Consider the following 57,671-nt stretch of genomic DNA (forward strand, 5'->3'; position numbering starts at 1 on the left):
CCTCTACATTTAAATTTACTGCTATAGCAACCTTATTACTCGGATCTGGCACTGTATTTGCCGAAAACATAATTGACGAACATATTGTTGTGAGTGGCTCGCGCTTTGAACAAAAGCTTAAAGATGTAACAGGCTCAGTTACTGTTATTACCGAGCAAGACATAGAGCGTCAGCTAGCTGTAGATTTACAAACCATGTTTAAATACGATTCAAGTATTGCAACCACTGGCAGTGGTGCAGGCGCGCAAACACTCACCGTACGTGGTGTTGGTGGTAACCGTGTTGTATTTATAAAAGATGGCCGACGTACCAACGATGGCTATGCAGGCGGAGGGGGTTATTTAGTTGGTCGTAATTACTTTGATGTAGCAGGCGTAAAACAAGTAGAAGTAGCCAAAGGTGCTGCATCGTCTTTATATGGCTCTGATGCACTCGGTGGCATTGTGGTTATAACCACTAAAGATCCAAGCGATTACTTAAAAGATAACAGCAGCTTTGTAAAAATGGCGCTGGGGTATCAAGGTCAAAGCAACCAAATTGCCGCTGATATTACCGCTGCAAAAGACTTAGGCGACTTTGCTGTAAGCGCCGTTTATAGCCACCGCGACAGCGAGGAAGTACAAAACTACGACGAAAACTTACCCGGTTATGATGCAAAGTCGGATGCTTTATTAGTTAAATTTGAGCAACAGCTTGATGAAAAACGCACACTTAAATACACCCTTGATTACTTTAATCAAACAATTGAGCAAGTAATAACTTCCGCCATTCAAGAAACTGAAGAAGACGACACTAGTTGGTCATTGGCGCTAGATTACCATTCAGAGGTAGCAACAGCGGCATTTGATAAATGGTATGGGCAAGTGTCTTACAGTAGTTACGAGCAGCAAAGCGATCAAATTAGTGGCGCAAGTACCTACACCGATTATAACGACTATCGCTTTGAGCAAAATATTTTAGGTTTAAAAGCAGTATTTAATAAAGGGCTTAAAGGAGAAACCACCGATCATGAAGTGGTATATGGAGTTGATATCGACTTATACGACACCACCCGCCCTCGTTTTAAAACACGTATTTTAGCCGATGGCACCGTTGATTTTACCGATCAAAAACAAAAAGCATTTCCCGGAGCTGATACCTCTTTAATTGGCGCTTATGTGCAAGACAGTATTTCGTTTAATAACAGCGCGTGGTCGGTTATTGCAGGTGTGCGATACGATTACTACACCCTAGAGGCTAAAAGTGATGAGTTATACGCCGATGCACAGCTTGATGATATTACCGAATCTGCCTTTTCGCCTAAGCTAGGTGTTATATACCAAGTGGATGATAACTTATCGTTGTACGGGCAATACGTACGAGGCTTTAAAATACCACCACACGACCAAGCCTATCAAAGCCACGGCGTTGAGCCGTTTTATCAAATATTACCAAACGCCGATTTAGACCCTGAAAGCAGTGATTCGTTTGAGCTTGGGCTAAGATACGCCAGCAGCGATATTAGCGTAAACTTAAGTGCTTTTTATGCAGCATTCGATGATTTTATTGAAACCGCCGTAGTGGGTGTTGAGCCAACGTATATTCCTGGCGTAAACAAAACTTTGTATCAATATCAAAATATTAGCGAAACACAAATAAGCGGTGTAGAAGCCGGAATTGCCATGTATGTCGCTGAAAATATACTACTTGAGGCAAACGTGGCCTACGTTGATGGTGAAAACAAAGAAACCGATCAGCCACTTACCAGCATTAGCCCGTTAAATGGATCAATATTGTTAAGTACAGAGCTGGGTAATATTAACTGGACCGCTGCGTTGCGTTTAGCTAAATCGCAATCGGATGTAGTACTTGATGCAAACGATGATAAAACTACGCAAGGGCATAGCTACGGCGTTGTTGATTTATACGCAAACTACGAATGGCAAGCGTGGCGGCTAAATGTAGGTGTACTTAACTTGCTCGATAAAGAATATGTACCTTTTGAGTTGATTGCAGGTCAATCGCAAAGTGCTGATTTTAGCCAATACACCCAACCTGGGCGTAACTTTTCAGCAAGGGTAAGCTATCAGTTTTAATTAGGGCTAAACAAATGGCAATAAACGCTGCATGGGTATGCAGCGTTTATTGCACATATTTACTCAAGTCAAATTACTTAATGGTGAGTATACTCAGGTACACTTCTACATACTTAATGCCCATTAACACTTTATATAAACAGCACTTTTAAAGCCAAAATCGCCGTTATTTATAAATTAATTAATCGCAAAGTCTTGGTTTTCTAAATAGCTGGGGCGTTTTTAAAACATGCTGTTAGCTTACTTGCAAGCGTTGTATTTATTGCGCTGTCGCATTCTAATTCCCCGTTATACTCCCCCTTAGTAAGCGGCACTAATCTTAACGAGTCATAGCTTGGTTTACTTTGTATTTTATGAATTACCAAGCCTTGTTGCTGCGTTAGTTTTACTAATGAAAATGCATTTTTGTGTTTTATTAGTCGTGATTTTTCAACATATAACGGGTTTTAAAAAGTTAGTTTGGTAGTAAAACTGCTTTGGCATTAGCGTATTTACCAAATTTTTTGATTGATGACTTAGCGCTTACAAAAATAACTGTAAAGGGGGTTAACAGTCACTATAGCAAAGGCATAGTAATGATTTACAAGCCATCAAAAGCAGATGGCTGGCTTAATAAACTCTCTGTAAAGTATTTATCAATTTAAAGTAATACAGTGTATTACTTAACTAAGCTGCGCTTAGCTAATATCGGCCACTACGCATCGGTTACGACCATGCTCTTTAGCATGGTATAGCGCCTTATCGGCACATTTATATACTTGGGCAATATCAGTACTATGCTCAGGCCAGGTCGCAATACCTATAGAAATAGTGATTTTTCCTATGGTGTTTATTTCTGTCGATTCTACTGTTTTACGTAAACGCTCTGCTATTTTATAGGCACTTTGGCTGTTTTCATTTGGTAGTACAAGAACAAATTCTTCACCGCCGATTCTTGATACTATGTCGTCTCTTCTTGATAGTTTTTTAATTATATTTGTTAGCGAAACTAAAGTTTCGTCGCCTTTATCATGTCCAAAAGTATCGTTAACACGTTTAAAAAAGTCGATATCAATTTCTAATATAGCGAATGGGGTTTGCTTTAGCATAAGCTGGTTAAGTAGGCCGTTTAAGCTTCTTCTGTTATGCGTATCTGTTAAGGGATCTGTTTGTGAGTCATGGCGTAGCACACCTATTTGTGCTTGTAATAAAGTAACCTCTCTTAACATCGCTAACTTCAGTTCTTGACTTTCAAAATACCACGACTTCACGCTTTTAAGTTTTTCTAAGCTTTTTGGATCATCGAGTGTATTTGCGTTATCGGCTAATCGCTTTAGCGGCCTTGCTATAAAGTGTGCGAATAAACCAATAAAAATAAATGTGACTAATGCCATAGGTATTGTTTGTTTAATGACTTCAATAGTTAATGTATCTAGCGAAGAGAGCGTTGATTCTAATGGTCTTTGCGCCACTATTCCCCATTTAGATAAAGTAATGGGTGCGTAGCCTGCGAGCATCGGCTTATTTAAGCTATTAATAACCGTTGAAGTGCCTATTTCGCCATCTATAACAGCGTCAATCACAGCATTGTTAGCAATAACGTTGCCGATTCTGGCAGGTTCTGGGTGATATAAAATGCGCTTATTTGAGCTAACAACATAAAGGTACGAACCACCTTTGTAGTAATGTTGTTCTAAAAGCTCATTTAAAATATTTTTCTCTTTTAAATAAAGAGAGCCCCCAATATAACCTAAATACTTACCTTCAGAATCAAATAGCGGGTGCGAAATAAAAACAATTAAATTATCAGCTGCCGATAAATAAGGCTCACTAATTAATGGGCGTTTTTCTTTTAGTGCTTCTATTGCTCCTGGAGACTGTATTTGTTGGCCTATTAAACTTTCAAAGTGAGGCGACGTCGCTGCAACTACACCATGTAAATTAATCACAACAGAGTTAAAGCTATCCGTTTGATGATTTAAACGAATGGCTTCATCGTTTAATAATTTGGAGTTATTTGGTGATTGCTCAATAATTTTAGCTGAGTATTCAAGCTGCTGAAGCGCAGACTTTAAAAAGTTATCAGTTGCGGAGGCTAATTTTTGTGCATAGGCTAAATTACTTTTTAGCGTATATGATGTTAACTGCTCTTTTTGAACCTGATAGGTAGAATAAAAACTCCCTACCAATGTGCTCAGTGCTGCAGAGAATGCGAGTAGCAATATAAGAAATCTTAAATTTAAAGCGGGTAGTAATTTATATAGCAAAGCTGCATTCCAAAGCACTCAAATTCAGCGCGTATTATACGAAGTTAGGTATTATACCCGTTTAAGTGTTTTTAATTAAGTTGGTTTGTTCAATTTAGCGACTATGCGTTAGGGTATGGCGTGATAAATAATATATTCCAGTATTGCCATTTTTTATCCTTTAATCAGTAAAACTCTAGCCAACTAAGTGAACGCACCGAGGTTGTTTATTAAGCTTTAAGATATAAGTTGTTGATGTCGTATAAAAAGGCAATATGACTAATAGATAAGTCAAAGTGTATGGCCATGAAAAAGTTAATATGAGGTCAGGACTAAAAACATCACACTAAGTTTATAAAAAAGGCCAGAAGCAAAAGCTACTGGCCTTTCATTAAAGCCGTCATGTGTTTAGAGACGACGGGATGTTATTTAAACTTATTTACTAACGTTTTTACGACGTCTATTAAACCATACTAATGGAGTAAGTAATAAAGCTATAAAGCCAAAACTACCACCACCGCTAGATTTTGCTTCTGTTACAGGCACTGTTGCTACCGCTTCATTTTTTACCATTACAGTACTTTGTTGAGTCACAGTTGTTACACCATCACTTACGGCAACTTCAAAAACAAGCTCTTCATCTGCAGTAATAGCTGCAGGTGTGAAGCTCAAAGTTGCTGTATCAGTACCAGTGAGCGTAGCATCACTACCGCTAACCTGAGTCCAAGCATAAGTTAGTGTTTGACCATTGCGATCTGACGCTGTTGCTGTAATTGTTCCTGTAGCAGATTCAGTAATTTCCGCTGATGCGCTTTCTACTAAAACAAGTGGAGCTGCGTTATCACATGCTAGTGAATCACCCGCTACAAGTTCTGAAAATACAGGAGATAAAACGTTAGACATAGTTAGGTTATCAATCCACCAACCTAAATCACTTACTGCGCCATCTGATGAAATTCTAAAGCGTACTTTTACTAAGTTGCCGTTTAGAGCATCACCAAAGTTGATAGTTTCATAATTACCATACGCGCCACTATCTTGTACGTTATTACCTGTGTATGTTTCACGTTCTTGAAGCTCTTGAGAATCGTTTTCGATTAGAACAGCGTCATAGCCAACATCAAATGTGCCGCCAATTTCAGTAGCATCAACCCAGTCACCACCATTAACACTAACTTCTACAACACCACCATCCCAGTTTTCCTCGATACTATAGAAATGCCAGAATGAAATTTCAAAGTCGCCAGAGTAACCGACTTCGAATGACTTACTCTCTACTGCTACATCCGATTGGAAGCCATTATTTACAAGGCGCATTGCTTGTGTGCCTAGGCCAAAGCCACCTTGTTCAAAGAATGCAATATTACTACTATTATCCATTACTTGAGTGCCAGCAGCTAAATCACCACCAAACATTACGTTTTCTTTTAAATCTAATAGTGATGAACTTGCTACTTCCATATCATCAGAAACTACAGCTCCAACAGGCGTTTCTGACTTAAAGCCCATATTTACTTCAAACGTAAGTGTTTGATCAAGCGCTTCAACGATATCATCGTCTGTTTCAATTTCAGGGAATGTGACTTCAATTTCTAGTGTTTCAGCTGTACCCGCTTCGTTCAAAGTAACTTTAATATCGTTACTTGTTATTGCTTCGTACGGTTGAACTTCACCAAAAGTAAGTAGGCCATCATTTTCAAATGTTACATCATGATCGCTTATAACTGTCAGTTGTGCTGTTGTACCACTAAGTACTTCACTACCACGGTTAGTAATTGTTACGCTAACCGTACTCGTTTCGCCTTTATCTAAAATATTGTCGTTAGTACAAAAACCAAGCTCTGTACCATTGTACATGTTGTTTAAGTCAGCACTTGCAAAAGCATAGCTAGAAAGCTGTGTTTTATCTGATTCAACTACACCAGTAAGGTCTTCACTGAAACGATCTGGCGATACTGCGCCAAGACCCATACCACGTTTAGCAAATGCGCCTACCATTAACTTGTAATCAGCAGGGTCTACTGCATAGGCAGCAGCTAAAATAGCATCACGTGCTTCAGTGTAGGTTGGTGCTATAGGTGTTAATTTGTAACCTGCAACTAAGTAATCTGCCATTCGAGTTTGTGCTTCATTAAAGCCATGCTCGTTAATAAGCGTTACGTAGTTTTCCCATAATACAGTTGCCCAAATTTCGCCGGCAGCATGAGGAGAAGCCACGCTTGTTGGTGAAATACCAATATCAGCACCAGCATTTTCAGTAATATGTCGGAACGATAATGCATTTACATCTGTATCAGTTGAATAAGGAAGACGACGAATACCGAAGTAGAAGTCTTCTACAAATGTGCCGCTACCATATGCTTTTTGGAACTTATCGTTACCTGTGATATTTATATCGCTTTCTTTAGCGATAAACATTAATGAGTGGAAATCGCCCCAGCCTTCGCCCATTGCGCGGCCTTGGAAGTTAATAAGGCCTGATGAATTACCGACTAAGCGGTTACTAATGTAGTGACCCCATTCATGAGCAATAATACCATTATCAAACGTACCATCTTTTAATGTTGCTTTGGTAAACATGTTTACAGTAACAACTTCACTAGCATCAATTAGGTCATACATTGCATGACCATCAGCGTAATTTAAACCCATATTTGGAATAGTTACAGTATCGTCTTCACCGCCCATTGGTGCCGGTTCTGCTGTATCTGGGTCATTATTAACAACGATAGTTGCTATTGCACCCGCATCTTGTGCATTTTTTACTTTAATTGTAAATGAGCATGAGCCACGGTCTACAATTGCAATTTTACCCGCTAGTTCAGCTGCATTTATAGCAGGCTCACAACCATCATTCACACTTGTTGAATCTACTGTATTTCCATCATCTAAACGAACAACTTCTGCAGCCACATCACTGAATTGGTATTTACCAAAGCCAGATTCTTTTGTTGAAGCTAAAAGGCCTAAAGAGTCATGTGAAGTTACTGTAATACCAAAATCTACACCAACAACGGCATCTTTACTGTTGTACAAGTACATTTGCATACGTGGGCTAGCACCATCAGCTGGCGTAGACATATTTGCGTTATTACGACCTGAGTTATCTTGAGCCTGTGCTTCAATCGGGTCACCTTCTACGCCGCCACGACCAAAGTTAGATACTTGAGCTACATTTGACGTTTCATCAAAACCATGATCATAGAAAAAATCATGTAAAAAGTTATTCATATAAAACAAGTTAACAATAGCCGCTTTACGGTTTGCGTAGCTATTTGCAACTTCATCTACTTTATAAGGGTAGTCAAATGTGAAGTCTGCTGTTGTTTCAGCAGTAAAGTCACCTTCACTAAAGTCTTGAGGTGCAACCACATCTGCGTAAGCAAATACGTTATTACCTGATGTTGTCGTTGCATCATCAGCTAACCATGGGTCCATTGTGCTTAGTTTACTGTAGTAAGATAGAGATACCATTGGCGCGTCTAAAATCTCAGTCTCGTCTACTTGCCCTGGGCCATCTGCAGGAATTACGTCACCGTGCGGGCTTTCCATTGGGTAGCCATCTTGGTTAGCGTAAACACGGTAATTAAAGTCAGCTGCATGAGATTTCAAATCTTTCGCAAAATATACTTTGCTGTTATTCGAATCTACTACATAACTAAAGTAGTCACTTTCTAAAGAGCCAACTTCTGCTACTTCTACTTCAATGTAGTAAGCAGATTTAAGCTCGCCTGCAACTTCAAAAAATACTTCTTTTGCACGTGGTGTACCTAAAACAATCTTAGAGTCATCTAATGATTTAGCCTCATACTTTGCATATCCACCCTCGTTACCAATTTTACGAAGTGAGACATCAATATTTGCTAATTCACTAAATGCTTTTTTTATACTTTGCTCAGAGCTTACAAAACCCGTTAATGCAGCAAGTTTATTTTTAGATGACGACGTATCAGCAAAATAACCCGAGCTTGCTACTAGGTTGTACTCTTTATCCATTAACAAGTTGTATTCGCGGTTAAAAACTTCAACACCGTTTACTTGTTGCTTGTATTTTGCACTAATAGAACCGCGTTTTTGCTCTGATAAATCAACCATAACAGCAGAAGATGCTGTTGTTTTACGATTACTAATACCTGTTAAAGTTTCAATATAAAAGTCAGCAGCATATTGATTACGGTTATCAGCTGCGATTAAAGCCATGTCAGGCTTACGCTGACCTATTGCTTGCCATAAAAATGTTGCTTTACCCATTTGTGCATCGTAAATAGATTTTTGACCCGATACAGTGGCGCGTTCGGCTAAGGTTCTCTGCTGAACAGCAGCTAAAGAAGTACCCTGAGTAACTGCATTTGTAGCACTTACATCATAAAATCGGGTTTGTTCAGCGGCCGTTAGCTCACCTGCTGCTAATGTTGATGCTACAACTATGGCAATAGTTGTTAATTTAAATTGAGACATGTATCCACCTGTTTGTATTTATTATATTAAAGTACTTAATGTTTTTTAATTGATTATTTTATGTAAACGCATAGTTAAGTTGTTAATATACATACTTGAATGAAGCTGAATAGCTTTAAATTTAGAGAAAAGTAAACAAAGGTAAACGAATGCAAAAAATAATTTTTATAAGTTCAGTGCCAATAATTGCAGCTTTATTACTATCTGCATGTAATAACAGTGAAAAAACAGAGGTTAACAACTCTCAGGCGCTACCTAAAACAGCAGAAATCATTATAAAAGAACCATCTAAGAACCAGAAAACTGACACTATTTTTCCTAAAAAAGAAAGTAGTCAAGGTATTATGAAAAAAGCATCTAAAAGCATAAATTCATCGGGTGATAAGCTTATTTTTAACTCTGAGCAGTTATTTAAAGGCGACGTTATTTATAATCAGAACTTAAAGCAAAAAGGTGTAGTAACAGGTACTCTTACCATTACATTAAATACCGATTCTTTGCCTGATGAGTTAAAAAATAATTATGAGTTAGTTAAATCGACAGCTCACAATTACACATTACTTGTTGAAAAGGATGTTGATATTGCAGGATTATCTAAAGATCTAAACAATTATAGCTCAGTGAGCAATGTAGAAGTTGCAATTGATTACTCTCCTATCGAAACACACTTTTAATCAGCAACAATGCACTTACCACTACCATACTTATTAACATGGTAAAGTACTTTGTCAGCACATTTGTAAACTTGGTCTATTTCGTTACTACGCTCAGACCAAGTTGCAATGCCAATAGGAATTATTATAAATCCAATAGTTTACGTATTTATAGACTCAACGGTTTGACGTGATCGCTCCGCTATTTTGCGCACTTTGCTGTTCTTATTAGGTAAAAAAATACAAATTCTTCTCTACCTAAATGCGCCACAATATTGTCTTTTCAAGATGATTTTTAGTTGAATAGGCAGGTTATTGCATTGCTGATTCTAAAGAGTATAAGTTGTTGATGCTAGTTTATTAGCGCAGGCATAGTTATTTTTAGTGTAAGTTTTTAACTGCTCCTTTTGTGCTTGGTAGGTAGAATAAAAGCGACTTACTAAAGTACTAATAAAGGCTGTAATCGTTAAATGAAAAATAAGAAATCGAAGATTAAGGCTATTAATAATTCTTTCGAAAATGAATGCCATCCTAAGTATTAGGCATTCAATACTTGCACCTATAATTGAGCATAAAGCCTGCAATTACACCCTATTAAAAATTTATTACCTAATATCAATAAAGCCAGAAAAAATATAACTTTTCACTAAGTTCAAAACTATAATTTTTCTTCAATTTTTACAATACGTTAATGGTTTTTGTAAAGAAAACCTTCTTTTGCAGTTACTTTAAAAAGTAGTTAAGCTGCATACATTTATCTACTTTTTAGCCTTGGAGTGTGTTTTGCTAAATAAGTGTATTGTACCGTCTATCGTTTTTTTATCTGGGTGTTTAATGCCATTACAATCCTCGTTTGCTAAACCCGTGCTTTCTCTTGAACAACAACTTGGGCAAAAGTTAATACTCGACTTTCGCTACTTTTGCCAGCAAGGAGCAAGTAATAAATGCCGAACTCCAATGACCGAGTTACCTAATGAGCTTGCCGTCGCTATTGCTAAATACGATATTGGCGGAGTTATTTTATTTTCTGAAAACACTCAATCAATAGAACAAACCATTACGCTTAATAGCCAATTGCAAACAGCTGCAAGTAAGTCCAGTAGTAAGCTGCCTTTATTTATATCAATAGATCAAGAAGGCGGACGTGTAGCGCGTTTACCACGCGATGTTGCTACATCATTTACCGGTAATATGTCGATTGGCGCAACGTACAAAAAACACGGTACAAGCTTTGCCACAAAAACAGCAACAGTAATAGCTAAAGAGCTAAATTCGCTGGGTATCAATGTAAATTATGCGCCTACGGTTGATGTAAACATGAACCCCGATAACCCTGTTATCAACGTACGCTCATTTGGTGAAAACCCAGCACTCGTTAGTAAGCTAGGCGCAGCTCAAGTTGCAGGGTTTGAAAACAATGGCGTTATTACTTCGTTAAAGCACTTTCCTGGGCATGGCGATACAAATGTAGATAGCCATACAGGTTTGCCTCAAGTAAACCATGTAAAAGAGGTTATTTACGAGCAAGACCTATCACCGTTTAAACACATTATCGCCAAGCAAAACCCTGGCATGATCATGACGGCGCATATCCAGTATCCAGCGCTCGATAGCACAACGTTTGTAAGTGTTGATGGCAAAACCATGATAAAACCGGCAACAATGTCGCGCGCAATCATTACTGATATTTTACGCGGTGAGCTTAATTACCAAGGTGTTGTAGTAACCGATGCGCTTGATATGGCAGGTATTAGTAACTTTTTTACACCAACTCAAGCGGTAATTAATACGTTTGCGGCTGGGGCTGACATTGCCCTAATGCCCGTTGAAATTAGAACGCCGGATGATTTAAACAAGCTCGATGACCTTATTAAAGAGCTTGTTGCAGCGGTTAAATCAAAACAACTTGATGAACAAGAAATAGCACAATCTGCGATGCGTATTACCTCTCTTAAAAATAAATTTAGATTAAGCACTAATTTTGACCCTATTACTGCGCTTACTGAAGCTAAGCAGGTTATTGGCAGTGCAGCACATCGTGAAATAGAAGCGCAACTTGCTGTAGAGGCTATAACGCAGGTTAAAAATAATAACAGTATTTTACCGCTTAATTTAAAAGCAGGAAGTAATGTTCATATTATTATGCCCGACACGCGTAAATGTATGGCAATGCAGCAAGCAATTGAAGCTACCAGCCAGCAAAAATTCACCTATAGCTGTAGTAGCTTACAAGGGTTCGACCCTGCACTCGCAAAAGCACAAATACACGCTGCTGATATAGTTATAGCCGGCAATGCAACGCCTAATCAAAGTGCGGTAGAAATTGGCGGTATGGATGATTTAAAAGACGATCCTAATTTTGCACTTAATAATGCAGAGCAACCAAAAGCACTTGAGTCATTATTAAATATGGCAAAAGAGGAAAATAAAAGCACTGTTTTTATAAGCCTAAGAGCACCGTACGACATTGCTAAATTTGGTAATTATGCAAATGCTGTACTTGCATCCTACGCATATAATATTGATGTAGATAAAAACGATATTGTATCTGGGCCTGCTTTTACCGCCCTTGCAAAAGTGTTACTGGGTGAAGCGCCTGCTAACGGCGTACTGCCTGTTACAATAAAATCGCAAAAGGCGCATTAATATGAAACTTAATTGTGATTTAGGCGAAAGTTTTGGCGCGTGGAAAATGGGGCTAGACGATGATGTAATGCCACATATTGATATGGCTAATATTGCCTGTGGTTTTCATGCCGGCGATGCCGATGTAATGGCAAGCACGCTCACACTTGCCAAACAATATAACGTACAAATTGGCGCTCACCCCAGCTACCCAGACCTGCAAGGTTTTGGTAGGCGCTCAATGAATCTTAGTACAAGCGAGCTAATAAACTGCCTGCATTATCAAATAGCCGCTATTGAGGGCATGGCAAAAGTACAAGGTTTAACGCTTAGCTATGTTAAACCACATGGCGCGCTTTATAACGACATGATGGCTGATGAAACAATATTAAACACTGTCATGCATGCCATTGCCATCTACCCAACCCCATTAAAGCTCATGCTACTTGCAACGGCTAAAGCACAAAGCCATCAGCAACTTGCCAAAACATACCAATTAACATTAATTTTAGAAGCCTTCGCGGACCGTCAATATACCGATGCAGGACTGTTAGTATCGCGGAATATTCCTGGTAGCGTGCATAATAAATCGGCACTGATTGCGCAAGTAAAACAACTGTTAACTACAGGCTGTGTAACAACTCAATCGGGAAAGGTATTACCTTTACATGCTGATAGTTTATGTGTGCATGGCGATAACGAAGCAAGCATTGCCCTTATTCAGGAGATCAAAGCTCTGTGCCAAACTCGTTAAACACTCAAAAACTAAGTAACCTGAGCTCTGGTTAAGAGATTTACTAAAGTGTTGAATCATGGTGATATTTAAATTTATTTTCTCTAGCCAAAGATTTTCAGTGAAAACAAGGCAAATTTACACGTCAATAGCTGGCCTATTGCAAGTGAATTCAACACAGTTAGCGCTGAAAACAGCTGCTCGATATAGATTTATTATCCAGAGTTCAGGTTAATTAATCATGCATATTGTACATTACGTAATGAGCTTAAGCTCAGCACAGGTCATAAACTTTACTTTATTTATTATATTTTTAACGTACCATTAAAGCGCTACTCTTAATTTTAGGAAAAATGCAAATAGCATATGGAACTTTCCCCTTATACTCAGTTTACACCCTACCTTAGCCACAGCACTTTTTGTTGTAAATTTGATAGTAACCACTTTATTGATAGTGACTTTTCGAGTTATCAGATTTTTTCACCGCTGCAACTTCAAAAAGCAGTCACAAAACGAAAGGCCGAGTATTTGGCTGGCCGATTTTGTGCGAAAAAAGTACTAAACGCACTCGGTATTTCCTCTTTTGATATTCTTTCTAGCAATGATCGCGCGCCGATATGGCCTGATAAAGTTATCGCTAGTATTACCCATACTCAAGGGATTGCAATGGCAATGGCCTCTCAGCGCACAGATATCGCTGGCATTGGTATTGATATCGAACAGCTAATGAGCGCAAAACAAGAGCGAGAGCTACAAGAACAAATTTTGCACCCTAATGACTATCCTCAGTTTAGATTGTTCGCAGAGCAGGTATCACACCCGTTAACCATTATCTTCTCAGCAAAAGAAAGTATTTTTAAAGCTTTGTACGCAAGTGTGAAACAATTTTTTGGCTTTGAAGCGGCTACGCTCATTGCCTTTAATGAACAACAACTGCAATTTAAAATAACCCAAGCACTTTCACCGCAAGTGCCTAAAGACACTTACTTAACCGTATTTTACCAATGTGACAAAAATATAGTGCTCACAGAGTGCGAATTCAAAAATTCCTAGTTATACCAACCTGCATAAACCTTTGAGCAATTTAACGAATTAAATTGCACTATACGTCGTTAAAATTTTTATTTGAAACAAATAGATAAAAAATTTGTCTAGGACCTGTTTATCTTTCGAGGTTAAATTTTCAGCCGTATGCTTGGTATTTAGGCAAGGCTGAGCTTATGTAGTGTGGTTATTCCCCATAAATAGGCGATAACGTTGAATAAATGTCAAATATGCGCTGCCAGTAGGGTAACGCAGGAGCCGTTACCAAGCCCACTAGGTTACAAACCTCACGCCGCGATTAAATCGCCCTAGATTGAAATAACAGCCAAACCACCTCTCTACTGATTAACAATTAAGTTAAAAATACAACATTAATTAACTTTAGTGTTGTATTTTAATACAATTGAATATAGCATTGAAAACAATTATCATTTACATTTACAGAAGGGAGTACCTGTGAAATTTAAGGATGTTTTAATCCCCCTCGCAGCACTTACATCTACTACAGCTTTAGCTAATACTGATAACAATGACGCAGTGGATCAAATGACCGTTATTGAAGTTACTGGAGAGTTATTATCAAGAAGTCTACTACAAAGTGGTAATAGCGTTGTTGTTTTCGATAGTAAAGAACTTGAAAGCCGCCCCGAATTAAGAACCGTAAGAGACGTACTAAGCGAAATTCCAAACATCACAATGGTCACTGGTACTGGTAAAGCTCCAACAGTAAGGGGTATTGATGGTACTGGAGCTGCAGAAAACGCGAATGCATTTTTTGCAGGCAGCAGAGCACGCTTAAACTGGCAAATTGATGGTCGTTCAGCTACTTATAACGAAATAGTTTTTGGCGATTTAGGTATTTGGGACCTTGAACAAATTGAAGTTCTCAGAGGGCCACAAAGTACTTTAGCTGGGCGTAATGCAATAGCAGGTACAATACGCGTAGAAACACAAGATCCGACGTTTGAACAAGAGTTCACAATTCGTGCTGAAGGCGGGAATTTAGACCAAAAACGACTTTCAGCTATTTATAATCAACCTCTTTCTGAGCAGTTTTCCTTACGAATTGCAGCAGATCAATTTGAACGTAGTTCATCTGTTGATTATGAATCTTACCCTGGTGTTAAAGACCCAGCTGACATGGAAGGCCGTGCAATTAGAGGGAAATTACTTTATGAGGGCGATGACAAATACGGTACACGCGTTGTTGTCACACTAACCGATAACAAATACAGTGGTCCAAATAGTGAAATCATTGATTATCCATTTGATCAGCGTCGTTCTAACTTTCCGCAACAACCCGTTCATGTTACGCATACTAAAAGCTTAGGCATTGAATACAGCGCATCATTAACTCAACAACTACAGTTAGAGGTAACGGCTTCAGCAACAGACTTTAATTTTGAACGTAAATCTACGCCAGATGGTTCTAAAGCGAATATTGATAACAAAGAGTTTGTGATAGAACCTCGTTTACGCTATCAAGGTGATAACGGCGAACAATGGGTTATTGGTAGTCGCTACTACACTTCAAAACAAGATGATTGGATCCAATTCATTGTAAAACAAAGCTTTACTGATGATTCAGATAATTTTGCAATTTACTCTGAGGGTGCCCTCCCATTTAGTGACAAATTTGAGCTAACGGCAGGTTTACGCTACGAAAAAGAAAATCGCAAACGTGAAGGCGGTGATCCTGATAGAGCGATTGCAAAAATAGAATCTGATAACGACTACAGTGCCTTATTACCTAAGCTTGGGCTCAGCTACCAAGTAAGTGATACGCATATTGTCGGTTTACAATTATCTCGCGGGTATAATGCAGGCGGCGGCGGCATTTCCTTTGGCGCACCAATTGTTAACTATGAATATGATGAAGAGTACGTAAACTCTTTAGAAATCTATGGTCGTCAGCAATGGGCTAATAACAGTATAAGCACATCTCAAAACCTGTTTTATTCGCAATATACAGACATGCAACTACCTTTTGATTTAACACCTGAAAACTCACGTGATGAAGCTTATGTAGTTAGAAATGCAGACGAAGTAACTACTATTGGTTTTGAATTTAATGCCGATTGGCAGATTAATGATCAGTTCAATCTTTATGGTGGTTTTGCACTGTTAGATTCTGAGATCACTGATTATCCAAACTCAGGCCTAGAAGGGAACTCATTACTTACGGTTCCTTCTGCTTCTATGAAATTAGGGACCACATGGCAATCAAATAATTGGGTTGTTAACGTTAGTGGCCAGTACACTGATGGCTGGTATACCAGTATTTCAAACGATGAAGGCGGTAAAACAGACGCTTTTGCGACCTTTGATACAAGTTTGAACTACGTTATCTCTGAGCAAGCTAAAGTGTATCTTTCAGTACGTAATATTTTTGATGAAGATGCTCCTGTTGCATTGTATCCAGGTACAGCACCTGCTGATAGCAATGAACCTGATACTAACTTTGATACAGCAGTATTGACCCAACCAAGAACTATTAGTGCGGGCATACAGTATACATTCTAATCAATCAGATTTTTCCACAGCAAAGCTAAATCATTTGCCGTGGAAAAATCTATAAAATCAATAACAAAGGTTATTAAGTATGACAACAATTAAATACGATAGCAGCCTCTGGCCATTAGCTGTAACAGTAGCAAAGGGGGAGTGCACGCTAGCAATGCACTTAGACTCTTTAATATCATGGGATCGTTGGTTTGATAGAGCTGAAGCATTTATTGTAGTGCGTGTTTATACAGATGAAGCATCCTTACAACACCCTAAAGGGGCGGGTCCTGCAACACAAGAATGGCTTAAAAATGGTGCGGCAGAGAAAATGCTACAACTTGTTCAAGCGATGCTTATCGTTGTTCCTGAGGAGCAATATCAAAAATTGCAGAATATGAGCGTTCAAAAAGCCTTTGGTATACCTGGAGCCGTATTTAAATCACTTGATGATGCTGCAACATGGCTGCAGGCATCAACCAAAGAGATAGCGATACCTGAAAATATTGAATTACAAGATGTAGCTACACTTGTCCACTCTCATTGCGGTAATACCAATTAGCTTAATTAAGTGATCTATTTTGAGGTAAGCAAATCGTGTTAATAACAAGGCAATAAAGAGTTAATCGTCCCTCAAAGGGAAGCGCATGTTTGGTCTTTATGCTGCGTTATCGCCTATTTATGGGCAGTGACCACACTACATAGGCTCTGCCTTACCTAAAAACCAAACAGGCCGCTGTAAATTCAACCACCAAAATTCAACATGCCCTAGTTATACCAATACCAATAAATAGCTGATCTATTTTACTTGCTAAAACAACCCATTTCTTTGTTGTAAATTTCGTAAAGGGAACAACCATTTACATCAATTTACGCCTAGAACTGAATTATTTTTTTTGCGTAAAATTTAGATCACATACTTAATGGAATTGGTATTACCCCTTTATAAAAACACTCAATAATATGTAATCGATACAACTTAAAATCATATATTTGTGAGTGTTTTTTCCGCCACCATAATGTGGGGAAGTACATCTTCAATATCTGTTTGCAGCTTTGCATTAATATTATAAACATTACTTAAATGGCGCTGTGTTAGTACTTCTTCAGGCGAGCCATGAGCAACAACTTTTCCTTTATCAAGCATGTAAATTCGATCTGCAAAGCTCGCAGCAAGTGATAAATCATGAAGAACAGCAACAACTCCCGCGCCTTGTTTTGCGGTTGTAACGGCTTGGTTCATGACTTCATATTGATGATATAAATCTAAGCTAGCAGTTGGCTCATCAATTAATAAATAAGCATTTTTTTGCTGAGTTAAACTTGGCTGTAATTGGCACAATACACGAGCTAATTGAGTACGTTGCTTTTCACCACCAGAAAGCTGAGTAAAGCATTGCTGTGCTAGGTGAGTAATCCCTACGGCTTTCATTGCATCATTAGAGAACTGTTTCAAGGTAGCCTGCGTGCACTGTTCTTGATGACTAAAATGCGCCATATCAACAACTTCATTAACGGTGAAAGGAAAATCTAACTCGTAGCTCTGGGTTAATACCGCCCTTAATTTAGCAAGCTCTAGCAAACTATACTCATTTAACTCTCGTTGATTAATATTTACAGTTCCGCCACTTAACGGTAAATCTCCTGATAATGCTTTCATTAATGATGATTTACCTGCGCCATTGGGACCAATGATAACTACAATTTCATTTGGTTTTACATAAAAATCAATATTATCCAGCAACGTTTTATGTTTAATTTTTACGCTAAGTTGGTTGCCAATTAACATAGTTCACTTTGCTCCTTGGTAAGTTTTTAACAGCATAATCAAAAAGAATGGACCGCCAATAGCACTGGTTATTAGACCAATGGGGACTTCTGCTGGTAGCATTATGGTACGGGCAAATAAATCAGCAAGGCTAAGCATTAATGCTCCCCCTAACATACAAGCTGGTAATAAATAACGGTGATCTGGGCCTAATATTAAGCGCATAATATGCGGTACTATTAAGCCGACAAAACTAATAACGCCCGTAATTGCGACGGCTGCTGCTGTACAAAGTGCCGTATATATAAAAACCTGCTTTTTCAATTTAGTCACATTAATGCCGACATGCTTCGCTTGAGCCTCTCCTAATAAATACACGTTAAGAGGTTTAGATAAACGTAATAAACCAATACAACAACCAATAATAATACCGAGTGTTGGCATTATCATCGCAAGGTGATTTCCCGCCAAAGAGCCCATACTCCAAAATGTTAAATCACGCAATTGTTGCTCATTACTTACCAGTGTTAAGATACCGATAATAGCGTTTACAATCGCATTTACGGCAATCCCTGCCAGTAGTAGGCTAACAATAGTAAAACGCCCATTTTGCGCGCCCAACCGATAGATAAACATGCATACCGCAATACAACTCAAAAATGCCCCTACAGGCACCGCATAGTAGCCTAAGTTGTCGCTAAAATTAGCAAACAAGCTTGTTCCTAATACAATAGTTGCTACTGCACCTAACGCTGCACCACTGGCAATGCCAATCAAGCCAGGATCTGCTAATGGATTTCTAAATAAAGCTTGCATTGCAGCACCGCAGGTTGCTAAACCAGCTCCAACAACCATCGAAAGTAGAATACGAGGAAGGCGGATCTGCCAAATTATAGCGTGCTTAAGCTGATCATCTACCGGCTGGGTTAGCATAAGCATCGTCTCGCGCAGCGTTATCACAACCCCTCCCTGACTTAGGGCAATAAAAAATACCAATATACAAATAATAAACAAAACAGGAATAGATAAAACCCGTATCCGTTGTTGCGCTAATAACCTATTTCCTAACGCCAGCATAGCTATCGCTCGTCCTGTTGTTTTGTGCTGTTTTCAGCTAATTTTAAAAATCTATATTGATAGCCATCCGGCAAGCGTGTTTTAGGATAAAATGCATGCGCTAGTTCTACCGCGGCTTGAGGCGTTCTAGGGCCCATACTTAACAAATAGAGCGCATCAAAATTGTAAATACGTCCATTTTTTATCGCATTTGAATATTTAAAAACAGATAATATTTCAGCGCTTGGTTGCTGATCATTGGCGCCAATTCCCATACTAATAATCACATCAGGATTTAGTGCTAATGCGGCCTCGCTTGAAATCGTCTGCCAGTTAACCATTGTTTGAGCCATCATATTCACTCCACCTGCAATAGTTACCAACTCATCAGCAGTTGTCTCTGCCCCTGCAACCATAAGTTGACTACTGCGGATAACCAAAACCTTAGGTTTAGTACTTGTTTGCTCTAAAATATATGACAAGGCCTTGCGGTCCGCTTGCAAAGAGTCTGCGAGCATATTGCCCTTACTCACAACATTTAATTGTTTGGCTATTTGCTCTATTTTATTTTCAATACGCCAAAAGTTGTCGTTTTCATGCAAGATAACCAAGTTAGCGCCAGTGAGCTTTAATTGCTCAACCATTTTTTTAGGACCAATATCTGATTCAGCGAGGATAATATCTGGATTTAATGACAACACACCTTCAACGCTTATTTTGCGAACATAGCCAATTTGTGGCTTCTGAGTTGCAGCGGCTGGATAAACACTGGTGCTATCAACGCCAACAATGCGTTGTTGTTCACCAAGGGCGTAAATAACTTCTGTTATTGAGCCCCCTGCAACCACTATTCGCTGTGGGTTAAGAGGCTGCGGACTTGCATGTACATAGCTATTAGCAAGTAAAATAACAAACGGAATAAATAAAATAGATGAGAGTTTCATGATGTTAAACTTAAATTACAAATAAAAACAATAACAGTTTTCATTTGCAACTAGTAGCTTTTATTATGATTGTTTTAATGCCCTATAAAATTTAGTTTAACCTCTTAGGTAATAAGGTATGTGAGCTTTCGGAGTTAAATGATTTCAATTTAAAGGCTATTTAATCACGGCGTGAAATGTGTAACCAAGTCACCTCATACGGCCCGCATTACTCTAATGGCTGTATCCTTGTAAGAATAAGTAAAATACTGGGTAACAAAAGGGTTTCATCACCAAGTCAAACCTAAATAGCAGCGAGTGTCATTTATGCTTGCCATCACCTACTTATGGTAAACAATCACACCACATAGGCGCTACCTTGCCAAAAAACCAAACACTCTGCTGCAAACTCAACCTCGAGAAGTAAATTAAAGCTTATTTTCCCCCTGTTTATTTAACCTGAACTCTGGATAATAAATCTATCTCGAGCAGCTATTTTCAGCGCTAACTGTGTTGAATTTACTTGCAATAGGCCAGCTATTGACGCGTAAATTCGCCTTATCTTCACTGAAAATCTCTGGCTAGAGAAAATAAATTTAAATATCAGCATGATTCAATATGTTAGTAAATCTCTTAACCCGTGTTCAGGTTACTTAGTAACTTTTTAAACACCGTAAAATAGATATTTGTTAAATTTCCAAGCTCACTAATATGAACTCGTTCATTTTCTTGATGGATAGTGCCGTTAGTTAAACCAAGTTCAACTACTTGCGGACAAATATCGCTAAAAAAACGGCCATCAGAAGTTCCTCCTGCAGTTGAGGTTTGAGGAAGCAAACCAGTACATTGATTAATGGCTGTTTTGCACTCTTTTATTAGCGAAAGTTTATTTTTACTATTCTCTGCAGAGTAATAAGGGTTGCAAGCATGCGATGTTGTTAGTGAGAAATCATTAGTAGTTCGCGTTACAATATGAGTGACTAAATGAATTAGATCATCTTCACTGTAAGCCTTGGTATAACGAATATTTAAATTAATTATTACAGCGTCAGGTATGACATTATCGCTGCACAGACCTGAGTCAATATGAGTGACTTGCATTGTTGTACCAAGCTGATTGTTATCTCTATTATCCCAATCAAATTTCATTAAATCTTTTACAATGCTACAGGCATGATGGATAGCATTAATGCCTTGAGTCGGATAAGCAACGTGCGCACTTTTTCCATTAACTTGAATGGCAAAACTCAACGCCCCTCTGCGTCCAATTTTTAGCATATCACCGCACTGCTTTATTGATGTCGGTTCTCCAACAATACAAGTCCTGTTTTGCATCTTTAAAGTGTTTTACAATTTCACATGAGCCGAATAAAGCATCGCCCTCTTCATCGCTGGTAATTAAAAACCATAGTCGCCCAACAAAGCGCGCTTCAAGTACTAGCATCTCAGCTGCAACTAAGGCTGCGGCAATACCGCCTTTCATATCTGCGATGCCTCGACCGATCAAGTAATCATTTTTAATTTCACCTGCAAAAGGTGGGGCTTGCCATTTATTAAGATTACCTGTGGGCACAACATCCGTGTGCCCACAAAAACCTAAATCGGGTCCATCACCATTAGATATAACAGCAATTAGATTACTCACCCCATGACTTTCAAATGTATCGACTTTTGCTCCCAGCATTGATAACTTTTTTGCAATCCATGCTTGGCAACCTGCGTCATCAGGTGTTACCGATTCAAATTGCAGTAATTCACGTGCATACTCAATTACTCGACTTTGGTATTCGCTCTTTAACTCAGCCGTTAAAGTAAAGTGTTCATCGATGATAAGGCTCACCTCATAATTAAATAAAGGGTATTAAGGTAGTTTGTTTCATCAACAAGTTAAACAACAAACTCCCAGTAATAACTAATACTTTAAACGCACTATCAACTCACTATTAGCCACATTCATCGCATTTCTTGAAAATAGCAGTGTTAAACATTCATCAATAAACTGATCAACATCATCACCGAGTACAACAGTTTGAGCTGCAAAAGCGGCAGCTCGTAATGCTTTTTTTAGACTTTCGGGGTTTTCCCCTCCTGCAACATTGATATTCTCGCGAATAGAAACCACTTCAAATCCTTTGTGTAAAAAAAATGCTGAAACATCTTCAAGAGAATGTTGAAACATAGCTAAAGGGGCATCTTTCAATCTGTCCTTCCATTTGGGACTCATAAATACTTCCTGTAATGTATCCCTTAATAAAAATCCCTCTGTGTTTGGCTGACTGCAGCTCCACTGTATAGCAATACATCCACCTGGTTTTACCGCTGCTGCCATTTGTTCAAGCGTATGAGTTGCATCTTTGAGCCAATGAAGCATCCAAAAACTAGTCACCAAATCATATATATTTGGCTTTAATACTAATTGCTTCGCATCACACACATTCGCATTAACAGGCAAATCATTACATCGCTCAATAGTTTTACTTATCATTGATTTTGAAACATCAGTAGCGTCAACACTCCACCCCCTATGCGCAAGTTCAGCAGCTAAGCGACCACTACCACAACCAATGTCAGCAGCAAGGCCAGCAATATTATTTTTATATAAATCTGTTTTTTTAAGTGCCTGTAAGGCCTCTAGAAATTGGCCATCATTAGCTTGCTCATATTCATCAGCCAGCCATTGTGGTGCATCTTCTAATGGTAGTTGTGTATCATTTATTTGAGTCATATTGTTTGTATTCCTTGATTTGTTGTTTATTAAGATCAAAATTAATTTTTTCTGATAATTTTTTACGAGCAATTTTACCTATAACGGTTAATGGGATATGTTCAACATACGCCACTGTATCTGGCAACATATAGCGTGCAACACCTTGTGCCGCTAGGTATTGCCTTACGTCTTTGAGTGCTAACTTAGGCGAATTTGGGTCTTGCGAAACGATAACTGCGCATGTTCGTTCACCGAGTTGTTCGCAAGGTAGTCCCACAACAGCAACATCTTTTATGCCATGATGGCAGGCTAAATGAGCTTCTAATGTTTCAACCGAAATAGTCTCTCCACCTCGGCGAAGAACCTCTTGGATTCGGCCTTCAACAATAAGGTGACCACTGCTTAGCCGCCTTACCTGATCCCCAGTACGGTAATAACCTTCAGTAGTAAATGATTTTTGATTGGCCTGCTCGTCTTTATAATAACCACGGATTGTATATGGACCTCTGGTCAACAGCTCGCCACACTTTCCCTTTGCAACATCCTGGCCTTGTTCGTCCACCACCCTAACTTCATCCAAATCAGATAATGGACGTCCTTGAGTCTTGAGTTTTAAAACACTAGGATCTGAATTACGAGTGAAATTAAGAAGTCCTTCAGCCATGCCAAACACTTGTTGTAAATTACAATTAAGTTCATTACCGATTCTGCGAGCTGTAGCTTCATCAAGTTTAGCACCGCCAACTTGTAATAAATCAAGACACGCCGTTGGAGGTGTTACTAATGCAGCATAATTAAGCCAAGTTTTCACTAAAGTCGGCACTAACGCTGTCACCGTAACCCCTGCTTTTTCAATATACTCAAATGCAATTTCAGGACTCGGCACTGGACACATAACTACCCCAGCTCCCACTTCAATCGCACCTAAAATACCTGGGCAAGCTAATGGAAAATTATGCGCCGCTGGTAATGCAACAAGATAGCGGTCTTGTGAACTCAATTCACAAAGCTTAGCACTGGCTTTTATATTGTAGAGGTAATCTCTATGTGTTCTTGGAATTAACTTCGGTATTCCTGTTGTACCGCCTGAGCATAATAATAAAGCCATTTCAGCAGGATCCGCTGCGAGACCAGGAAACTCAGGTGCTGTCATTTGAGCTTCAGTTTCCTTAGTAAACTCTAGTAAAGATAATATTGACGGATGCGGTTTTAAATCTAGGCCATCTACAACAACATGTTTAAGTGTTGGGACTGTATTAAGTAGCTCATTGGCAAATGCATGACAATCGAAACTAATCGATTGTTCACTAACAAACCAAGCACGTGCTTGTGTTAATTTCACAAAATGCAAAATTTCACGTTGTCCATGTCCAGGTAACGCCATGACAGGAATAACGCCTAGCTGGAGTAAAGCGAAAAAGGTTAATACAAATGCATTATTATTACCCATTTGCATCACCACTTTATCACCTCGCCCAAGACCAATACTGTGGCAATGCTCTACTATATTATTCACAACAGCGCTTATTTCTTGGCCTGTCATCTGTTGCCATTCACCAGATTGAAGGCCGGGGCCGCTGAGCAGAATAACATCAGCATATTGCTTAAGTTTTGCAGTTAACCAATTTGCAAAGTTTTCATTTCCCCACACCCCTTGCTCTTTGTATTTTCTGCTTATTTCTTCTGGCCAAGCATATAACCCGGCTTCGGTAGGCACAAACTCAGTCACAGTGCCCCCTCCATTTCCAATTCAGCACTGAGTGCGTCATCATCTAAATCTAAGATTTCACAATACACTTGAGCAATTTGTAATACTTCTTCAGCATCGGTCGAGCCAGTAATTGAAGCGGCAATGCCTGCAATAGAAGGTGAACTAAATAAGCTTTTCATGTCTATCGAATTGGATCCGAAGATTTCCCTAATTTGCGCGATTAACGAACTTGCTAAAACAGAATCCCCACCCGCAGCAAATAAGTTTTGATGAATATTACTACCATCCCCCCCGATCACTTCATGCCAAATAGAAGCTACCACACGAACTATTGGCATACTTAACGAGGTTTCATCATGTTCTACATTTTTAGTAATTACTGGCTCTTGAGTCTCAGCAACGACTCTATTTTTGGGTAACGTATCACCAATATGCGTATCCCAATAATCTGGCTCAGTGACGAGGTTCACCACGGTATTACTGAAAAAATCAAACATTGCATCGAGCACACCATCAACAAAAGCATCCTCTCGACAATCCCAATTAATTAAAATACCACCATCAAGTTCAGTTACTTGCGCATCAAGTAATACCTGTGGCCCTTGAGAAATAATCCAAATAGGATCCCCAAATACTCGGCGCACATTTGCATCAAATAACTCACCTAAATTTAATGCGCTTGTAAATACAACAGGCGCTGTTACTTGCTGCCCACGTGCACGCCCTAAATCTCTTAAAACATGAACTCCACCGTAGTCTGCGCGCGCTGCTCCCTCGTGCATACTAGATTGAACATCACGCGCTCGTGTCACAAAAGTTGCAGTCGGGCCAGTATCAACATCGAGGAGTATTGAACTACTAAAGTCGCCTACCACCTCTTTAATATTAGGGCCTGCGAGTGGACGTTGAAATAAAGGAACATTAAGAATAAAACGCGGATCTTTGCTCCATCCAGCCAGGGTTTCTGCCAGCACGGTTGCTAACACCACTGATGGGGTTAATCCGTACTGACGACATTGCGCATATAATTGTGCTTTACGCTGCGGATCAATATTAAAATGGCGACGTGTTGTAATAGGGTGCTGCGATGAAGCTGCTTTTAAAGGTAGTAATGGGCCATTGGGTAAAGAAGCTAGCTGTGTTTGCCACCACATTCCTGAGCTTTCTTTTATTGACTCCCAATTATGCTCAATGGCCATTCGGCAATCTTTATAACTCATTGCTAAATCAGCAAGTTCTACATCGGGGTCATCGTATAACAGTGCAAGATCACGCAGTAGCGTGCGATAACTAACGGCGTCTGCAGCTATCATATCAATGTCTAAATGCAGGCGACTGTTACCATTTTCTAATAAGCTTAAAGCGACCGCAAATACTTCTCCTGACTCAATATCTAACATTTGTGATGAATAGGTCGAGCGATACTGCTCTAGTAACTGCTGCGCAACATCAGTAGGTTTATCCCGTAAATCATTAAAGGTGACATGCACTGTATTATTACTTGGATTATGTATTTGCTGTCCGCTAGAGCATACCTGTAAACGCAACGAGCTATGACGTTGAACAAGTTTCTCTATTGCTAGCGTCAAACGGGCTAAATCTAATGGCTGTGACTTATCATTGATTGCCGACAACTCAAATTCACAATACAGATGCGCTGATACCCCCCCAAGCGGTTGATTAACATCACGTCCTAACCAATAGGCATACTGCATAGGCGCAAGTGAAAAAGGCGCATGAGGAAGTTTCCCGATTTTTATTTTTGGGACCCCAAAGATAGTGTCTTGTGTATTATCAGCGAGGCTGGCAGCCGATACCCTAAGATACTCAACCCATGCCCCCACGAATGGTTTTTTAGCTAAATCTGCAAAGTTAATATCATAACCAGCCGCTCGCCAAGTTGACACTAAGTTCATTAATGTGATCGAATCAAGTCCTGCTTCAATCAGGTTACATTCTGCTGATACAGCACCTGGCTGTAAATTTAACGTATTACTAACGACAGCAAGTACATCTTCTAATAGCGAGGCTGAATTACTATTTTTATTCATTTGGGTAGTTTCCATTCTTAATGTTTGTCTTTACCAAATCATGTTGTTGACTTGGCGAGGATGTCTTGTTGCTTCAAACGCAGCAGCTCTAGCCGCTGTTGATGCAAAGAAGAAGTACTTTTTTGATTTGCTTGCCACTGCATAAGTAACGCTTTTTCATCCAGTTTTCCGTTTACTGTTAGCGGGAATTTTTTAAGAAATAGAAAGTCTGAAGGTAAATAGTGAACAGGGAGATGCTGAGATAGATAATTTCTCAATGTTGCTATTGGTTGTGCGGTAAATGATTCCTCTGTCGCGATTAAAATAGCAATTAAGCCATCTGATAAACCACTGTCGAGGCATGGTTTTGCTATCACGGCTGCTCTTTGTATCTTTGCATGTGATTCTAAAACAACTTCTATTTCACTCGGCTCAATACGAAACCCCCTTACTTTCAATTGCCTGTCTGCACGACCAATATAAAAGAGTTGACCATCAAGTTGCTTCGCTAAGTCACCCGAACGATACATCCGCTTCCCAGTATGAAAAGGACTGGCAACAAATCGCATCGCGGTTAGATCAGGGCGATTGATGTAACCGAATGCCACTTGATCTCCTGCTACATAAATTTCACCAATTTCACCATCAGCCACTTTTTCTAAATTTTCATCAAGTAAAAGCACCTCCAAACTAGGTAGCCCTTCACCTATTGGACTATTTTCAGTGCCACAAAGTGAATCACTTAGTGTTAGCCATGTTACGTGCACCGTTGTCTCTGTGATCCCGTACATGTTTATCAATTGCAATGTTTCGCAAGGGTAAAGCTGCCACCATTTTTTTACTTTATCCAAATTAAGTGCTTCGCCACCAAAGACTACTTTGCGCAAGCATAGTGGTTGCTCACTCATTTTTAGAGCCTTACTTTCTGCGTCAATTAAGGCATAAAATGCTGAAGGCGTTTGATTAAGAATAGTGACCTTTTCTGCTCTCAAATATTGCACTAAGGCGTCTGGTGACCAAATTACACTTTTTGGAATAATCGTTAGCTTGGCTCCTGTGGTCAAGGCTCCCCACACTTCCCACACTGAAAAATCAAAAGCCAGTGAATGAAACAAAGCCCAAACATCGGTATGTGTTGCATCTAATAAAGGCATTGCCGCATTAATTAAGGCCAGAACTTGCTGATGCCCTACAACAACTCCCTTAGGGTTTCCCGTCGACCCTGAAGTAAAAATAATATAAGCGAAAGCACCAGCGGCTCTGTAAACAGGTTTCTCGTGCTCATCTGGAACAAAGTTAAATTGGTCCTCGACAAACAACAAATGACTCATAGCTTTAGTAAGTGAATCGTTCCCCCAAAGCGTCATGCTCAACTCTCGCTGAGTAACAATTGCGCTAGGCTGACTACAAGTAATTATCCAATCGATCCTTTCTTTGGGGTAGTCGGGATCAATCGGCACATAGCACGCTCCAAGTTGCAATATTGCTAACACGTGAATAATTTGCTCACAGTTTCTAGGCAATATTAAAGCCACGCAGTTTCCTGTACGAACACCACTTGCATAAAGTCGATGTGATGCCAACTCCGCTTTTTGTTTAAGCGCTTTATATGTCAAGGAGCTATGTTCATCACTAACAGCGATGCGATTAGGGTGCATAACGGCTTGTTCAGCAAAGGATTGATACAGGCATGCTGTACCTGCTGGCATCCCTTTGTTAATCTGCTCCATATTAATTTCCATCCATCTCTATGAGTGATTTAGGACGTAAATCTGTCCAATTATCATTTAGCCAACTCAAACAAGTATCACGTGTTTGAGGGCCAAAAACCGGCTCCCAACCAGAAGGAATAGTTAATACTTCAGGCCATAACGAATACTGTTTTTCATGATTGATAAGGACTACAAATGCCATTGATTCATCATCGAAAATATTTTCACTCATGATTTAACTCCAAAGAGACTGTTGATAGGGGGTTTAATTCGCTGTTATTAAGTTGCGCAGAATTTGCGGCTTCATGACTGAATTTGTTACAACTATCGACAAGTGCTTGCAAATAGAACTCAAAATCAGTTAATAGCTGAGCGCTACGTTTTTTGCCCACTGCATGCGGGTCAAAGCTCAAACGGATCTTGGTTGTTGCACCTGGGTAGATAAATAAAGCAGCGGCTTGGCCAACCGAATCTTGCCACTTAACATCCTTTAATCCTGCCAATGCAAGCCCTTGAGATGAATCGACTTGTTTAATTGGCTCTGCGGTTTGTGTATCCGCATCAAGGGCATTTTCAATAACTAATAAAGTATCAAAAAATTCACCAAAACGATGAGTCGCTTCCAAATTATCCAACCTAACCGGAGCTAACGCTTGCCATTCAAATTGTTCAGTTTGCAACTGCTGCAACAACGCAATTGGACTACTCAAAGAACCGGTCTTAATCCGTATTGGTACTAACTGAGTAACCAACCCAACAAGCGTTTCAATACCTGCTAACGACGCTGCACGACCAGAATCAAATAAACCAAATACGACATCGTCCTGATTAAGTGCATTACCCACTGTTTTAGCCCATGCCAATTGAAATAGCATGGCCGTAGATACATTAATCTTTGCAGCTAATGCTTTAATGTCTGCATTTACAGCAGCACAAAGCACACTAGATAATTCTTGTGAAGGAAATCGTTGTTGTCTTGTCGGGCATAATAATGAAGGGGCTTTGAAACCATTCAGCGCTTTATTCCAATATTGACAAGCTATTGTCGGATCTTGTTTTTGTAACCAATCAAGATATTGACCCCAATGTAAATCTGGATAAGCTAAAGTGGCTTCAGCACTCATTCCACCAAGCCACTCTTGCAAAATTCGAGGGGCTGACCAACCATCCAGCAGTAAGTGATGACAATGAATCAAAATTAGCCACTGACTATCACTTATACGTATAGATAAAAATCGCATGAGTGGCGGAGCATCAAATTCAAAGCGATATTGGTACCATGCTGTGCGATGCTGCACTAACAATGCTTCATATTGCTCACTTGGTTCACCACGTAAATCTAAAGTTTCCCATGCAGGCTCGAGTATATCGGCAGTAAAGGTAGAAAATGTTTTCATAAAAAAGCCTGATCTTAGCGCGTCATGACGGCGCAGAAGATCTGCGGCCCCTGCTTTTAAAGCACTTTCAGATATTTCTGGGGTGTGTTGATTAGAAAGAGTTATTTCCATTTGTGTTGTCCATGGATCTGTTAGTCCATGACAGTGGCGAAGCATTTCAACTTGCAGTGGCGTAGCTGGCTTAATTGTCAAATTATTACTACCAACAAGACCTTGTGCTTGTAGCTGTTGTTGTTCTTCAATAAAACAGTTGTGTAGTTGATGAAAAAGCTTATTTAACTCAGCTTTAAATCGTAGTAGATCACTATGGTGCAATTCGCTACTAGGTGTTATCGCATTAAAGTGAAGTGTTTTTATCCCTTTTTTATGGCAGTAGTAGGCTGTTAAATCTAAAGAATTTAGTAACGGCCAGTGATCGGAGCAAGCTTCAGTGAGCTGCTCAAGAAGCGGAGTTACTGACCATAAATCTGAATTGGAGGATAAATTTAAATCACCAAGAAAATTAAAACCGACTAACCAACCATTTACACTTTGTTGAGCAGGCGCGACACCATTTGATGATACAAAAGGAGAGTCTTGCTGAATAATTTGACCACACCATTTACGCAACACTGTTTCTATCAACTGGCTCGACATTTCATCCGATTTAGTCTTTAAAACATCACTATTGAGAGCCACATAAACTTCACGGGCAAACCAGCCAATGGTCCTGCTTAAATCTTGTGTTGGTTCCTGTATTTCTCGACCATGCCGCTCTAGTACCAAGGTAGGACAGCGATTATCTACAGCTGGTTTTAATTTTGATGTAATGGCAGCTAAGCAACTTATAGCAGGTAATAAACTAGCCAGCGGAAGCCCTAACCTACGAGCGACAGTTAATGCAGGACATGTTTTATTATAAGGTTCCAAGCTCCAAGTTAATGTGTGAGCACTTGCCAACGTTCCCAAATTGGTTGAATTTGGCGCAGGTATATACTGCTGGCTTAATTTATTTATATGATTGGACCAACTACGCCATGATGTTGGTACGGGAGGTAATTCAAGTTTTTCATTATTCACTTGCTGATTTCGGACAATCGCAAGGTCTTCAGCCAAAATATGCCATGATGAGGCATCTATGACTAAATGGTTTATGGCAAACCAAGCCCTTTGGTTATTATTTTCATTTTCTTTAACTAACAATACGGCAACCATAACACCGTTTTTAGGACTTAAATTACTGCATAGTTGTTTTGCCAACTCAGCTGCTGATAATACACCTGAGTTTTCTAAAGTGGGTAAATCAGTATTTTCAGAATACACTCTATACTTATCATCATCACACTGTTGATAAGTTTGCTCACAATAAATAGTTTGGGTATTTTCAACCGGAACATTTAGGGATAACTCCCCCGTACCCGATTGTACCAATTGAGCTCGCAACAACCCATGGCGATTAAGTAAAGCATACACAAGCTCTTTTAGTTCACCAGCCGTCATACTTTCAGGCACTACTACACTTGCTAGTTGTGCAAATCGATCAAGCGGTGTCGCTGCATTAAGGTAGCGCTGCATTAATGAAGTTGAAGTAAGCTGACCTTTATCATTACTATCGTGGCTAACCGTTTTACTATTTTGACTGTCTCCTAGGGGATCAACTTCGTGTAATTCTTTAACCAAATTCGCAATGCATTTTGCATTAAATACTTGACGAGGAGTAAGGTGGATCCCTTCTCGACGAGCGCGACTGACTAATTTCACCACTGAAATACTATCGCCACCCACTGCAAAAAATCCATCGTCAATGCCTATTGTCTCAATCCCTAAAACGTCACACACTAAACTACATAGCTTTTTCTCCAGTTCATTGCGAGGGGCTCTTTTGGCAATAACACCTAAATCATCAGGTATCGACAGCGCTTTACGATTAATTTTTCCATTAGGTAATTTAGGTAGTTTTTTATTAATTACAAAATACTTGGGGACTAAGTGAGGAGGTAGAGCTTGCTCACATACATAGCGAAAGCGGGCTATTAAGTTTAAATTAGCCTCTTGATTATCGCTTAGTTGCTCAATTTCATTTTCAATATAACAAATTAACTCCATCGCACTTTGAGTAACCGCTCTGGCAATCACAGCGCAAGGACATTTAATTAACAGCTCAATGGTTGACTCAACTTCGAGCGGCTCAACACGAAAACCTCTAATTTTTACTTGCTCGTCTATACGGCCAATGTATTCAATATTTCCTTGAGTTGTCCATTTGACTCTATCACCACTTAGGTAAAGTCTTTCACCTTGTTCAGAAAAAGGATTAGCAATAAACTTGCTTGCTGTTAAATCACTACGATCAAGGTATCCTCTTGCTAATCCAGCACCAGCAATTGCAAGCTCACCATGCACCCCTAAAGGCGCTAATTGCAAGCAACTATCTAAAACATAAACTTGCCCTCCTGCAACTGGCCCACCTATTACCGGCTTTTCAGCGGCATTGGTTTTAGCAATCATTGCATCCACTGTTGCCTCTGTCGGGCCATATAAATTAAAGCCCAACGTACCAGGCAGGCTCTTTATACGTTGCCAAAGCTCTTGTTTTACCGATTCACCACCAAAACCCAATATTGCAGGTGTGTGAGGTTCAATAAATTGCCCATTGGTATCTGTAAGTCCTGACTGTAACCACGGTAATACTTCATCTAGCATACTGGGAGTTAACTCAATAAAATCCATTTTTTTAAGCATTATCTCTTTGGCAAGAGTGACCGCGTCTTGCATCGTATTTGCATCAAATAAATAGACTTTATGGCCTTCAAACATCCACAGTGTAGGTTGCCATGAGGCATCAAAGGCCAAAGACCAAGCATGGCCAACTTTTAGCTGATTATGTTCTACAAGCGCAGAAGCTTCGCTATAGAGATCGTGTTTATGACTAGCAATAAGGTTAACCAGCGAAGCATGTTTTACAACAACACCTTTTGGCTGCCCTGTTGAGCCTGATGTAAACGTAATACAGGCTGGATGAGATGAGCGCAATGGCCGGCATCTCTCTTCGTTTGTAAGATTAAGATCACTATTTTTTACACTTAATGCTTCATTCTCAATAACTAACAAACTGACTGTTTTAGTTTGTAATTCAGTCGCTTTAGCTGATTCAAATGAATGTGTATCACCGTTATTAATTACTATATTTGGCGCCGCCAATGTAAGTACTCGGTTAATGTAATCCTCTGGATAATTTGGATCTATAGGTACAATAGCGGCACCAGCCTTGAGTGTACCAAGCATCACAACGAACCATTCCAACTGACGAGGCATTATTATGGCAACCCGATCCTCTGGCCCAATCCCTTGCGATACTAGCCACCTTGCGACTCTATTTGCTCTTGCATTGAGCGTTAAAAAGCTGAGGTCATGCAGGACGTTTTGTTTTTGCAAAACACTCTTTATCGTTTCACTGCCAACTAACTCAACGGCAGTTCGATTTGGGTATTTACCCACGGTACTCTCAAACCAAGCAACGAGCGTTGTTACTGGGCTTAAAAATGCATCGCGTTGACCCAATTTTATTAATTGATTTTCATCGGGTAATACAGTGGTAATGTTAGCTAGTGCTATATCTGGTTCTTGGACACAGTGTTTAAGTAACTGTAGCAGCCGTTTTAAATGATTTGGTATGGTTTTTGGTCTATATAATGAAGCACGCCAAGTGGCTTGAAACTGAAGACAGTTATCTTTTAATAATGCGTCAAAAGAGAGATCTGTTTGCGTTGTACCATTAAAATACTTTTCCCAATGTACATCTAAGTCATCGATTACCGGTGGAGACATCCCATGGCTTAAGAAAGTCACCATAGTGTCTAATAATGGGTTTTGCGATTCCCCTCGTTTTATTTGTAATTTTTCAAGTAATAATTCAAAGGGTAAATCTGCATGTGAAAAAGCAGCACGACATTGTGTCGCACTATCACGGATCAGTTCACGAAAACAAAGTTTATTATCAACCTTAATCCGCAGTGGAATAACATTACCAAAATTACCTATCAGGTCACTCAGCTCAGGTAGATTACGATGCGAAGCCACTGTCCCTATCGTCACTTCCGAGGCCCTAGAAAGCCGAGTCATTAATAAAGCAATCACCGCAATAATGGCTTCAAAAGTTGTAACTTGTTCTTCTCGTGCTAACGTAAGTAGGGTTTGTGTTGTTGCTTTATCAAGATTATCACTGTGCCAGCCACCATTTTCATTTTGTCTCACTCCCCGAGGAAAATCAGTTGGAAAATCAATAGGCTCAGGTAGCGGTGTAAGCTGCTTTTGCCAGAACGCAACCTGCTCTTTGCTTTGTTCGGAATCTTGTTGCCATTTTTCACGATGCCATTGAGCAAAATCTAAATACTGGATGGGTAACGGAGCGCGTTGTTTAGATTCGCCGCTCTTAATTAGCCTATAGTATGTTGATAATTCATTGGAAAAAATACCAAATGACGCCCCGTCCCAAACAATATGTTGCCCTACCATAACTAAAGTGTGATGACTGTCGGTCATTTTTACGAGAGCAAGTCGAAGTGTACTCTTAGTTGCAAGATCGAAAGGTTCTGTACTTGCATGTTGTGCTATTTCTTTAAGACGTACTTCTCGCGTCTGCTGATCTAAATCTTGTAAATCATATTCACACCACTGCAAAGGAAACTCATCAAGCACTTTTTGTCGAGCACCAACAATAGGGTCTGCATAATAGGAAGTTCGAAAAATACTGTGCCTGTTCACTAATTCAAAACAACTTTGCTGTAAAACACGCGCATCTAAACAACCCTTAAATTGCCACAAGACACAAACATTGTAAGCAGACGAAAGTGGATCGAGTTGATTAAGTAACCACATCCTTTCTTGCGCATTAGAAAGTACATAACTGCTCTCATTTTTTGCTTTTGAAACTGTAAAGCATTGATTTAATGTCGATAAAGAGTCCACATTATTATTCGGCATGATTATTTTTCGAGTTGCCGCCAATTTTCTCGCAAGCTTTAGCCTAAGTGCATTATCCATAAAACAGACCATAAAATACAAATAATAATAATTTGCATTATTATTTACTGTAGTTATTATTGCAACACATTGATTGAAAATTAATCCCGTGTGTATGAAAAATGTATTTTGAAAAGGAGCATAAGATATTATGAAAACTAATTTTTCCAATGAAGGCACAACCCAAAGCGATGAGCAAAATTTAATCTTCGCACGAGCAGCCGCTCTAGCCGACAGTGGTATATTTAAAGAGTATTTAATTTACGAAGATAACGGTGAATGTTGGTTTGCAGGGGGTATTGTTCGATCTATAACAGTATTTGCAACTCACATTGAATCTAATACCTCTGCAGGAAAAACTCAGTGCCAAGTTAACAGCGAAAACCTCTGCCAAGTCCTACAGCAAGAATTAAATACTTGGGATGGTGAATGGCAAGCATGTGGATGGTCTAGTTTTGAATTCGCGTATGCCCTGAAATCACCAGAACTATTAACCGAAGAAGAAAAAGCAGGCCAAGAAGCGTTATTATTTATTTGTGAGCCAAAAATAACGGTATCCCTAGGGAAAAAACCAACACTCATTAAATCTAAATCCAGTGAACTTGAGCAAAAAGTACGCTTAATACTAGAAAATGCAGTTGTACGAGCACACGTTCCTTACAAAAATGTCGAAATACCAGACAATATTAATTATAAAAATGCAGTCAAAAAGTCTGTCGCCAATATCAAAAATGGTTTACTAGAAAAAGTCATACTCTCGCGTAAGGTTCCCCTACATTTTTCTCCCGATTACACTGCGACTTGGCTTCAAGGACGTTCAATGAACACACCGGCTCGTTCATTTACAATGAATTTAGCTGGTTGGAAAATCACCGGGTTTAGTCCTGAAATTGTACTTTCAGTTGATGAAAACCGTAAAGTTACAACAGAGCCGTTAGCGGGTACTCGACGATTAGAAGGTAATCCAGAAACAGATCAAAAAATATTTGATGAGTTACTAAAAGATCCAAAAGAAACCCACGAACACGCAATATCTGTGAGACTTTCAGTTGACGAAATGAATGAAGTTTGTGAACCAGAATCTGTACATGTGCCACAGTTCATGGTTCAAAAAAAGCGAGGTTCTGTGCAACATTTAGCTTCGAGAGTCTGTGGCACTCTAAAAACAGAATATAACGCTTGGCATGCATTCGAAAGCCTATTCCCTGCTGTTACAGCATCTGGTATTCAAAAGCTGGCTGCTTTTTCAGAAATACGACGACACGAAGGCAGTAGCAGAGGGCTTTATGCAGGCGCAATTTTAAAACTAGATCACACAGGCGTTATTGACGCAGCATTAGTTTTACGCAGTGTTATGAGTAAAGGCGATCAGCACTGGTTACAGGCTGGAGCCGGAATTGTACTTGATTCAACACCAGAAAGAGAACTCACCGAAACCAGTGAAAAACTAGCAAGCATTTCACCTTGGGTTGTTGAAAAAAAAAGCTAAATTAACGTAATTCATTAAATAAGGATACTTAATGAATCCTTATTCAGCTAATACCCACTGCTACACATTTTTATAAAAAAAAGTAAATTTATGTAGCAGATAAAAGTTGTTTTAAACGAGGAGTTTAAGCATGGCACAGCCACTAATACCTACATACGATATCATTGGTGTCGGATTTGGCCCATCAAATATAGCTTTGGCGATTGCCTTAGAGGAAATTAAAAGCAATTCCACCACACTAAATACCTTATTTATTGATAAACAGCCAGAATATCAATGGCATGGTGATACTATTACTAACCAAAGTGGGCTACAAGTCTCATTTTTGAAAGATCTTGTCACATTGAGAAATCCAACCAGCCCTTACTCATTCTTAAATTATTTACATTCACATAATCGTTTAGTGGACTTCATAAATTTAAGTACTTTCTACCCAAGCAGGCTAGAATTTAATGACTATCTGCGCTGGGTTGCGGGTCATTTTTCCTCTCAATGTCAATACGGCGAAGAGGTTACCTCTATTGAGCCGGTTATGGATAATCAAAAAGTAAAATTACTCAAAGTGACAACCGCAGATACAGGTGGTACAAGTAAGATCCGTTTTACTAAATCACTTGTTATGGGCACTGGCGGAACCCCTTTAATACCGGAAGTTTTTCAACCGCTAAAACAAACCCCGATTGTATTTCATCATACTCACTACCTATCAAAAATGGCTAAACTTATTCCAGCAAAAACAAAAGACTTACGCATTGCTATAATCGGTGGTGGGCAAAGTGCTGCGGAAGCTTTTATTGATATTGATGATAATTATCCGCACGCAAAAGTTGATTTAATTATGCGTGGTAATTCGATGAAGCCAGCAGATTCAAGTCCCTATGTGAATGAAATTTTTAACCCATCATCAACAGACTCTATATTCAGTAAAACGCAGCAAGAAAGAGAAGAGCTATTAAAAGAATATAAGTACGCTAATTATTCAGCTGTTGACTCATCGATGATTGAGCAAATATATAATATTTTTTATCAACAAAAAGTTGCCATGATGGAGCAACATACATATTGCCCTAACAGTGAAGTTACTGAAGCATCTGAAAAAAATGGAAAAATAACGCTGTCTATACTTGATAGAAAATCAAATCAGCATGCCACGAATAATTACGATTTAGTAATTTTAGCTACAGGGTATCAACGACCTAAAATGGCACCTATGTTAGAACCTATTAAAGCCTATTTAGGAAACATTGATATTGATCGAAATTATCAAGTTAAAACGGACGAGCGTTTTCTTCCATCGTTATTTTTGCAAGGACGTTCAGAATCATCCCATGGTTTAAGCGACACTTTACTCTCAATACTTTCAGTGAGATCAGCAGAAATAGCACACTCATTACAGGCAGAGTTGCAAGTACAGGCTCAGCAAGCAGTTGCTTTAGCTTAATCCCTTGAAATGCATATTACTCAAATAAGTCATTATCTAAGTAATGTGCATTCATCGCAATCGGGTTTATTTTCAATCATTATTGCCTTATAACAAATGTGATACTGTTTAATAACAAGGAATAAAAATGAAGTTTATTACCCCTTTTGCGCTTTTGGCAACAGTCAGTTTTTCGGGTTTTACGAGTCAAACAGAGCAAACGCTACAACTTGAAAACGTATTCGACCTTGAATATGCGAATCAGATAGATATAACCGAAGACGGTAAAACCGTTTACTTTGTGCGTAATCGTATGGATATAAAAACAGATCGCAAAGTGGGTAATATTTGGTCTGTTGATTACAAAACCAAACAAATGCAGCCGCTAACCTCTGGCGTGCACATAGATTACTCGCCAGTTCTTTCTCCTGATGGTCAGCGCCTTGCGTTTATATCAACCCGTGACGGCAGCAGCCAAATATATATTAAGTGGCTTAAAACAGGCGCTATGGCAAAAATTAGTAATCTAACGAATAGCCCACGTGCTATTACATGGAGCCCTAACTCTAGCCAATTAATATTTAGCATGTTTGTTCCAAGTGCTGCTTCAGCGCCAGTAACCTTACCAGGCAAACCTAAAGGGGCAACGTGGGCAGAACCAGCTAAATTTATTGACGATGTTTATTACCGTTCAGATGGTGGCGGTTACACGCAAAAAGGTTTTAGCCAAGTATTTTCTATAGATGCTAACGGGGGGAATGCTAAACAGCTTACTCATGATGAGTTTGATAACGCAGGTGATGTTAGTTTTAGTAAAGATGGTAAATCGCTTTACTTCTCTGCAAATAGACACACAAACAATCAGTTAAAGCCTACAAATAGTGAAATTTATAAATTTGATTTAGCTTCGCAAAATATAACAGAAATTACTGACCGAAATGGACCTGACGAGCAACCTAAAATCTCTCCCGATGGTCGTTACTTAGCGTACACAGGTTACGATGATAAACGCACTAACTACGAAAACGCTCAGCTTTATATTCGTGATTTAAAAACAGGTAACACAACTAGCTTAACGCCAGATTTTGATCGTAGCGTAGGTCAAATGAAATGGAGTGCAAACTCCAAAGGCATATACTTTAGCTATGCAGATAAAGGTCAAACCGCCCTCGCCTATCAACCACGCAGCGGCAAGCGTAAAATAATAACAACTCAAATTGGCAGTGTTGCCTTTGGACGCCCTTATTCTGGTGGTGACTTTGATGTAAGCGAAGATGGCGAAGTAGCCTTTACCCTTGCCGATACTCAGCGCCCTGCTGATATAGCAACAATTAAACGCGGTAAAGCGCAGCGTTTAACTACCCTTAATAGTGATGCTCTGGCTGATAAAACTTTGGCTAAAGTGGAAGAAATTTGGATTAAATCAAGCCACGATGAGCTACCAATCCAAGGTTGGATTGCTTACCCACCAGAATTTGACAGCAGCAAAAAATATCCGCTAATACTAGAAATACATGGCGGTCCAGTAGCTAATTATGGCCCGCACTTTAGCGCTGAAATTCAGCTGTTTGCAGCCAAAGGAAATGTAGTTTTATACATGAACCCACGTGGTAGTGATTCATACGGTAAAGAGTTTGCACAAACTATTCATCATAATTATCCAAGTAACGATTTTGATGATTTAATGACTGGCGTTGATGCGCTAATAGCGAAAGGCTTTATTGACGAGTCTAAATTGTTTGTAACCGGTGGCTCTGGCGGTGGTGTATTAACAGCTTGGATTGTAGGTCATACAGATCGCTTTGCTGCGGCTGTAGTTGCTAAGCCTGTTATTAATTGGATCAGCTTTGTACTAACTGCCGATTTTTACCCGTTTTTTGCTGATTACTGGTTTCCGGGTAAACCGTGGGATCACATTGAGCATTACATGAAGCGCTCGCCTATTAGTTATGTTGGAAACGTTAAAACTCCTACTATGTTGCTCACTGGCGAATCTGACTACCGTACACCAATATCAGAAACTGAGCAGTTTTATCAGGCATTAAAACTACAAGGCGTTGATACTGCAATGGTGCGCATTCCTAATGCATCGCATGGTATTACAGCTCGCCCATCAAACTTAATGACTAAAGTAGCTTATATTCAATGGTGGTTTGATAAACACACTAAATAAACTCTGGGTAATAAATTTATAGCTCAAATAAAAGCCACTTCAAATAAGTGGCTTTTATGTTTACCGCCTTAGTATTCAAACTGTAAACCCCCTTTACACTTCTGTGGCAGTTAAATATCGGACTTAGCTAAAACTTCAGTTAGTAAAATTTCGGTTTATAGCATTTTTTGTAACTTGAGTTGGTAAAAAATCGGTTTGAGTCACTGTTTATAGCCTATCAGTTAGTAAAATTTTGTTTTATAGCACAGAGAAGTTAGTAAAAAATCGGTTTATAAATTCGCTAAGTTTGCTTATTAAAACAAAAATCAGTCACTTACCTGCCTTTTAAAGTTGTTGTAAACGCTTTTTACAGCAAAATCACCCCAAATATGCTGTTTTATGAAAGGTTAGTTAAACTCTGATCTGTAAATTCACTCAGGTAGTTAAATAGTGATCCAACATGATTTGGCAAGGGCGTGTTGAACTTTGGTGGGTTAATTTGCAGCAGTATGTTTGGTTTTTAGGCAAGACGGAGCTTATGTAGTGTGGTTATTCCCCATGAATAGGCGATAACGTAGCATAAATACCAAACATGCGCTGCCCTTTGGGTTCTTTCTAGGGACGATAAACTCTTTGTTGCTCGGTTTTTACTTAGCCCACTAGGTTACAAACCTCGCGCCGCGATTTAATTGCCCCTAGATTGAACAAATTTCAATCCACAAAGATCAACACGCCCTAGTTAAAGTCTGATCTGTAATTGTGCTTCAATGTTCTAACTTTACTTAAAGCAATAAAAAAGGGCCTATTGGCCCTTGAGTAACACTATCTAGTTAGGAATTAAAATTGGTTCATGGTGTTATCTTCACCACCGGCTTTTAGCGCATTATCACCAGAGAAGTATTCTTTGTGTGTATCGCCCATGTTAGAACCCGCTAAATCTTGGTGCTTAACAGAAGCCTGCTCACGGCGAATCTCTTGGCGCTGTACATCACGTACGTACGCCAGCATACCCATGTCGCCAAAGTAACCTTCTGATAAAATATCAGTGCTTAGCGCAGCTGTATGGTACGTAGGCAGAGTAATTAAGTGATGGAAAATACCGGCTTCACGTGCGCCATCGCGTTGGAAGTTTTGCACTAGTAAATCGGCTGCTTGAGCAAGCTCTGTTGCATCCATTTCTGGAGCCATTAAGCCTTTGTTGTCGCCAAGGCTTGGGTAAGCACTTAAGTCACGGCCAGCTTCTTGCCATTCTTGATATACTTGCTCACGGAACTTAAGCGTCCAGTTAAACGAAGGCGAGTTGTTGTATACCAGTTTTGCATTTGGCACGTGTTCTTTTACACGATTTACCAGCTCTGCGATTTGTTTAACATGTGGTTTTTCTGTTTCAATCCACAGTAAATCAGCGCCCGACTGCAAGCTCGTAATACAATCTAGAACTACGCGGTCTTTTTCAGTGCCTTCGCGGAATTGAAATAAACCGTTATCTAGGCGAGTTGGTTTACATAGCTGGCCATTAATTTTCATTGCCGTGTCGCCTTCATTTAAGTCATCAACACCGTTAATTGGCGTGGTTTCTAAAAATGCATTGTACTGGCTTGCTAAATCACCAGGTGTTTGCGACACAGGTACTTTTTGAGTAAGGCTGGCACCTAATGAATCTGTGCGTGCCACAATAATACCGTTATCAATACCGAGTTCTAAAAAAGCGTAACGTACTGCATTGATTTTTGCTAAAAAGTCTTCGTGCGGTACTGTAACTTTACCCGCTTGGTGACCACATTGCTTAGCGTCAGACACTTGGTTTTCTATTTGAATGGCACACGCACCGGCTTCAATCATTTTTTTAGCGAGTAAATAAGTTGCTTCTTCGTTACCAAAACCAGCGTCAATATCAGCAATAATTGGCACAACATGGGTTTCAAAGTTGTCTATTTTATCAATAACCGCTTGAACGTCACCGCCATTCGCTTTTGCTGCATCTAGGTCATTAAATAAGTGGTCAAGTTCGCGTGCATCAGCTTGCTTTAAAAACGTATAAATTTCTTCAATTAATGCAGGAACCGACGTTTTTTCGTGCATGCTTTGATCTGGCAGCGGGCCAAATGCAGAGCGAAGCGCTGCAACCATCCAGCCACTTAAGTACACATAGCTGCGTTTAGTTGTTTTTTGGTGGCGCTTAATAGCCATCATCATTTGTTGGGCAGTAAAACCATGCCAACACCCCAAAGACTGTGTGTACTGGCTTGTGTCTGCGTCATATGCAGCCATATCTTCACGCATTACGTCTGCTGTGTATTGCGCAATTTCAATCCCAGTACGAAAGCGGTTTTGTAAACGCATACGGCTTGCGTATTCAGGGTTAATAGCTTTCCATGGGCTGCCTTGAGATTGGCAAAGAGTAGAAAGAGTGTCTGTTTCGCGTTGATATGTTGTCATAATAAAATCCTTCGAACGAGTGTGTAAATTATTTTAATGTTGTGAGAGTGGCTAGGAGTGTGTGCTCCGTTTCGCTTGATTCAACATTAGGCTCATTTTTTAGATTTAGTAAATTTATAGTTATTATTGCGGCTATACATTTTGTGAATGGCTAAAAAGCACTCAACATTGCTTTTTTGAGTTATTGTTGCCTTAACGCACAAGCACACAACAACATCGCGACCGTTTAAGGAAGGCAATTATGTCCCACACTCTCACACATTCAGGACTCAGCGTAGACACACAACTTGCTGATTTCGTTAAAAACCAATTACTCCCTGGCACGCATTTGAGTGAGCAGCAGTTTTGGCAAAACTTTGCACATATAGTGCAAACACTTACCCCTACAAACACAGCATTGCTTGAAAAGCGAGAGCTGCTTCAAAAGCAAATAGACGACTACCATCTTGCTAATAAAGCGTGGGATAGCGTTAAGTACCAAGCCTTTTTGCAAGATATTGGTTATTTAGTAAAAGAGCCTGCCAACTTTGAGATTGAAACTCAAAATGTAGAACCCGAGGTAGCGCTTACAGCAGGGCCTCAGTTGGTTGTGCCTGTAAGTAACGCACGCTTTGCACTTAATGCTGCTAACGCACGTTGGGGTTCGTTATACGACGCTTTATACGGCACTGATGTGTTAAGCGAAGACGATGGCGCCGAAAAAGGCACTACTTACAACCCAGTACGTGGTTTTAAAGTCATGGCCTACGCTCGTCAGTTTTTAGATAAAGCATTGCCGCTGACTAATGGCTCGCACATAGAAAGCACTAATTATTCAGTAGTAGATGGCGCACTTTTAATTACGTTACGTGATAGCTCTCAAACCACATTAGCCGACCCATCTCAGCTTATTGGCTATCAAGGTGAAGCGCAAAATCCTACTGTAGTATTATTAAAAAACAATGATTTACACATAGAGCTACATATCGATCACCACCACATTATTGGCCAAGCAGATAAAGCAGGCTTAAAAGATGTAGTGTTAGAGGCCGCACTCACCACCATTATGGACTGTGAAGATTCAGTAGCTGCAGTAGATGCAGAAGATAAAGTACAGGTTTATAAAAATTGGCTTGGTTTGATGCAAGGTAACTTAGTTGAATCGTTTAAAAAAGGCGATAAAACCGTAGAGCGTACCCTACAAAGTGATAAAATATACACCGCACTTGACGGCGGCACCGTTACTTTAAAAGGCCGCAGCATGATGTTTGTTAGAAACGTTGGCCATTTAATGACGAACCCTGCTATTACCGATGTGTACAATCAACCGGTATTTGAAGGCATTATGGATGCGATGTTTACAGCCACCGCTGCCCTGCACGACCTAAACAAAAAAACAGGTATAAAAAATACCAGCGCGCAAAGTATTAATATAGTAAAACCAAAAATGCACGGCCCTGAAGAAGTGGCGTTTACTAACACTTTATTTAGCCTAGTAGAGGAAGCGCTAAGCTTACCTAAAAACACCCTTAAAATGGGTATTATGGATGAAGAACGCCGTACATCTGTAAACCTAAAAGCCTGTATTCATGCAGCTAAAGAGCGTGTGGTATTTATCAACACCGGATTTTTAGATAGAACCGGCGATGAAATTCATACCTCTATGCAAGCGGGTGTTGTACTTCCAAAAGCACAGATTAAACAGCAATCATGGATAAGCGCATATGAGGATCGCAATGTCGATATTGGCCTTGCTTGTGGCTTAAGTCATAAAGCACAAATTGGTAAAGGCATGTGGCCAATGCCAGATAAAATGGCATTAATGATGGAGCAAAAACTAGCACATCCTAAATCAGGCGCTAATACAGCATGGGTGCCCTCCCCTACAGCCGCTACTCTGCACGCAATGCATTATCACGATGTAAACGTATTTACCGAGCAGCAAAGTATTGCTAAACGTACTATTGCTAGCCTTAATGACCTGCTTACACCGCCGCTAATGGCAGACCCTAAAACGCTTTCAAAAGAAGATATTCAAAGCGAGCTTGAAAACAACGCACAAGGCATTTTAGGCTACGTTGTACGTTGGATTGATCAAGGCGTTGGCTGCTCAAAAGTACCCGACATTAACCATATCGGGCTAATGGAAGACAGAGCAACACTGCGTATTTCAAGCCAGCATATGGCTAATTGGTTGCTAAATGACGTGTGTTCACAGGCGCAAATAAAATCAACAATGGCTAAAATGGCCAAAGTAGTTGATGGTCAAAACGAGCACGACACTGCATATACACCCATGGCAACAAACGAAGAAACCCTTAATAACAGCATTGCCTATCAAGCCGCTACTGCATTAGTTTTAGAGGGCGTAACACAACCTAGTGGTTACACTGAACCACTACTACATAGCTACCGTATAAAATATAAAGTACAAAAAACGAATACGCTTTAACCGCTTAAGCAAAGTTCAGATTAAGTACTAAACCAGCTTTTAAGCTGGTTTTTTATCGTCTGGAATTAAAAAAGCAGCGCTTATATGGCATTTTAAAGGTATATAGATAATACACATGAATATCTAACATTTATTCAAACGTAAAAAAGCGTGTTTTGCATACACAAAACACGCTTTTTAAAGCTTTAGCTAATTAAATCTAATTTTTTACAATGGCATTGTGATAAATATTTTGTACATCGTCACAATCTTCAAGCATATTTATAAACTTATCAAAGTTAGCAATAACTTCTTCGTCTTCAATTTCAATATTAACTTGAGGAATAAACGTAATTTCGTCTACTTCAAAGTTAATGCCTTCAAACGCGTCTTCAAGGGCTGTTTTAGCTTTAAAGTATTCTGTTGGCGGTGCAAATACCGACACTTTACCGTCCTCGGCTTCAACATCGCTAACATCAACATCAGCCATCATTAATGCTTCTAATACTATTTCGTCGTCATCACCCGCAAAGCCAAGTACCGCATAATGATCAAACATATGTGCTACGCAGCCAGGAGTACCAATTTTTGAGTCTGTTTTAGTAAACGGTAAGCGTACATCTTTAATTGTACGGTTCGGATTATCAGTTAAACAGTCAACTATAACCATGCAATTACCAGGACCATAGCCTTCGTAACGGGCAACAGAGTAATCTTCCCCTGCGCCACCGGCTGCTTTTTCAATTGCTTTTTCAATAACGTGTGCGGGTACTTGGTCTTTTTTAGCTTTTTCGATTAGACGGCGTAGTGTTTGATTTACTTCGGGATCGGGATCACCACTTTTTGCTGCAACGTAAATCTCTTTACCATACTTTGAGTTTACTTTTGTTTTTGCATTGGCTGTTTTGATCATAGAACTTTGACGAACTACAAATGCTCTGCCCATTTTGTGCCCCTAATGAATACGTTACGTTTTGCGGTATTTTACCAATTCAAAACGTATTGGGCTAGCTCCGCAATGGGCAAAACTTGATTAATAAAAACTTTTATAACTACATACTTATTTCAGAATAAATTTAATAGCACGCTATTTAACATAATTCTATTTTTTTAGAATAACTTTCAACCAATGTCACTAATTCAACAAAGTCATGTAAAACGTAATCAGCTTGGTCTGCATAGGCTGGCGTTGACTCAGGAGCATATAAACATGCTCGCATGTTTGCATTATGCGCAGCTTGAATATCGTAAAGGTAATCGCCTACATAAAGTAAATTTCTGGCGTTAATGTTCCAAAGTGTAGCAATGGCATTTAAAGCGCTCGGGTCGGGTTTTGCTGGTGCATCACTTCGCGTTAAAACCGTGCTGATAGGAAGTGGATTATTTTGTAATTTAATTGCCGCTGCTTTATCAAAATTGCGAGTAACAATCGCCATCGGAATATTTTTAGACTTTAAAGCATGAATAGCTTCACTCACACCAGGTAATATACTGGCATGTTGTGCATCTATTAATTCGTGTTGGTGAACTATATTCATTGCCTCTTCACGCATATACGGTGAGGGCAACTGAGCAATGTAATCAAGTAAGTCTTGCTCGCAAGGGCAACCTATTTGGGCCTTTATTAATGCAAAATCTAATTCTGATGAAACCAATGTTCCATCTAAATCAAAAATCACTCCAAAAATAGCCTCAACCTGAGTAGTCATATCATTCCCTGAATTTAGTTATTACTAAATGAAATTTAAACATAAAATTCTCTACTGCTTATGCCCTAGGCCGGTAAATACAAAGGGATAAATGAAACTAACTATATTTAAATATTAATACGCACCATTATCAATCTATTGATAACAAAGTAATTTAAGTGCTTGATATATCATGCGCAAAAAAAGGTAAATATACAAATTGAACTCATAAATTTTACGTAAATTTACAAATAACAGATCAAACATGAACGCAGTTTAAACGTATGAAGAAAACGCGCACATAAACAACTGCTGTGCGCGTCGGTTGGGGAAGTTTTAAATATTAATTTTGCTCAAAGCGGGCTTCGAGCCAAGTATCATCTTGAGCAAAGTTTAAAGTTTTAATCTTACCTTTGCCCTCAACGTTTACCATATTTACCTGAGATGGCCATAAATCACGAAGTGCGCCATTACTCATTTTAATTCCTTCAATATTTTCAGGAATTGGTGCTTCTTGGTAAACCCAAAAAAACTTACCATCAACTTGTGCTCCCACAAAGTTAAGCGCTAAAGGCTCACCACTTAATGTTTGTAGAGCAACATGCGATTCAACATACTTAGCAAAACGTTGTTGGTCGGCTTTATTACTAATAATATCAATTTTGCCTTTAAACAATGTTCCTACGGCGTGTTCGGTATCATGTAAATAAAAGCGATGCATTAATTCAACATTATGCGTTCGTTTATTAAAAAGCACGGTTGTAACTGACGACTTTAGTTGATGCGCCATACTTGGCGCAGCAACTAAAAGGCAAACAATAATAAGCAAAAAGCGCATTATTGCTGCTCCTCACCGTCATCCTTTTCGTCTTTCTTCTCATCAGTTTTAAGCTCAGTTTTAATATCTTGCATGATATCGCGACTTACTTTAGCTTTACTCTTTTCCTTTTTAAATACTTCAATACGTGAAGGAATAATACGACGAGGGTAGTTATTGTTTTCAACATCTACGTCAGCTGTTTCCCAGCCTGGATCGACAGTAACTGATACAAGCGGTTTGTTTTTATCGGTAACAATCAGCTTCTGAACGTTTTTATAATTACGACGCCAAATTTCAGCAGGAATATAGCGCTCTTCTTTAGTGCCATCTTCATATGTTAGCTCTAATAAAATAGGCATTACCAAACCACCAAGGTTTGAAAATTCCATAACGTAATAGTTTTTATCTTCTTCTAAAGCACGCTCAAGCGTTTTACGCTCCCACGGCTCTAAGCCTTTTAAAAACTTATTGTACGAGTTACGTTCTTTATTGGTTACAGTAAAACGGTCGTTTTCGTCATAAAAATCGGTAACATCAGAGTTTTTCTCAACCCATGTTTTTTTACCTTGTGCGCGGTTACGCTCAACAAATAATGAAGTAGGTTTGTCTGCTTCAATATCACGTAAACGGCTGTAATCAATATCAGGGTTTTTAGTGTCTAAACGTAGTTGATATACTTTATCTAAAGAGATATCTACATGGTCTGTGGTGTAAAACCAGCCACGCCAAAACCAATCTAAATCAACACCAGAGGCTTCTTCCATTGTACGGAAAAAATCAGCTGGAGTAGGGCGCTTGTATTTCCAGCGCTGAGCATACTCTTTAAATGCAAAGTCGAATAAGTCACGGCCTAAAATTACTTCACGTAAAATATTAAGGGCTGCTGCAGGTTTAGTATAAGCATTAGGACCTAAGCGTAATACACTGTCTGACTGAGTCATAACAGGTACTTGGTTTTCAGACTTCATGTAGCTCACTATATCGCGAGGCTCAACACCCCAAGGAATAGTAGGATCCCATTCACGACCAGCAACGCCATCTAAAAAGCTATTTAAGCCTTCATCCATCCACGTCCATTGGCGCTCATCTGAGTTAACAATCATTGGAAAGTAAATATGACCCACTTCATGAATAACTACGCCAAGTAAAAAGCGCTTTTCAGCTTGAGAATAAGTACGTGTACCATCATCTTGTAACTTAGTACGCGGGCCGTTAAAGGTAATCATTGGGTATTCCATACCGCCAACAGGGCCATTTACCGATTGCGCAGTTGGGTATGGGTAGTCAAAAGAATACTTAGAGTACACTTCCATTGTGTGTACTACCGCTTCAGTTGAGTACTTCTCCCATAAGTCACCACCTTCTTTAGGGAAGAACGACATTGCCATAACTAAAGGTTGAACGTCACCACCTTGCTGATAACCCTTTGCATCCCACATAAACTTACGAGACGACGCCCAAGCAAAGTCACGTACGTTTTGCGCTTTAAAGTGCCACGTTTTAGTTTTGTCGGTGCCTTCTTTTTCGTTTTCTAGCGCTTCTTCTGCGTTAACAATAAACACAGGACGCTTAGATGTTTCGGCTTGCTTTAAACGTTTACGCTGAGTACTCGTAAGTACTTTGCTCGCGTTATCAAGTTTACCTGTTGCCGATACAATGTGATCTGCCGGAACAGTAATCTCAACATCGTAATCACCAAACTCAAGCGTAAACTCACCTGAGCCTAAAAACGGCTTGTTTGTCCATGCTTCGTAATCGGTATAAGCCGCTAAACGAGGAAACCACTGAGCAATTAAGAATATGTCGTTGCCGTCTTCTTCAAAGTGCTCGTAACCAGAACGTGCACCCACTGCATCTTCTTCAACAATGTTGAAGGCAAAGTTCATGCTAAATTCTACTTCTTTACCTGGTTTTAATGGCTCGTTTAAATCGATGCGCATTAAGGTATCAACTACAGTTACGCGTAGTTCTTTACCATCGTCATCTTTTACGCCACTGATTGTATAACCCAGTTCGTTGTCGCTCATAAATTGCTGGCGACGTAATTCACCTAAACTTAATTTAGCGGGCTTTTGAGCTGGTAGGCTTTCTAAAGTGCTTTTAAATGTTTTTGTTGTTTCGGCAATAGAATCGCTTTTAAAAATATTTTGATCTAACTGTAACCATAAATATTTAAGCGTATGTGGTGAGTTATTTTTATATTCAATGCTTTGACTACCAGTAATGCGGTGCTTTTTTTCATCTAGCTTCACATCAATATCGTAATTTACACGTTGCTGCCAGTATTTTTCACCTGGTTCGCCAGCGGCACTACGATAAACATTGGGTGTAGGAAGTGCTTCGTCTAATTGACGAAATTTATCAACAAAAGAACCTTTTGTTTGCTCAACCGAAGACGCCATAGCTGCACTCGATATTGCGAACGGCAATACAAAAGCACTTAGCGTAAGACCTATTTTTTTCATTGTTAGTCCTAATATAATTTTGTGAGCGTACTTTGACAAATATACCAGTTAGCTTCAATAAATTAGCGACCAAGTACCGTATTTTTAGGGTGATGCTCACTTAGTTTTTTAGATTGAAAAATACAATTATTTTGTAACAAAATACGAATAGATAAAAACTGTAAAGGGGGTTTACAAAATTGGGTTTTAATAATGGTTTTGATCGGTTAAATACAAAGTCCCAGAACTTAAAAAAATATCATTCATTTTATATATATTGCTAAAAAAGTATTGCTTTGGCATTACCAGGTAAACCATTAATCCTACGTATAAGTATTACTAATTCGCAACAAGTAAAATGGCCTAAAAGCCCTTTCTACTGAACAAAAACACAGTGAAACGAGTAAATAATTGGCTCAAATATTGCCGAACTTCATTAATATTCGCTATTTGTACGATAAATGACAAATAGTGTAATTTTAGGTTGATCTTTAGTGCTGTTTATATTTAAAATCGCCAACCTTTTTATTTGAGGCAAATAAATTCGTCACATTTATCCTCAAATTAATATCGATTACTAGCAAGAAATGCGGTGGGCTTATGGATTTTTACATCCTAAAAAAACAACAAGAACTAATTGCGATTCCAGCAAGTGAGAATAACTGTAAGCAGTATCTCGATTCGGGTTATTTTTATATCGATAAAGTAGCAGCGTGCAACGAAACTAATGCATTAAAGGCGCTACACGCAAAACAAACTAAAACGTTAAAAATTCCATTATTAATGGCACTTTTAGCATTACCGGTTGTTTTTTCAGCTTGGTACAGTTTAACCTAACGTAATGCATGCCTTAGGCTTGCATCTTTAACAGCCTTGGGTATATTGGCGCTCTTACGGTTTTATTAAGAGCGCGACATGAAAGTCCTCCACACCTCAGATTGGCACCTTGGCCAACAATTTTACGAACACGATCGCCGTGTTGAACATCAAGCTTTTTTTACATGGTTATTAGCCACTCTTGTTGAACAACAAATAGATTTACTTTTAGTTGCTGGCGACATTTATCATACAGCGACACCAAGCGCTAGCGCCGAAAATCAGCTTTACCAATTTATTAAAGACGCCAAAAAAGCATGCCCACTATTACACGTAGTGATTATTGCGGGTAACCACGACTCTGCAAATCGTATTTTGGCGGCTCAGCCATTACTTGCACAGTTTGATACTCACGTAGTAGGGCGCTTTGATATCGCTACACCCGATGAAACTGTTATTACCATAAATACTAATGGTAAACGCGCTGTAATCGTCGCTATGCCATTTTTACGCGCAAGCGATATAAGTTCACTTAGCCAAACCGAAAGCGGCCCTAGTTATGCTCAAGGCGTTGCAAAAGCTTACGAACTTGCCTTAGAGCAAGCTGTTAATATAAATGAGCAAAACTCACCATTAATAGTTATGGGGCATTTACACGCTAAAGGCGGAGATATATCAAGTGATTCTGAGCGTAACTTAGTAATAGGCGGTGAAGAGTCTATTTCAGCTAATGTATTTGGTAAACAAGCTAACTATGTGGCACTTGGGCATTTACACAAAGCGCAACAAGTTGCTAAAAGCGATGTTATTCGCTACAGCGGCACACCTATTCCAATGTCGTTTTCAGAACGTAACTACACCCACCAAGTAAATGTTATTGAATTTATTTCTGATGAAAAACAACAGATTAGTACAACTGTAAACCCCCTTTACATTCCGCGCTCTGCCGATGTAATTGTTTTACCAAAAGGGGAGTGCGTTCCATTAAGTGAACTGTGCGAACAAATAAAAGCACTCGACACATCACAAAATACAGTAGCGCCTTATTTACGTGTAAAGCTTAAATCAAGCGATACCGACACCACCTTCAGAGAACAAATAGAACAAGCACTTGAAGGCAAGCATATTAAATTTTGTGGTATTGAACGTGTACGTGAGCAATCAGCGCAAAATGACGATAACACCGTATTTGAAGATTTAAGCGAGGTTGAAATGCTTAACCCACTTAATTTATTAGAACAAGCATTCGCAAACGATAAAGACATGGCAGGGCAAAGCGTACCCGATGAGCTAAAAGTACTTTTAAGTGACGTGATAAACGAGCTAACGGAGCAAGAACAACTATGAAAATAACCGCAGTTCGTATTCATAACTTAGCCTCAATTGTTGACGCTGAAATAGACTTTACTCAAGCCCCATTAAAAGACGCGGGTTTATTTGCCATTACAGGCGATACCGGCGCAGGTAAAAGTACCTTTTTAGATGCGATATGCTTAGCGCTTTATACAAAAACAGCACGGCTACGTGGCGATAAAGGTAATTTAATTGAGTTTAACGGCGACAGCATTAAGCTAAATGATGCGCGAAACTTACTACGCAGAGGCACATGGGAAGGCTACGCTGAGGTCGACTTTTTAGGGCAAGATAAACAGCTTTATCGTGCACGCTATACAATTTCACGCACCCATAAAAAAGTAACAGGCAAACTTAAAGTAGCAGAGCACACATTAGTAACCCTGCCAGACGAAACCCTAATAGCAGACAAAAGCCACACAATAAAAGAAGTAGAAAGCAAAATAGGGCTTAACTTTGAGCAATTCTCCCGTGCGGTATTATTAGCGCAACACGAGTTTGCTGCATTTTTAAAAGCCACGGGCGATGAGCGAGCGCAACTTTTGGAGTGCTTAACAGGCACCGATAAGTTTAGCCGTATTGGCGTGCGTATTTTTGAACGCCATAAAGAGCAAGTAGCAAAGCTTGAAGCGCTTAAAGCAGGCCTTGAAAGCTATACTTTATTAACGAGCGAAGAACTTGAGTTACAACAAACTAAGCTAGCGGATTTAAAAACGCAAACCGAACACGCTAAACAAGAGCTGACCAAAACCGAAAAAGCACTTAGCTGGTATCAGCAAGCAACAGTGCTTGAGCAAAACTTACTCCAAGCACAGCAAACGCAGCAACAAGCAAGTTCAGCGCTTGAAAGTATCGTTGAGCAAAGCGAGCAAGCTAAACAAGCCAAACAGGCGCTTGAAATAAAAGACAACCGCAGCCGCTTTACTGTTTTAACAGATCAAAATACGGCGCAAAATGAGCAAATTACAACGCTTAAAAGTGTTGACCATTTAGCGGTAATTAATGAGTGTAATACCGCGCTTACTAAACACACCGAGCAGCTTAATAACGCCAATGAGCAAAAACAAAATGCAGCGCCCGTTATCGCTAAAGCGCGCGAGCTCGACAGCAACATTGCTTTGCAAAGCCAAAGTATAAAAGGTACTGAGTCACAAATAGCTAAAGAGCAAACGCAACTTGATGAGCTCAAACAACAGTTTAAACAAAGCAGTAACGAGTTAGAGCTTGCTAATACCGACTCTACAAAAAGCCAGCAATGGCTTAATGAGCATGCACAGCTGCACGTTTTAGCAAAAGATTGGAGCTATTATAAACAAAGCTTTACTACTTACTTAAGTGCACAACAGCAATTAGCCGCAAACGTTACGCAAAGCCAAACTCTTAATAGCGAGCTTACAAATCAGAGTGAGCTTTTAAATACGCAAAATAATAAAGTGCAGCAGTGCGAGGCGTTACTTAATAATGAGCAATTGGCATTACAGGTATTAAATAACCAGCTGACTGAATTTAATGCAGAGCATTGCGACGCGCAGCTAAAGAGTATTGATTACTTAAAAGAGCAACGCGAGCGTTATGGGCAATTTAATACAGAACTAAAACAAAGCACGCAACGCCAACAAGTGCTCAACCAGCAGTTAAATGAAAGCCAGCAAGCTCATGCTTTACTTAATCAACATTTAATAACCAGTGAGCAAGCGCTAAAAGGCAGCGAGTACGCACTTAACCAAGCGCGCTTAAGAGCCAGCGAAAACGTTGAGCATTTACGTACTGAGCTTCGCCCTAATGAGCCTTGTTTAGTGTGCGGTGCAACGGAGCACCCGTACGCGGTAAATCAAAATCAGCAATTAAATAACTTAATTACTGATTTTGAAAATGCTTTTAATACCGCCAAAAAGCAATTTGAGAATGCACAAAGCGAGCTGCATAAGCATCAAACTCAACATGCTGTATTAGCTGCTGAACACGGACAACTTGAGCAAGTAATACAAACGGCAAAAGCTAAACAGCTTGATATTAAAAATACCATGCAAGGTGCACGTACCGAGCTTAACGACTTAACGGCCGATCAGCTTGAAGTCACTTATAAGCGGTTAACGGAGCAAAAAGCGCAGTATTTTGAGCAACAAAAACGCCAGCGTACACTGCAAACTAAAGTAAATGAGCTACAAGCAGCACTTAAAGCAGAGCAGCAAGCACAGCAGCAACTTAGTAATAAACAGCTTGAGCTTACACATCAGCAAAACCAAATAACGAGTAAGCATAGCGAACTAAATGCGCAAATTAACGAGCTGGATACAACGCTTAATAGTCAATTTGAAAACAGTGATTTTTGGCAGCAACTACAAGGCAATACGCTTGAGCTTACCCAGTTGCACGAGCAGGTTACGCAGTACCAGCAAACTCAAACGCAACTCGAGCAAAGCCAAAAACGCCAACACACAGCTAATGAGCAAATAAAGCAGCTTACCCCGCTTATAAGTAACAACGAACAATCGTTAAAAACACTCAATGAAGAGCTCATAAAAGCTAAAGCGCTATTAAGCACTGTGCAAACTGAGCGCTTAGCATTATTTAATAACGAGCAAATAAGCGCAGACGACTACCAAGCAAAGCTCACAAGTGAGCAAGAGCAAAAGCAATTGCTGGTTCAAGCAAGTCAAAAAGCGCATGATGATGCTATTAAGCAGCGAGACGAGCACGCTATAACACTTAAAAACGCAGAGCAACGCTTGCTTGAAAACAGTCAAGAGCTAGCAACGCTTGAGGCACGTTATAACGAGTGGTTTAGCGACTTTAAAGCGCAATTTAGCAATGCGACGCACGAACAGGTCAAAATTTTACTAACACTTAGTAGCGAGACGATTAAAGCGCATTTAAATCAGCACGAGCAGTTAACTCAAGCGCTAACCGATGCAAATGCCGCATTAAAACAGCAGCAACTTACGCTTGAAAAACACAACAGTAGCGATAAACCAACGCAAAGTGCAGAGGCTTTAAATACCCAATTAAGTAGCTTAAACGAGCAACAAACGCAGCTGCAAAGTTCATTACTAGCGACTAATACTGCCATTGAGCAGCATAACCAAAATACAAAGGCGCTTGAAGGTAAGCAAGCCGAACTAACAACGCTTAAAACGCAGGTTGAACAGTGGCACTTGCTTAATAAAGTACTAGGCGATGCAACGGGTAAAACCATGCGTAACTTAGCGCAAACACAAACATTAAAAATATTACTGCACTATGCCAACAGCCATTTAAAAACACTCAACAAGCGCTACGAATTAACGGCAATAGCACAAACGCTCGACATTGCGATTATTGACCGCGACATGGCCGACGAGCAACGCTCTGTTAATACGCTCTCGGGCGGGGAGTCATTTTTAGTATCACTGGCGCTTGCACTTGGTTTAGCATCGCTTTCGTCAAACAAAGTACAAATCAATTCTTTGTTTATTGACGAAGGGTTTGGTACGTTAGACAGCGAAACCCTCAGCATTGCAATGGACGCTCTTGATTCATTACAAGCACAAGGTAGAAAAGTAGGCGTTATATCGCACGTAACACAAATGAGCGAGCGCGTAGCCACTCAAGTGCATGTAGCCAAAAAGCCAGGTGGATATTCCACAGTTGAAGTTATATAGCTATTAGGGAGTTTAAAAATGCCAACATTTACAGGCGAACAAGCAACACAATACGATAGCCGCATTACTCGTTTAGTTCCAGGTTATGAGTTATTACACCAACTAACTAACGCACAGCTACAAGCAACGCTAAGCGACAATGCACATATTTTAGTAGTAGGGGCAGGCACTGGTAAAGAAGTGCTCGCACTGGCTGCATTAAACCCAACATGGCAACTTACTGCGCAAGATACATCAGCCGATATGCTTGCTATCGCACAGCAGCAATTTGATGAACAAGGCATAACTAGTCGCGTAACGATTCACAATGGCCCTGTTGATAAATTATCAGTTAAAGCTGATGCCATTTTATGTTTATTAGTCATGCATTTTGTACAAGACAATGGCGATAAAAAGCAGCTATTAAAAGCAATGAAGGGCAATCTTAAAAAAGATGCACTCCTTTATATTGCTGATTTAATGCGCCCCGAAACGACGTTTGAGCGCGAAGCCCAACTTACGACGTGTGCGCAATTAGGTTTAACCGAAACCGGTAAAACACAAATGGGACACGATTTAGAAAATGAGTTTTACCCACTCGATAGAATGCGCTTTAGCGAGCTGCTAAATGAGTGCAAATTTGGTATTCCAAAGCTGTATTTTAAAGCGCTAGGTTTTAGTGGGTATGTAGTTTAATTTATCGATCTATTTAGAAGAATGTGGCTTACACCACTGAACTGTGTGCTTATGGCGCGGTATTGTTTTACATTCTTTATTAGAGTTGGCACCTGGCTCGCTAGCATATTGCGAGCTTGGGGCTACGTTGGCACAACCTGCAGCCAATAATATAGCAAATACGGGTATTAATTTTTTCATTTCATCACCTATTAAAATATGTTTTAAAGCGCATTGCAGTTACTGTAAATACAAAGCGCTTATTAGTTTGCTAGCATCTCTCACCAATATGGCGGGTAGTTATGCATCTACAAAAATAACTTCGCCAGTAATAAAGCCATCAACCGAACGCTCAAACGCTTTACCTACAAGCTTGCCTGGTACTGGTTGAAAACCTGGCATCATCTCGCCGTATACGTCCCATGCTTCTTCAAGTACGGTAGGGTTAACCACATTAATACGTGTGCCACGTGGCATTTCAAGTGATACGCATTTTGCAAACGTATCTATTGCACCGCTGGTTGTTGCATCAGCAATCGCAAACGGAATAGGTTTAACGTTTAAAATACCGCTAATTAGCGTAAATGAACCGCTATCGGCAATGTACTTTTGACCAATGCGTACAAGGTTAATTTGCCCCATCATTTTGCTCATAATAGTGCTCATCCACTGGGCTTCGCTCATATCTGCAAACGTTTCGTACTCACATAAACCTACGGTATTAACTACGGCATCAAAATGGCCTACTTTTTCGTACAGTTCAGTAATTGATTGCTCGCTGGTAATATCAACAATATGATCCACATCGCCCGAACGACCCGCTGTAATTACTTTATGCTTAGATAAACCGGTTAATGCCGCTTGACCCATTTTACCTAGTGCGCCTATTAAAATTACTGTTTTCATTGTTTGCTCCAATCATTTGTTCACTTTAGTGTGTAGGAGCATAGTAAGGGAGTATTTTAACAATTAGAAACAACCCTTTTATGTAAGAGATACAAGATAATTTGGTTATGTGATAAGTTAAATATTACTACTAAATAACTCTGGCAGCAGCATGAGCAAGTTAGACCGATTAGATATAAAACAATTGCGTATTTTCCAAGCGCTCATTCGCGAGAAGAACGCCTCAAAAGCAGCGAGTAAATTGGGCTTAACCCAACAAGCAGTGAGTGAGCAACTAAAAAAGTTACGCGACGTGTTTGACGACCAGCTGTTTTTGAGAAAAACCACTGGCTTTGTGCCTACACCTTATGCAGAGGAGTTGTCGGTAGACATAGACAAACTCCTAAACGACTTTCAGGCATTATTAGCACCTAAAATATTTGACCCAAAAACAGTTAATGATGAGTTTGTAATAGCCGCTACCGACTACGCACAGCAAGTCGTTTTACCAGCATTAGTTAAAGTACTCCGGGCACAAGCGCCAAATTTAAAGCTTATAATAAGAGACTTCGAGATAGACAGTCTGCACGATTTAATGGAAAGCGGCAAAGTAAACCTAGCCATTGCCTTCCCCGACTACATCCCAAGTACTTACCCCATTATTAAGTTATTTGAAGAGCAACATATTTGCGTTACCTCGCCGAATTCATCAATAGCAGGAACTAAGCCAAGCCTTGCTGAAATCGCCAGTTATCCAAGTATTATTGCCTCGCCTTCGCGTCCAAATTTTAAAGGGTCTATTGACGATTGGTTTAAAAGCTTTGATTTAACGCGTAACGT

General features: G+C 39.6%; 36 protein-coding genes (2 of these 36 cut by a window edge). 16 read left to right on the forward strand and 20 right to left on the reverse strand.

The features are described 5' to 3' along the window. Positions 1-2,075: the 3' portion of a TonB-dependent hemoglobin/transferrin/lactoferrin family receptor gene (locus I6F50_RS10910; protein ID WP_197159933.1), read on the forward strand. Its footprint begins 7 nt before the window's first position; the window shows 2,075 of its 2,082 coding nt (coding positions 8-2,082); the start codon falls outside the window, past its left edge; its stop codon occupies positions 2,073-2,075. Positions 2,076-2,752: 677 nt separating this feature from the next. Here the strand turns inward: I6F50_RS10910 and I6F50_RS10915 are convergent. Both I6F50_RS10915 and I6F50_RS10920 read right to left on the reverse strand, forming a co-directional pair. Further along, positions 2,753-4,276 (reverse strand): sensor domain-containing diguanylate cyclase, encoded by a 1,524-nt coding sequence (locus I6F50_RS10915; protein ID WP_165727926.1) that lies wholly within the window; start codon positions 4,274-4,276, stop codon positions 2,753-2,755. Positions 4,277-4,735: 459 nt separating this feature from the next. Next, positions 4,736-8,758 (reverse strand): rhombosortase-dependent M36 family metallopeptidase, encoded by a 4,023-nt coding sequence (locus I6F50_RS10920; protein WP_197119010.1) that lies wholly within the window; start codon positions 8,756-8,758, stop codon positions 4,736-4,738. A gap of 149 nt (positions 8,759-8,907) precedes the next feature. Here I6F50_RS10920 and I6F50_RS10925 point away from each other — a divergent pair, with 149 nt between their 5' ends. The 6 genes from I6F50_RS10925 to I6F50_RS10950 all read left to right on the forward strand — a co-directional run bounded on the left by I6F50_RS10925 (position 8,908) and on the right by I6F50_RS10950 (position 16,877). Next, a complete protein-coding gene (locus tag I6F50_RS10925) occupies positions 8,908-9,432 on the forward strand; it encodes a hypothetical protein (RefSeq protein WP_024592711.1) in 525 nt (174 codons plus the stop codon). An 813-nt stretch (positions 9,433-10,245) separates the two neighbouring features. Continuing rightward, entirely contained in the window at positions 10,246-12,057 is a 1,812-nt protein-coding gene (locus tag I6F50_RS10930) for a glycoside hydrolase family 3 protein (protein WP_165740907.1), read from the forward strand. 1 nt (position 12,058) lies between these two features. After that, positions 12,059-12,790, forward strand: coding sequence for a 5-oxoprolinase subunit PxpA (locus tag I6F50_RS10935; RefSeq protein ID WP_165740908.1), 732 nt, complete (start codon positions 12,059-12,061; stop codon positions 12,788-12,790). 345 nt (positions 12,791-13,135) lie between these two features. Beyond that, positions 13,136-13,822 carry a 4'-phosphopantetheinyl transferase gene (locus tag I6F50_RS10940; RefSeq protein ID WP_165740909.1) on the forward strand — a complete coding sequence of 229 codons (687 nt, stop codon included), beginning with the start codon at positions 13,136-13,138 and terminating at the stop codon, positions 13,820-13,822. Between the two features lie 447 nt (positions 13,823-14,269). After that, entirely contained in the window at positions 14,270-16,336 is a 2,067-nt protein-coding gene (locus I6F50_RS10945) for a TonB-dependent receptor (RefSeq protein WP_165740910.1), read from the forward strand. 79 nt (positions 16,337-16,415) lie between these two features. After that, positions 16,416-16,877, forward strand: coding sequence for a hypothetical protein (locus I6F50_RS10950; RefSeq protein WP_166377515.1), 462 nt, complete (start codon positions 16,416-16,418; stop codon positions 16,875-16,877). Positions 16,878-17,300: 423 nt separating this feature from the next. On the opposite strand, the gene I6F50_RS10955 is transcribed toward I6F50_RS10950, so the two are convergent. The 11 genes from I6F50_RS10955 to I6F50_RS11000 form a co-directional block, all read right to left on the reverse strand. Next, the gene (locus I6F50_RS10955) at positions 17,301-18,104 is read right to left on the reverse strand and encodes a heme ABC transporter ATP-binding protein (protein WP_166421815.1); all 804 of its coding nucleotides are present in this window, start codon (positions 18,102-18,104) and stop codon (positions 17,301-17,303) included. 3 nt (positions 18,105-18,107) lie between these two features. After that, positions 18,108-19,160 carry an iron ABC transporter permease gene (locus I6F50_RS10960; RefSeq protein WP_197119013.1) on the reverse strand — a complete coding sequence of 351 codons (1,053 nt, stop codon included), beginning with the start codon at positions 19,158-19,160 and terminating at the stop codon, positions 18,108-18,110. A gap of 2 nt (positions 19,161-19,162) precedes the next feature. Then, on the reverse strand, positions 19,163-20,083 hold the full coding sequence (locus tag I6F50_RS10965) for a hemin ABC transporter substrate-binding protein (RefSeq protein WP_197119014.1): 921 nt from the start codon (positions 20,081-20,083) through the stop codon (positions 19,163-19,165). A gap of 612 nt (positions 20,084-20,695) precedes the next feature. Continuing rightward, positions 20,696-21,340: a M20/M25/M40 family metallo-hydrolase gene (locus I6F50_RS20310; protein WP_231613008.1), complete on the reverse strand. Its 645-nt coding sequence runs from the start codon at positions 21,338-21,340 to the stop codon at positions 20,696-20,698. Position 21,341: 1 nt separating this feature from the next. Next, the gene (locus tag I6F50_RS20315) at positions 21,342-21,902 is read right to left on the reverse strand and encodes a M20/M25/M40 family metallo-hydrolase (protein WP_331458723.1); all 561 of its coding nucleotides are present in this window, start codon (positions 21,900-21,902) and stop codon (positions 21,342-21,344) included. A 72-nt stretch (positions 21,903-21,974) separates the two neighbouring features. After that, positions 21,975-22,787: a bifunctional 2-polyprenyl-6-hydroxyphenol methylase/3-demethylubiquinol 3-O-methyltransferase UbiG gene (locus tag I6F50_RS10975; protein ID WP_197119016.1), complete on the reverse strand. Its 813-nt coding sequence runs from the start codon at positions 22,785-22,787 to the stop codon at positions 21,975-21,977. Further along, complete coding sequence (locus I6F50_RS10980; RefSeq protein ID WP_331458724.1) at positions 22,771-24,498, reverse strand: AMP-binding protein; 1,728 nt, start codon at positions 24,496-24,498, stop codon at positions 22,771-22,773. Before I6F50_RS10980 ends, I6F50_RS10975 begins: the two co-directional genes overlap by 17 nt. Beyond that, a complete protein-coding gene (locus I6F50_RS10985; RefSeq protein WP_197119017.1) occupies positions 24,495-26,531 on the reverse strand; it encodes a condensation domain-containing protein in 2,037 nt (678 codons plus the stop codon). Before I6F50_RS10985 ends, I6F50_RS10980 begins: the two co-directional genes overlap by 4 nt. Before the next feature lie 38 nt (positions 26,532-26,569). Further along, complete coding sequence (locus I6F50_RS10990) at positions 26,570-28,240, reverse strand: amino acid adenylation domain-containing protein (RefSeq protein ID WP_197176226.1); 1,671 nt, start codon at positions 28,238-28,240, stop codon at positions 26,570-26,572. A 1-nt stretch (position 28,241) separates the two neighbouring features. Then, positions 28,242-28,454 carry an MbtH family NRPS accessory protein gene (locus tag I6F50_RS10995; protein ID WP_197119019.1) on the reverse strand — a complete coding sequence of 71 codons (213 nt, stop codon included), beginning with the start codon at positions 28,452-28,454 and terminating at the stop codon, positions 28,242-28,244. Next, positions 28,447-34,641, reverse strand: coding sequence for a non-ribosomal peptide synthetase (locus I6F50_RS11000; protein ID WP_197119020.1), 6,195 nt, complete (start codon positions 34,639-34,641; stop codon positions 28,447-28,449). The genes I6F50_RS10995 and I6F50_RS11000 overlap by 8 nt, the downstream gene beginning before the upstream one ends. Positions 34,642-34,771: 130 nt before the next feature. On the opposite strand from I6F50_RS11000, the gene I6F50_RS11005 reads away from it, so the two are divergent. From I6F50_RS11005 to I6F50_RS11015, 3 genes are all read left to right on the forward strand, one after another. Continuing rightward, positions 34,772-36,109: a salicylate synthase gene (locus I6F50_RS11005; RefSeq protein WP_197119021.1), complete on the forward strand. Its 1,338-nt coding sequence runs from the start codon at positions 34,772-34,774 to the stop codon at positions 36,107-36,109. Positions 36,110-36,239: 130 nt separating this feature from the next. After that, entirely contained in the window at positions 36,240-37,550 is a 1,311-nt protein-coding gene (locus I6F50_RS11010; protein ID WP_197119022.1) for a lysine N(6)-hydroxylase/L-ornithine N(5)-oxygenase family protein, read from the forward strand. A 127-nt stretch (positions 37,551-37,677) separates the two neighbouring features. Continuing rightward, positions 37,678-39,702, forward strand: coding sequence for a S9 family peptidase (locus I6F50_RS11015; RefSeq protein ID WP_197119023.1), 2,025 nt, complete (start codon positions 37,678-37,680; stop codon positions 39,700-39,702). Between the two features lie 816 nt (positions 39,703-40,518). Here the strand turns inward: I6F50_RS11015 and I6F50_RS11020 are convergent. After that, positions 40,519-42,120, reverse strand: a complete 1,602-nt coding sequence (locus I6F50_RS11020; RefSeq protein WP_165741547.1) for an isocitrate lyase — start codon at positions 42,118-42,120, stop codon at positions 40,519-40,521. A 241-nt stretch (positions 42,121-42,361) separates the two neighbouring features. Between I6F50_RS11020 and I6F50_RS11025 the strand changes: the two genes are divergently transcribed. After that, positions 42,362-44,551: a malate synthase G gene (locus tag I6F50_RS11025; RefSeq protein ID WP_197176227.1), complete on the forward strand. Its 2,190-nt coding sequence runs from the start codon at positions 42,362-42,364 to the stop codon at positions 44,549-44,551. A gap of 199 nt (positions 44,552-44,750) precedes the next feature. On the opposite strand, the gene I6F50_RS11030 is transcribed toward I6F50_RS11025, so the two are convergent. The 4 genes from I6F50_RS11030 to I6F50_RS11045 form a co-directional block, all read right to left on the reverse strand. Next, complete coding sequence (locus tag I6F50_RS11030; RefSeq protein WP_165741439.1) at positions 44,751-45,476, reverse strand: YebC/PmpR family DNA-binding transcriptional regulator; 726 nt, start codon at positions 45,474-45,476, stop codon at positions 44,751-44,753. A 145-nt stretch (positions 45,477-45,621) separates the two neighbouring features. Beyond that, the gene (locus I6F50_RS11035) at positions 45,622-46,239 is read right to left on the reverse strand and encodes an HAD family hydrolase (RefSeq protein WP_165741440.1); all 618 of its coding nucleotides are present in this window, start codon (positions 46,237-46,239) and stop codon (positions 45,622-45,624) included. 322 nt (positions 46,240-46,561) lie between these two features. Beyond that, positions 46,562-47,056: a DUF6702 family protein gene (locus tag I6F50_RS11040; RefSeq protein WP_165741442.1), complete on the reverse strand. Its 495-nt coding sequence runs from the start codon at positions 47,054-47,056 to the stop codon at positions 46,562-46,564. Continuing rightward, a complete protein-coding gene (locus tag I6F50_RS11045; RefSeq protein WP_024592705.1) occupies positions 47,056-49,503 on the reverse strand; it encodes a M1 family metallopeptidase in 2,448 nt (815 codons plus the stop codon). Before I6F50_RS11045 ends, I6F50_RS11040 begins: the two co-directional genes overlap by 1 nt. A 579-nt stretch (positions 49,504-50,082) precedes the next feature. Between I6F50_RS11045 and I6F50_RS11050 the strand changes: the two genes are divergently transcribed. From I6F50_RS11050 to I6F50_RS11065, 4 genes are all read left to right on the forward strand, one after another. Beyond that, positions 50,083-50,319, forward strand: a complete 237-nt coding sequence (locus I6F50_RS11050; RefSeq protein ID WP_002959190.1) for a hypothetical protein — start codon at positions 50,083-50,085, stop codon at positions 50,317-50,319. A gap of 78 nt (positions 50,320-50,397) precedes the next feature. Beyond that, positions 50,398-51,645, forward strand: a complete 1,248-nt coding sequence (locus tag I6F50_RS11055) for an exonuclease SbcCD subunit D C-terminal domain-containing protein (RefSeq protein WP_197176228.1) — start codon at positions 50,398-50,400, stop codon at positions 51,643-51,645. After that, complete coding sequence (locus tag I6F50_RS11060) at positions 51,642-55,292, forward strand: AAA family ATPase (protein ID WP_197176229.1); 3,651 nt, start codon at positions 51,642-51,644, stop codon at positions 55,290-55,292. The genes I6F50_RS11055 and I6F50_RS11060 overlap by 4 nt, the downstream gene beginning before the upstream one ends. An 18-nt stretch (positions 55,293-55,310) precedes the next feature. Further along, positions 55,311-55,967: a class I SAM-dependent methyltransferase gene (locus I6F50_RS11065; protein WP_197176230.1), complete on the forward strand. Its 657-nt coding sequence runs from the start codon at positions 55,311-55,313 to the stop codon at positions 55,965-55,967. Positions 55,968-55,976: 9 nt separating this feature from the next. Here I6F50_RS11065 and I6F50_RS11070 read toward each other — a convergent pair whose 3' ends face one another. Further along, a complete protein-coding gene (locus I6F50_RS11070; RefSeq protein ID WP_165741056.1) occupies positions 55,977-56,147 on the reverse strand; it encodes a hypothetical protein in 171 nt (56 codons plus the stop codon). Between the two features lie 99 nt (positions 56,148-56,246). Beyond that, positions 56,247-56,852 (reverse strand): short chain dehydrogenase, encoded by a 606-nt coding sequence (locus I6F50_RS11075; protein WP_165727910.1) that lies wholly within the window; start codon positions 56,850-56,852, stop codon positions 56,247-56,249. A gap of 151 nt (positions 56,853-57,003) precedes the next feature. On the opposite strand from I6F50_RS11075, the gene I6F50_RS11080 reads away from it, so the two are divergent. Continuing rightward, positions 57,004-57,671 carry the 5' portion of a LysR family transcriptional regulator gene (locus tag I6F50_RS11080; protein ID WP_165741055.1) on the forward strand. The gene runs 214 nt beyond the window's last position, so the window shows 668 of its 882 coding nt (coding positions 1-668); it begins with the start codon at positions 57,004-57,006; its stop codon lies off the right edge, out of view.

This window comes from Pseudoalteromonas sp. NZS127_1 (genome assembly GCF_015864295.1).
Taxonomy (GTDB): Bacteria; Pseudomonadota; Gammaproteobacteria; order Enterobacterales; family Alteromonadaceae; genus Pseudoalteromonas; species Pseudoalteromonas arctica.

Coding starts and splice junctions, on each gene's coding strand:
- I6F50_RS11075 (WP_165727910.1), bottom strand. CDS start 56,852: ATGAAAACAGTAATTTTAATAGGCGCACTAGGTAAAATGGGTCAAGCG.
- I6F50_RS10935 (WP_165740908.1), top strand. CDS start 12,059: ATGAAACTTAATTGTGATTTAGGCGAAAGTTTTGGCGCGTGGAAAATG.
- I6F50_RS11055 (WP_197176228.1), top strand. CDS start 50,398: ATGAAAGTCCTCCACACCTCAGATTGGCACCTTGGCCAACAATTTTAC.
- I6F50_RS10955 (WP_166421815.1), bottom strand. CDS start 18,104: ATGTTAATTGGCAACCAACTTAGCGTAAAAATTAAACATAAAACGTTG.
- I6F50_RS11005 (WP_197119021.1), top strand. CDS start 34,772: ATGAAAACTAATTTTTCCAATGAAGGCACAACCCAAAGCGATGAGCAA.
- I6F50_RS11015 (WP_197119023.1), top strand. CDS start 37,678: ATGAAGTTTATTACCCCTTTTGCGCTTTTGGCAACAGTCAGTTTTTCG.
- I6F50_RS11045 (WP_024592705.1), bottom strand. CDS start 49,503: ATGAAAAAAATAGGTCTTACGCTAAGTGCTTTTGTATTGCCGTTCGCA.
- I6F50_RS10950 (WP_166377515.1), top strand. CDS start 16,416: ATGACAACAATTAAATACGATAGCAGCCTCTGGCCATTAGCTGTAACA.
- I6F50_RS11020 (WP_165741547.1), bottom strand. CDS start 42,120: ATGACAACATATCAACGCGAAACAGACACTCTTTCTACTCTTTGCCAA.
- I6F50_RS11010 (WP_197119022.1), top strand. CDS start 36,240: ATGGCACAGCCACTAATACCTACATACGATATCATTGGTGTCGGATTT.
- I6F50_RS10940 (WP_165740909.1), top strand. CDS start 13,136: ATGGAACTTTCCCCTTATACTCAGTTTACACCCTACCTTAGCCACAGC.
- I6F50_RS11030 (WP_165741439.1), bottom strand. CDS start 45,476: ATGGGCAGAGCATTTGTAGTTCGTCAAAGTTCTATGATCAAAACAGCC.
- I6F50_RS10990 (WP_197176226.1), bottom strand. CDS start 28,240: ATGGAGCAGATTAACAAAGGGATGCCAGCAGGTACAGCATGCCTGTAT.
- I6F50_RS11035 (WP_165741440.1), bottom strand. CDS start 46,239: ATGACTACTCAGGTTGAGGCTATTTTTGGAGTGATTTTTGATTTAGAT.
- I6F50_RS10960 (WP_197119013.1), bottom strand. CDS start 19,160: ATGCTGGCGTTAGGAAATAGGTTATTAGCGCAACAACGGATACGGGTT.
- I6F50_RS10965 (WP_197119014.1), bottom strand. CDS start 20,083: ATGAAACTCTCATCTATTTTATTTATTCCGTTTGTTATTTTACTTGCT.
- I6F50_RS10925 (WP_024592711.1), top strand. CDS start 8,908: ATGCAAAAAATAATTTTTATAAGTTCAGTGCCAATAATTGCAGCTTTA.
- I6F50_RS11070 (WP_165741056.1), bottom strand. CDS start 56,147: ATGAAAAAATTAATACCCGTATTTGCTATATTATTGGCTGCAGGTTGT.
- I6F50_RS11060 (WP_197176229.1), top strand. CDS start 51,642: ATGAAAATAACCGCAGTTCGTATTCATAACTTAGCCTCAATTGTTGAC.
- I6F50_RS10930 (WP_165740907.1), top strand. CDS start 10,246: ATGCCATTACAATCCTCGTTTGCTAAACCCGTGCTTTCTCTTGAACAA.
- I6F50_RS11040 (WP_165741442.1), bottom strand. CDS start 47,056: ATGCGCTTTTTGCTTATTATTGTTTGCCTTTTAGTTGCTGCGCCAAGT.
- I6F50_RS20310 (WP_231613008.1), bottom strand. CDS start 21,340: ATGCTAAAAATTGGACGCAGAGGGGCGTTGAGTTTTGCCATTCAAGTT.
- I6F50_RS10995 (WP_197119019.1), bottom strand. CDS start 28,454: ATGAGTGAAAATATTTTCGATGATGAATCAATGGCATTTGTAGTCCTT.
- I6F50_RS10985 (WP_197119017.1), bottom strand. CDS start 26,531: ATGAATAAAAATAGTAATTCAGCCTCGCTATTAGAAGATGTACTTGCT.
- I6F50_RS11065 (WP_197176230.1), top strand. CDS start 55,311: ATGCCAACATTTACAGGCGAACAAGCAACACAATACGATAGCCGCATT.
- I6F50_RS10920 (WP_197119010.1), bottom strand. CDS start 8,758: ATGTCTCAATTTAAATTAACAACTATTGCCATAGTTGTAGCATCAACA.
- I6F50_RS10975 (WP_197119016.1), bottom strand. CDS start 22,787: ATGACTCAAATAAATGATACACAACTACCATTAGAAGATGCACCACAA.
- I6F50_RS11025 (WP_197176227.1), top strand. CDS start 42,362: ATGTCCCACACTCTCACACATTCAGGACTCAGCGTAGACACACAACTT.
- I6F50_RS11000 (WP_197119020.1), bottom strand. CDS start 34,641: ATGGATAATGCACTTAGGCTAAAGCTTGCGAGAAAATTGGCGGCAACT.
- I6F50_RS11050 (WP_002959190.1), top strand. CDS start 50,083: ATGGATTTTTACATCCTAAAAAAACAACAAGAACTAATTGCGATTCCA.